Consider the following 40,574-nt stretch of genomic DNA (forward strand, 5'->3'; position numbering starts at 1 on the left):
TACCGACTTGGCGCAGTACCGTGAACTGGCCGCGTTTGCGCAGTTCGCTTCGGACCTCGATGAATCGACCCGCAAGCAGCTGGACCGTGGTGCCCGCGTAACGGAATTGCTCAAGCAAGCCCAATACTCGCCACTGTCGATCTCGCTGATGGCCGTATCGCTGTTCTCGGTGAACAAAGGCTTCATGGACGACGTGCCAGTCAAGCAAGTGCTGTCGTTCGAAGCTGGTGTCCACGCTTACATGAAGACCAAGCAAGCTGCTCTGCTGGCCAAGATCGAAGAAACCAAGCAACTCGACAAAGACAGCGAAGCAACTCTGTCGGCGGCCATTGCTGATTTCAAGAAATCCGGCGCATATTAAGCGGCCAGGCGGCGCCCACCTCGAGTGAGGCGCCGCCCTACGCGCAGAAGGAGTAAGGACTCATGGCATCAAGCAAAGAGATACGAGGCAAGATCAAGAGCGTAGAGAATACGAAGAAGATCACCAAGGCGATGGAAATGGTCGCCGCGTCCAAAATGCGCAAGGCGCAAGACCGGATGCGGGCCGCTCGTCCCTACAGTGACAAGATTCGGAATATCGCCGCCAATCTGGCGAATGCCAATCCGGAATACACGCACCCGTTCCTGGCAGCTGCCCAGGGTACGCAAGCGAAGGCAGTGGGTTTCATCGTTGTCACGACCGACAAGGGTCTGTGCGGCGGCATGAACACCAACATCCTGCGCCAGGTGACGTCGAAGTCGCGCGAGCTGGAAGCAGCTGGCAACCGGGTTGAAGCAGTTGCCATCGGTAACAAGGGTTTGGGTTTTTTGAATCGCATCGGCGTCAAGATCGTCGCCTCTGCCATTCAGACCGGTGATACGCCCCACCTGGACAAACTGATCGGACCCGTCAAGGTCATGCTCGAAGAGTTCCAGGCAGGCAAGATCGATGCAGTGTACCTGTGCTACACCAAATTCATCAACACGATGAAACAGGAACCAGTCGTGGAGCAATTGCTGCCCCTGACGGCCGACAAAATGGTCGCCGACAAGGGTGCTCACTCGTGGGATTACATCTACGAGCCGGATGCACAAAGCATCATCGACGAATTGCTGGAGCGCTATGTAGAAGCGCTGGTGTACCAGGCAGTCGCGGAGAATCTGGCGTCCGAGCAATCGGCACGGATGGTCGCGATGAAAGCTGCAAGCGACAACGCGGGTAGTGTGATCGGCGAATTGAAGCTGATCTACAACAAGACCCGCCAAGCTGCGATTACCAAAGAACTCTCCGAAATCGTCGCCGGTGCGGCTGCGGTTTAAACGAATTTAACTATATTGAAGGAACGAACATGGCTGATGGCAAAATCGTTCAGTGTATCGGCGCTGTGGTGGACGTTGAGTTTCCCCGCAACGCGATGCCTAAGGTATTTGATGCCTTGAAGATGGCAGGCTCGGAACTGACCCTGGAAGTACAACAGCAGTTGGGCGACGGCATTGTCCGTACCATTGCACTCGGCTCGTCCGATGGCCTGCGTCGCGGCATGATGATCCAGAACACCGGCAAACCTATCATGGTGCCAGTCGGTAAAGCAACCCTGGGTCGCATCATGGACGTGCTGGGCAACCCGATCGACGAATGCGGCCCCGTGTCGCACGAGCAGATCGCGTCGATCCACCGCACCGCTCCTGCATACGACGAACTGTCGCCATCGCAAGAACTGCTGGAAACCGGCATCAAGGTGATTGACCTGGTGTGCCCGTTTGCAAAAGGCGGTAAAGTCGGTCTGTTCGGCGGCGCTGGCGTAGGCAAGACCGTGAACATGATGGAACTGATTAACAACATCGCCAAAGCGCACAGCGGCGTGTCCGTGTTCGCCGGTGTTGGTGAGCGTACTCGTGAAGGTAACGACTTCTACCACGAGATGGCTGACGCGAAAGTGGTCGATCTGGAAAACCCGGAGAACTCCAAAGTCGCGATGGTCTACGGTCAGATGAATGAACCGCCAGGTAACCGTCTGCGCGTTGCGCTGACCGGCCTGACGATCGCTGAATCGTTCCGTGATGAAGGCAAGGACGTTCTGTTCTTCGTCGACAACATCTACCGCTTTACGCTGGCTGGTACCGAAGTCTCGGCACTGCTGGGCCGTATGCCGTCGGCTGTGGGTTACCAACCGACCCTGGCTGAAGAAATGGGCCGTCTGCAAGAGCGTATTACGTCGACCAAGACCGGTTCGATCACCTCGATCCAGGCCGTCTACGTTCCAGCCGATGATTACACCGATCCGTCGCCTGCTACCACGTTTGCTCACTTGGATTCGACCGTTGCGCTGTCGCGTGACATCGCTTCCCTGGGTATCTACCCAGCCGTGGACCCACTGGATTCGACCTCGCGTCAGCTGGATCCGTTGATCGTTGGTCAAGAGCACTATGACACCGCGCGTGCCGTGCAAACGACCCTGCAACGCTACAAGGAATTGCGCGACATTATCGCGATTCTGGGTATGGACGAGCTGGCACCGGAAGACAAACTGCTGGTCGCCCGCGCACGTAAGATGCAGCGTTTCCTGTCGCAGCCTTTCCACGTCGCTGAAGTCTTTACCGGCGCGCCTGGTAAATACGTTTCGCTCAAAGACACGATCAAGGGCTTCAAAATGATCGCTTCGGGCGAACTCGATCACCTGCCGGAACAAGCGTTCTACATGGTCGGCACGATCGAAGAAGCAATCGAAAAAGCCAAGAAACTTAACTAAGTTAAGTCTGGGCCTAACCCCGCCCCTCAGAAGGCGGGGTTCTTCAACCCGATAGGACACACATGGCACACACAATTCACGTTGACGTGGTTTCCGCTGAAGAACTGATTTTTTCAGGCGAAGCAGAATTCGTCGCGTTGCCGGGTGAACAGGGCGAGCTGGGTATCTACCCACGCCACACGCCTTTGATTACCCGCATCCGTCCGGGCGCGGTCCGCATCAAGGTAGTCGGCCAGGCTGAAGAAGAGTTCGTCTTCGTCGCCGGCGGCCTGCTGGAAGTGCAACCGGATACCGTGACCGTCCTGGCCGATACCGCGATCCGCGGTCACGACCTCGACGAAGCGAAAGCGCTGGAAGCGAAGAAGTTGGCGGAAGAAAATATCCACAACAAGGATTCGGGCATCGACTACGCGCAAGCGCAAGCCGAGCTGGCCAGCGCGATTGCGCAGCTGGCAGCGATCCAGAAGCTGCGCAAGATGTAATCAATCTGCGCCGCGCAAGAAAGGCAGCCTTCGGGCTGCCTTTTTTTTCAGCAAACGAATTTCAGTAAAAATTAGCGGCGCTTGTCCTTGCCCCTTTCCAGTCCCGCCTTCAGTATCGTCTTCCACTTGGCGCGCGCGGCGATTCGCTCGAGCGGCGTCTCCTCGCTGCGTCGCGCGTCGCGCAGCAGCTTGTGATAATTGCGCAGGCGGTCCCCATCGACGGCGCCGCGTACGGCGCAACCGGGTTCGCTCGCATGCTGGCAATCGCGGAACTGGCACGCCGCCGCCAGCACCGCGATGTCGTCAAAGGTAGCGGCCAGCGTTTCCGCATCGGCATCGGCGCGCCAGCTGCGCAGCCCCGGCGTGTCGATGATGCACGCACCGCTGGCGCACAGGTGCAGCGAGCGGGCCGTCGTCGTGTGGCGCCCGCGCCCGTCGCCATGGCGCACGCCGTTGGTTGCCTGCTCCGCCGCGCACAAGGTATTGGTCAGGCTGGACTTGCCGGCACCCGATGAACCGAGCAGCACCAAGGTCTGGCCGGCGCTCAACCAGGGTTCCAGGATGGCCACGTCATACGCATGGCGCGTATCGATGGCAAACAGGGGCACGTGGGGCGGCAGGCGCTGTCTGAGCTGCGCCAGCTTGCCCGGCACGTCGTCGGCCACGTCGGCCTTGCTCAGCACGACCACGAGGCTGACCTGGGCCGCCAGCACGATGGCCAGATAGCGCTCCAGGCGGCGCGGATTGAAATCTTCGTCCAGTCCCATCACCAGCAGTGCTGTATCGACATTGCTGGCAAGCAGTTGGCGCCGGCCGTCATTGCCGCGCCGCGCGATCTGCGTGACTGGGGATAAGTGCGCCGTTATCCACAGCGCGCCGTGACCGTCGGCTTCGGCGGCGACCCAGTCGCCGATGGCAAGGATGGTGTCCTGTGCCTGCAGTTCGTGCAGCAGGCGCGGCAGGATCTGCGCTGGCTGTTCCAGGATGCCGTCGTGCACGCCGATGCTGTCGCGGTGCACGGCGCAAACGCGCATCAGCTGCGCGGCGGGGGAAGAGATGTCGAGCTGGGTGGCTGCGCTGGCGATGGCCTGCTGCAGCCCGATAAGGCGTAGTTGTGCAAAATCGAATGCGATCATGGTAGCGTGATTCCAGATTCTGTCGTCCGCGTGCGGACGTGTAGCCTGCGCGTGCAGGCACCGCCAGTCGCGATGACTGGCACGAAAGAAGGGGAAGTCGGCTACGCGATCAGCGTATGGGGAAGTGCGGGCTAAAAAACTTAGCGGGGAAAAACGGTGATCAGGCAGCCGACAGCACGGCAGTATCCGAATGGCGCATGTTGTCTACTCCTGTTGTGTGATGGAAAACACCAGTGTGCCAGCGGCCTGCGCCGCCGTCAACAGAGGGTGTGGCTTAGCTGCACATGCCGTAAGCCTGGCGTTCGGGGAAATAGCGGTACGTAAACGTGCGCACTGGATAGCGCTTGCCACCGACGAGCATGTCGGGCATCGACAGATCGAAGCGCTGCGGCAGCTGGCGCGGCAGTTGCAACCGCAGGCGCCATTGCGTTTCCTTGCTATTGCCGACGGCGGAAAACATGATGGGCAGCTGCTCGATGACGTCGACGATCTCCGCCTTCTGGTTCATGCCGCGCTGGTAAATGGTGAGTATCTTGGCTTGCGCGAAGGGTGGCTGTTTCGGTTCTTCCAGCAGGAAGGACAGGCGCGTAAAACTGGCTTGGGTACCGACGGGCAAGGTAAAGATCAGCGCCAGCTCCGTGCCGCCTTCCTTCAGGGTGACGGGCGGCGTGGCGTAGATGCTGATACCGCGCGGCAGCTCGAAACGCGAGCCCTCCGTCCACGTCTTGCACTCGGGCGTGGTGGCCTGGTACAGGCTGGGCGCCGTGTAGTCATCGCAGGCGGAAACCAGCAGCAGCAGGGGCAGGGCAAGGAGGGCGGAACGGCGCATGGGAGTCACGGTTGGGGAAATGAGCCGACAGTGTAAGCGATCCCCACGCGATCCACCAGCGGCGCTAGGAATGCCCGGGCGGCGCCCGCCGTATGGATTGCAGCTGGCAATGCGCGGCCTGCAGCGCCTCCTTGATGATGTCGAGCGCCAGCTGCGGCCGGGCCGCGCCGCACATGAAGATGTCGACGGCGGCAAAGCCGACCTCGGGCCAGGTATGCAGCGAGATGTGCGATTCGGCCAGCAGCAGCACGCCCGTGACGCCCTGGCCCGGGCCAAAGCTGTGGAAATGGCCGTGCAGCACTTGCGCGCCGGCCGCGATGGCGGCGTCGCATAGCAGGCGCTCGAGCGCGGCGCAGTCGCGCAGAGCTTCTTGCGCGATGCCCGACAGGTCGGCCAGCAGATGGGTGCCCAGGGGCAGATGCGGTGTGGACGCCATGCTTATTTGTGGCTCCCGCCGCTGGATCCGCCGCCATAGCTGCCGCCGCCGCTGCCCGTGCGCGAACTCCAGCTGCTGCCGCTGCTGCTGCCGGCCACCTTGAACATGCGCACCCAGTTGGCGGCCGTGACACTGAAGGTCACCATCAGGGCATAGATCACGTATTTACTCATGGGGGATTCTTTGCATTCTTGTCGAGAAAAGCGGCGGGCAGGAACAGCGCCAGGCAGCCCAGCAAACTCCACATCAAGGTGCTGGAGAACGAGACGAACATCGGGATCGCGTTCAAGACCAGCACGATGACGATGAAGACCTTGGCGATGCCGCGGTGACTGAGCTGGATATTCCGTACCTGGTCGCCGCCATGGAAGGCGGCGCCAAACCAGGCGGCCATCTGGTCATAGGCGACGGGCACGGAGCGCGACCAGGTCATTTCCTCGCCGGTGATCTCGGCCGCCAGTTTGGTCTGTCCCTGCTCGAATTCATGGACATGCGTGCTGTCGCCGACGGCCACCTTCCAGTTGAAGGCGCCCGCCGCATACACGACCTGCGAGCCGTAGTCATACAGTTTGCGGTAGGTGGCGCCATCGAGCGTGCAGGTATCGGCGTCCAGCGACGCCCAGTTGGGCCAGTTCGGCAGCACGTTCGAGCGCGACCAGCCATCGTCCGTCTCCACCAGCCAGAAGAAGCCGGCGCGCGCGTTGTACAGCAGGTATTCGTTCCACTCGCTGCCTTCGTCGTCGGCGCGGCGCATCATGCCAATCACCGTGAAGTCCACATTGCTGATCTTCGCGCTGGCGCCCAGTTCCAGGGAGATGTCGGCGTTGTCGTGCACCTGCTTGCCGATGGCCAGCACCTGCGCTTCCGGACCGCTGGCGTCGAGCTGCGCGTGGCAGGCGGGGCACACGAGTTGCGCCGCCGCGCCGGGCACATAGTGGATGCCGTTGCCGCAGGAAGGGCAGTCGAGCGCATCGAGCTTGCCGCGGTACTTGCCGGCGCTTTTGGCGATGGCGTCGTCGTCGCGCAGCAACTGGCACTTCAAACTGTCCAGGGTGACGGCGACGCCCTGGTAGACGACCGGTTGCGGGCCATCCGTGTAGTCGAGCGTGACAAAGCTGGCGTAGTTGCGGAAGTCCGCCACCTGGATGCGCCAGCCTGCGCCCACCTTGAACGGCAATTCGCCCTGGCCGGCGATGCATTCGGCGTTGCGGATCTCGGCCGCCGTGTACGGCTCGCCGCAGATCGTGTAGCGCTTGCCCGACGCCAGCTCGCCAAAGACGGGTAAGGTATCTTGCGTACTGCGCTCGCGTGTCAGGGTGTACAGGCCGGACGAGTCGCCCAGCCACGCCGTGTTGGCGTCATCGAACAGCAGATACCACTCGTTCCACGTGCCGGCGCTGTAGCGCTGCTGGATGCGGCCGACAACGGTGAAGTGCATGCCATCGTGCACGCCGGCCGTGCCGATCTGGATCGGCGTATAGTCTTCCAGGACGGCCGACATCTTGCCCACGTCCCTGACGGCATCGGCGTCCTTGAGGATGGTGCTGTGGCAGTACTCGCAGACGGCGAGCACGGAAGCGTGCGAGCGGAAGCGGACTTCCGCGCCGCAGCTGGGACAGGAAACAGTTTGCATGCAGTCGCGCTTAGCCGATCAGTTTTTTCAGCAGTTCAGCCTTGGCGCCGTCGTAGTCGGCCGGCGAGATGAGACCCTTGTCCAGCAAGCCTTTGAGTTTTTCCAGGCGCGCCTCGATCGGTTCTTCCGCGGGGGCTGGCGGCGCCGCCGGCGCCGGTGCCTGCTGCTGCAGCGCGCCGCCCATGCTTTGCGCCATCACCTGGCCGATCGACAGCCCGGCGCCCAGTCCCGCGCCGATGCCGGCCATGCCGCCTTCGTTCTGCGCCGCCAGCGGGATCGCATTGGCCACCTGGAATTTCGTGTAGCCGCTCATCTTGTCGGCGCCCAGGCCGCCCTTCATGCCGGCCGAGATGCGTTCGTCGAGCGCCGCCTGCAATTCCTCGGGCAGGCTGATGCTGGCCACGTTGAATTCATCGAGGCCCACGCCATAGCGGGCAAACGCCTGCGCCAGGCCATCCTTGACTTCCTGCGCCATCAACGCCTGGTTGGCCGCCATGTCGAGGAAGGGGACGTTCGCGCCGCCCAGCGAGCTGGCCATGCTCGACATCAAAATGCCGCGCAACTGGTCTTCCACCTCGTCGCGCGTATAGACTTCGCGCGTGCCGCTGATCTCCGTGAAGAAGGTGCGCGCGTCGGCGATGCGGTACGAGTACATGCCGAAGGCGCGCACGCGGATCATGTCGAAATCCTTGTCGCGGATGGTGATCGGCTGCGGCGTGCCCCACTTGCGGCCAGTCTGCACGCGCGTGCTGAAGTAATACACGTCCGACTTGAAGGGCGAGTCGAACAGCTTGTCCCAGTTTTTCAGGTTGGTCAGCAGCGGCAAGGTCTGTGTCGTCAGCTTGTGCGTGCCGGGACCGAAGACGTCGGCGATTTTGCCTTCATTGACGAAGACGGCGACCTGCGATTCGCGCACATTCAGGATGGCGCCGTTCTGGATCTCGAAATCCTGCATGGGGAAGCGCCAGGCCAGCACGCCTTCCGTCTCTTCGTTCCACTGCAGTACGTCGATAAACTGCTTCTTGATAAAGCTGCCGAGGCTCATGATGAATGTCCTTGAAAAAGATAAAGCGGTGTCAGGAAATGCAGGCGGCGTTGATGGCGCCGATCGACAGGGCAATGGCACCCAGCAGGCCGCCGAAAGCGCTGTTGTTCGATTCGATCTGGTCCTTCGACATGCGCAGCAAACGCGTGGTCACCACATAGGCGAGCAATTGCACCACCATGGCGCCGAAGGCCCAGGCGAAGAATTGCTGGTAGTCGGCCGTATGCATCAGGGACGAGGCGATGGTGGCGGAAAAGCCCAGCAGCGCGCCGCCCAGCGACAGGGCCGCCGCCTGGTTACCCTGGCGGATCAGCAGCACTTCGTTATACGGCGTGACGCGCGTGTAGATGATAAAAAAGGCAATCAGCAGCGCGGCGGCCAGTATAAGATGGATCAGATAGTTTAGGATGGCGGGCACGGCTTTCCTCGCAATGAGTATTTGATAACGTCAACGCATATTAGAACAAAAAAAAGTCCAATGAACAAAAAGATTCTGATTTTGTCCGTCTTCGTGGTTGCTTCCTGCGGCCTCGCGTATGAACTGATCGCTGGCGCCATGTCCAGCTACCTGCTCGGCGACTCCATTCTGCAGTTTTCCACCATCATCGGCTGCTACCTGTTTGCCATGGGCGTAGGCGCGCACTTTTCCAAGTACGTGAAGGACGACGACGTGCTCTCGCGCTTTGTCGACATCGAACTGGCCGTGGGCCTGATCGGCGGCCTGTCGGCCGCCATCCTGTTCATGACGTTTTCGTGGATGGCGGCGCCATTTCGCACCTTATTGTATGTGATGGTGTTCCTGATCGGCGCACTGGTCGGCATGGAAGTGCCGCTGGTGATGCGCGCCCTGAACACGCGCCAGACGGAATTTTCCGAACTGGTCAGCCGCGTGCTCACCTTCGATTACCTGGGCGCGCTGGCCGTTTCCCTGCTGTTCCCGCTGGTGCTGTCACCGTATCTGGGCCTGGTGCGCACGGGCTTTTTGTTCGGCATGCTCAACGTGGGCGTGGGCCTGTGGAGCATCTATGTCTTCCGCGCGGAACTGAAGAACCTCACGGGGCGCTTGCTGCGCGCCTGCGCCGTGATGCTGCTGCTGATCGCCGGCTTTGCCATGTCTGACCGCATGGTGGCCTGGGGAGAACATGGCCTGTTCGGCGACCAGATCGTGTATTCCACCACCACGCCCTACCAGCGCCTGGTGATCACGCGCTGGAAGGACGATACGCGGCTGTACATCAATGGCAATTTGCAGTTTTCCTCGCGCGACGAGTACCGCTACCACGAGGCGCTCGTGCATCCCGTGCTGGAAGCGCTGCCGTGGGCGCGCCGCGTGCTGGTGCTGGGCGGCGGCGATGGCCTGGCGCTGCGCGAAATCCTCCGTTATCCGCAGATCGAACACGTCACCGTGGTCGACCTCGACCCTGCAATGACGGCCGCGTTCACCACGCGCCCGGAACTGGCCAAGCTGAATAATAATTCGTTCTCGGACAAGCGCGTCACCGTCGTCAATGCCGATGCCGCCGTCTGGCTGCGCAACAGCGGCGACATGTTCGACGCGGCCATCGTCGATTTCCCCGATCCGTCCAGCTTCGCGCTCGGCAAACTGTATTCGGTGCCGTTCTACGACCTGGTGAAAAAGCACCTGGCGGCCAAGGGCCTGATGGTGGTGCAATCCACGTCGCCGTTCTTTGCCCCGCACGCCTACTGGACCATCAATTCGACCCTGCGCGAAGTGGGTATGCGCACCTGGCCCTACCACGCCTACGTGCCTTCGTTCGGCGAATGGGGGTTTATCCTCGCCTCGCCCCAGCTCGACTACACACCGCCCACCAGCTATCGCCTGCCCATGCGCTACCTGAATGCGGACACCACGCGCGAAATGTTCATCTTCCCGCCCGATATGCAGCCGCTGCCGATGGCGCCGAACCGCCTCAACACCCAGTCGCTCGTGCATGAATTCGAGCAGGACTGGAACCGGGTGATCCGCTGATGCAGCGCCGTTCCTTCATGCTGTGGGCCGCCGGCGGCACGGCAGCGGCGGCCGCCGCCGGCATCGGCAGCATCGCCGCCTACCTGCGCTGGCAGGAAATCACGCCGAAGGTGCTGTACCCGGGCCGCAGCGAGGGCCATTATTTGCGTGAGCTGCTGCGCGAGCGCAAGGCGCTGCCGGCGCCCTCGGCAACCATCACCACCGACGTGGCCATCCTCGGCTCGGGCATCGCCGGCCTGACGGCCGCCTGGCGGCTGAATAAACTGGGGCACAAGGATTTCCTCATGATCGACGGCCCCCAGCCCTACGGCAACGCGGCCGGCGGCCATTTCGGCGACCTCGCTTATCCGACCGGTGGCCACTACCTGCCGCTGCCGTCGCCCGAATCGACGCATGTGCGCGAGATATTGTTCGACCTGGGTATCATCGAGCGCGATCCGCAGGCGGAAAAGCCCACTTACGACGAGCGCTACATCCTGCATGCGCCGGAAGAGCGCTTGCTGTTCAACGGCCAGTGGCAGGATGGCTTCATTCCCACCGAAGGCATCTCCGCCGAGGAGCTGGCGCAGCACGAGCGCTTCTTTGCCGACGTGCGGCGCCTGCGCCAGGCGCATGGCAACGACGGCAAGCGCGTCTTCGTTTTTCCTACCGTGGAATCGTCGCAAGACCCGGCCTGGCAGGCGCTCGATACCATCACCTTGAAACAGTGGATGGAGCGCGAGGGATACACCTCGCCCACCTTGCACTGGTATCTGAATTACTGCTGCCGCGACGACTACGGCACGCGCTACGACCAGGTGTCGGCCTGGGCCGGCCTGCATTACTACTGCAGCCGCTGGGGCCAGGCGGCCAACGCGGGCAATGGCGCCTGGCTGACCTGGCCGGGCGGCATGCAACCGGTCGCCACGGCCATGGAGCAGGCCTCGGGTGTCCAACGCCATGCGGGCACGGTGGTTTCCCTCACGACGACGGCCAGCGGCGTGGAGGCGCTGTGCCTGGAGCTGGTCGATGGCCATCCGCGCACCTACCTGGTCAAGGCGCGCAAGGCCATCTGTGCCATGCCGCTGTATGTCGCGGCACGCGTGGTGGACAACATCGCCGCCTATGGCTTCGACGCGAAACGCGACACGCCCGCGTATGCGCCGTGGATGGTGGCCAATTTCCTGCTCAAGCGTTTTCCCGACGAACTGCCGCATGCACCGCTGTGCTGGGACAACGTCGTGTACCAGGAGCCGGGCCTCGGCTATGTCGTCTCCACGCACCAGGACATCCGCGTGCGTCCGCCCGAGAAAACCGTCTTCAGCGCCTACGTGGCCCTGTCCGACCGCACACCGCAGCAAGCGCGCAAGTGGCTCGATACGGCCACGCCCGAAGAATTGCTGGCGCTGGCCAGCGTCGATTTGAAGACGGCGTACGGGCGCGATTTCGCCAGCTGCGTCGAACGCGTCGACATCACCGTGCGCGGCCACGCCATGGCCGCACCGTTGCCGGGATTTCGCAGCAATGCGGGGCTCAAAGCCTTGCGCGAACACGATGGGGCGATCCTGTTCGCGCATGCCGATCTGTCGGGCTTTTCCGTATTTGAAGAGGCCGCGTGGTGGGGCGACAGGGCGGCGCGGCTGGCGATCACATAAATGAAAAAGGCCGGCGCAAGCGCCGGCCAGAGCCCCCTAAGGCTCGAACCTGTGCTTCCTTGTTCTTCTCATTTATTTTTATTAATGACGTCGATGAACACGGCCGCCAGCAGCACCAGGCCCTTGATCACTTGCTGGTAGTCGATGCCGATGCCCATGATGGACATGCCGTTGTTCATCACGCCCATGATGAAGGCGCCGATGACGGCTCCCATCACCTTGCCGACCCCGCCCGAAGCCGAGGCGCCGCCGATGAAGCAGGCGGCGATCACGTCCAGTTCGAAACCCGTGCCCGCCTTTGGCGTGGCCGTGTTCAGGCGCGCCGCGAAGATCAGGCCGGCCAGCGCGGCCAGCATGCCCATGTTGACGAAGGTGTAGAAGCTGACCCGTTCCGTCTTGATGCCGGACAGGCGCGCCGCCTTCTCGTTGCCGCCCACGGCATACACGCGGCGGCCCAGCACGGTGCGGTTGGTAATGAAGGTGTAGGCGACGATGAGCAGCGACATGACGGCCAGCACGTTGGGAAAGCCGCGGTACGACGCCAGCAGATAGCTGAAATACACCATCACGGCGGCGAAGACCGCGTTTTTCAGCAGGAAGAAGGCGCGCGGCTCGTTTTCCATGCCGTGCTTCAGTTGCTTGGCGCGGCTGCGCAGCGAGGTGAAGATCAGCGCCGCGGCGGCGATCACGCCCAGCAGCAGTGACAGGCCGCGCAGGTTTTCGCCGCCGAACGGGTCGGGCAGGAAGCCCGAGCTGAGCATCTGGAAGCCTTCAGGGAAGGGACCGACCGACTGGCCTGCCAGCAGCGCCAGGGTCAAGCCCTTGAAGACCAGCATGCCGGCCAGGGTGACGATGAAGGACGGGATCTTGAAGAAGGCGACGAAATAGCCTTGCGCGCCGCCGATGACGGCGCCGGCCAGCAGGCAGAGGATGCTGGCGGCGACAAAATTCATGTTGTAGTTGACGATCAGGACGGCCGCCAGCGCGCCGACGAAGCCGACCACCGAGCCGACGGACAAATCGATATGGCCGGCTACGATGACCATCAGCATGCCCAGCGCCATGATGACGATGTAGCTGTTTTGCAGCACCAGGTTGGTCAGGTTCAGCGGCTGCATCAGGGTGCCGTCGGTCATGTACTGGAAAAAGCCCATGATGACGATCAGCGAGAGCAGCATGCCGTAGTCGCGCATATTGTTCTTCAAAAAGCCGGCATAGCTTTTCGCTTGCGGCGCGGCCGCTGGCGCTGCTGCTGCCGGCGCGCCTGCTGTCAGTTTATTGTCCATTGTTTTCTCCGTGTGTAACGATCGCGCGCATGATTCGCTCCTGCGATGCTTCTGCCGCGCTCAATTCTGCCGCAAAGCGGCCTTCGTTCATGACATAGATCCGGTCGCACATGCCCAGCAATTCCGGCATTTCCGACGAGATCATGATGATGCATTTGCCTTCCGCGGCCAGGTCGCTGATGATGCTGTAGATCTCGTACTTGGCGCCCACGTCGATGCCGCGGCTCGGTTCATCGAGGATCAGCACGTCGGGGCGCGAAAACAGCCACTTCGCCAGCACCACTTTCTGCTGGTTGCCGCCGGACAGATTGACCACCTTCTGCGCCACGCTCGAGCAGCGGGTCTTGAGCTTGCGGCGGAAATCCTCGGCCACGCTGAATTCACGCTGCTCGTCGATCACCATGTGCTGCGAAATCGCATCGAGGTTGGCCAGGCTGGTGTTCTTCTGGATGTCTTCCTCGAGAATCAGGCCCAGGCCCTTGCGGTCTTCCGTCACATACGCGAGGCCGTGCGCGATCGCCTTGCCGATGGTGCTGACGTCGATTTCCTGGCCATTCTTGAGCACCGTGCCGCTGATGCGCTGGCCGTAGGCGCGGCCGAAGATGCTCATCGCCAGTTCCGTGCGCCCGGAGCCCATCAAGCCGGCGATGCCGATGATCTCTCCCTTTTTCGCGTGCATGTTGATGCCCTTGATGACGAGACGGTCGGCATGCTCGGGATGGAAGACGCGCCAGTCGCGCACTTCGAAAATGGTCTCGCCTATCGTCGGCGTGCGCGGCGGATAGCGGTCCGCCATTTCGCGTCCGACCATTTTTTCGATGATGCGGTCTTCGCTGACGGGTTCCACGCGGCAGTCGAAACTGTCCACCGTGTTCCCGTCGCGCAGCACCGTGATGGCATCGGCGACTCTTGAAATTTCATTGAGCTTGTGCGAAATCAGGATCGAGGCGATGCCCTGGGCTTTCAGGCCAAGCAGCAGGTCGAGCAGGGCCGCGCTGTCGCTTTCGTTCAGGCTGGCCGTCGGCTCGTCGAGGATCAGCAGCTTGACGTCCTTGCACAGCGCCTTGGCGATTTCGATCAGCTGCTGCTTGCCCACGCCCAGGTTGGTGATCAGGGTGTCCGGGGACTCTTTCAGGCCGACTTTGTGCAGCAGTTCGCGCGTCTTGCTTTGCGCGTATTCCCAGTCGATGACGCCCATGCTGGACGGTTCGTTGCCGAGGAAGATATTTTCGGCGATCGACAGCTGGGGCACGAGCGCCAGTTCCTGGTGGATGATGATGATGCCGATTTCTTCGCTGTCCTTGATGCCGCGGAAGTGCCGCGTCTGGCCCAGGTAATCGATGTCGCCCGTATAGCTGCCATGGCCGTAGACGCCACTGAGCACTTTCATCAGGGTCGATTTGCCGGCGCCGTTTTCGCCGACGATGGCGTGGATCTCGCCGCTGCGTACCCGCAGGTTGACATTGTCGAGCGCAACGACGCCCGGGAATGTTTTGCGTATCCCGCGCATTTCCAGGATAGTGTTCGTCATATAACCTCTCTGGCACGGCCGCGCTGGTCGGCATCGGTCGTGCTGCAGTCTTGTTCTTGATAGTGCGTGAAGCGAAAGGCCCGGCAGGGCCGGGCCTTCAGTACCTTGGATGCTTATTTCACTTGCGCTTCCGTGTAGTAGCCGCTGCCGGTGACGAGCACCTGCTTCCAGTTCGCCTTGTCGACGGTGACCGGTTTCAACAGGTAGGACGGCACGACTTTCACGCCGTTGTTATAGGTCTTCGTATCGTTGACGGTCGGCGTTTTGCCGCTCATCATCGCGTCGACCATATTCGCCGTGACCTTGGCCAGTTCGCGCGTGTCCTTGAACACGGTCGATGCCTGTTCGCCGCGGATGATCGATTTCACCGACGGGATTTCCGCATCCTGGCCCGTCACGACGGGGAACGGCTGCTTCGGCGTGCCGTAACCGACGCCCTTGAGCGAGGACAGGATGCCGATGCTCAAGCCGTCATATGGCGACAGCACGGCGTCGACGCGCGCATTGCCGTAGTAGGCGCTGAGCAGGTTGTCCATGCGGGCTTGCGCCACGGCGCCATCCCAGCGCAGGGTGGCGACCTTTTCCATGCCCATCTGCTTCGAGCGCACCACCAGCTTGCCGCTGTCGATGTACGGTTTCAGCACCGACAGCGCGCCGTTGTAGAAGAAGTGCGCGTTGTTGTCGTCGGCCGAGCCGCCGAACAGTTCGATATTGAACGGGCCCTTGCCTTCCTTGAGTTTCAGCGCCGATTCGATATAGCCCGCTTGCAGCACGCCGACCTGGAAATTGTCGAAGGTGGCGTAGTAATCGATGTTTTTCGTGCCGCGGATCAAACGGTCATACGAGATGACCTTGATGCCCTTGTCGGCCGCTTTTTGTAATACGTTCGACAAGGTGGTGCCGTCGATGGCGGCGATCACCAGCACCTTGGCGCCCTTGGTGATCATGTTTTCCACCTGCGCCAGCTGGTTCGGGATATCGTCGTCGGCAAACTGCAAGTCCGTCTTGTAGCCGCGCTCCTTGAATACCTTGACCATGTTGTCGCCGTCGGCGATCCAGCGCATGGACGATTTGGTTGGCATCGAGATGCCGATCGCGCCCTTGTCTGCGGCGCTTGCCACGGGCATTACCGCCATGCCGGAGATGGCCAGCGCCAGGCTCGCGGTCAGCATTTTCATTGTTGTTTTCATTTCAGGTCTCCACCGTCTTCGATAGTTGAATGTGCCAGGGCCGTCGTCCAGTGGGCGGGCTCCGTGCGAATGGCCGATTGCAGGCCACGGCTGATACTAGTTTGTCCATCCATCCCTCACCAATCACTTTTTTCGCATTGGTGATATCCAAAACGATATCGATGGGTCAATTGATGCAATGCGCCATGGCGCGCCTTCCCGCCTGCTGACAGGGCGGAAACGGGGGCCGCGCGGCGGCTTTTTTTGGTGCACTGCAATACCAATAATCATCATTCAATTTGGTGATTTTCGTAATTGCGGCGACACAGGGCGGCGCGCAGAATCGGTCCGAACTTGAACACCGGCCATTCCGTCACGACCTTTTGAAAGCTTGCCATGCAGCCGATTTCCCCCGCCTCTTTGTTGCCCGCCGACCTGGCGCAGGCCCTCCTTGTCGGCCGCATCTGGCGTGACGGCCCCTGCGTCGTCGCCGTGCGCGGCGGCGAAGTGGTCGACATCACGCAGACGGTGGCGACGGTGGCTGAGCTGTTCGAGCGCAGCGATGCGCTCGAGATCGTCCGCCATGTGCCCGGCATCTCGCTCGGACCCGTGCAAACACTGCTGGAGCAGGCGCTGGCCGCGCCGGCCGGCGAGCCGCTGCTACTGGCGCCGTGCGACCTGCAGGCCGTCAAGGCCTGCGGCGTGACCTTCGCCGTCAGCCTGCTCGAACGGGTGATCGAGGAACAGGCGGGCGGCGACGCGGCGCGCGCGGCGAGCCTGCGCACCGCCCTGCAAATGACATTGGGCGGCGACCTGTCGGCACTGAAGCCTGGCTCGGACGCGGCGCAGCGCCTGAAACAACAGCTGCAACAGCGCGGCGCCTGGTCGCAATACATGGAAGTGGGCATCGGCCCCGATGCGGAAGTGTTTACCAAGGCGCAGCCGATGTCGTCGGTCGGCTGCGGCGCGCAGGTGGGCTTGCTGCCATCGTCCGCCTGGAACAACCCGGAGCCCGAGATCGTCCTGGCCGTCAACAGCCGTGGCGAGGTGCTGGGGGCGACCTTGGGCAACGACGTCAACCTGCGCGATATCGAAGGGCGCAGCGCCCTCTTGCTGGGCAAGGCCAAGGATAACAACGGCTCCTGCGCCATCGGCCCCTTCATCCGCCTGTTCGACGAGCACTTTACGCTCGACACCGTGCGCGAGGCGGAAGTGTCGCTGCTGATCGAAGGCACTGACGACGGCTTTGTGCTCGAAGGCGCCAGCTTCATGCGCGAAATCAGCCGCGACCCGCTCGACCTCGTGCGCCAGACGGCAGGCCAGTACCACCAGTATCCGGACGGCTTCATGCTGTTCCTCGGGACCATGTTCTCGCCCGTGAAGGACCGCGGCGCGCAGGGCGGCGGCTTTACGCACCACCTGGGCGACCGGGTGACGATTGCCAGCGCTTCGCTGGGTGCGCTGGTCAACGAAGTGCAGCGCTGCGATGCGATTGCCCCCTGGACGTTCGGCGTGCGCGCGCTGTACCAGAACCTGGCCCAGCGCGGCTTGCTTTGATCCGATTATTTTAAAAAGAGAGACACCATGCAGCATGCAATTTATTCCAGCCTGGCCGGCAAGCGCGTCGTCATCACGGGCGGCGGCACCGGCATCGGTGTGGCCATCGTCGAGGCGTTCGCGCGCCAGGGCGCCCACGTCACCTTTCTCGATATCGCCCGCGAGGCGTCGCTGGCGCTGCAGGACAAGCTGGCCCACCTGCCGCAGCCGCCCGTTTTCCGCTATTGCGACCTGACGGACCTGGGTGCCCTGGCCGCCACCTTCGCCGAGATCGCACACAGCGCGGGCGCCACGGATATCCTCATCAACAACGCGGCCAATGACGACCGCCACGAACTGCAGGACGTCACGCCCGCCTACTGGGACGAGCGCATGGCCGTCAACCTGCGCCACCAGTATTTCTGCGCCCAGGCCGTGGCGCCGGCCATGCGCGCCAAGGGCAGCGGCGTGATTCTCAACCTGGGCTCGATTTCCTGGCACCTGGCGCAAGCGCGCCTGTCGATCTACATGACGGCCAAGGCCGGCATCGAGGGCTTGACGCGTGGCCTGGCGCGCGACCTGGGCGTCGACGGCATCCGCGTCAACTGCATCATTCCTGGCGCCGTGCGCACGCCGCGCCAGGAAAAGCTGTGGCATACGCCGGAAGCGGAAGCCGTGATTCTGCAGGGCCAATGCCTGCAGCTGCGCGTGGAGCCCGAAGACGTGGCGGCGCTGGCGCTGTTTCTCGCGTCGGACAATGCGGCCAAGTGCGCGGGACGCGAATACTACGTCGACGCAGGCTGGTACGGCGCATGAGCACCGCAGGCAAACACCCGGCGCGGCGCTTCCGCTCGCAGGACTGGTTCGACAATCCCGACCACATCGACATGACGGCGCTGTACCTCGAGCGCTTCATGAACTACGGCATCACGGCCGAGGAGCTGCGTTCGGGCCGGCCCATCATCGGCATTGCGCAAAGCGGCAGCGATATCAGTCCCTGCAACCGCATCCATCTGGAACTGGCGCAGCGCGTGCGCGACGGCATCCGCGATGCGGGCGGCATCCCGATGGAATTCCCGCTGCACCCGATCTTTGAAAACTGCCGCCGTCCCACGGCCGCGCTGGACCGCAACCTTGCGTATCTGGGCCTGGTGGAAATCCTGCACGGCTACCCGATCGACGCCGTGGTGCTGACGACGGGCTGCGACAAGACGACGCCGGCCCAGCTGATGGCCGCCGCCACGGTGGACATTCCCGCCATCGTGCTGTCGGGCGGTCCCATGCTCGACGGCTGGATGGACGGCGAACTGGTGGGTTCCGGCGCGGCCATCTGGAAGGGCCGCCGCCAGCTGTCCGCCGGCTTGATCGACAACGACAAATTCCTGCAGATCGCCGCTGCCTCCGCGCCGTCGGCCGGCCACTGCAACACCATGGGCACGGCATCGACCATGAATGCGCTGGCGGAAGCCTTGGGCATGTCCCTGACGGGCTGCTCGGCCATTCCCGCGCCATACCGCGAACGGGGCCAGATCGCCTATGAAACGGGACGCCGAATCGTCGCCATGGCGCATGAGGACGTGCGCCCGTCGAGCATCCTCACGCGCGAGGCGTTCCTGGACGCCATCATCGTCAACGCTGCCATCGGCGGTTCCACCAACGCCCAGCCGCACCTGATGGCCATGGCGCGCCATGCGGGCGTGGAATTGCACTCGAGCGACTGGATGGAACATGGCTACGACGTGCCGCTGCTGCTGAACATGCAGCCGGCCGGGAAATACCTGGGCGAGCGCTTCCACCGCGCCGGCGGCGTGCCGGCCGTGATGTGGGAGTTGCAGCAGGCGGGCTTGCTGCATGCGGACCGGTTGACGGTCACGGGCCAGACGATGGCGGCGAACCTGGCCGGACGCGAAAGCGCGGACCGCGAGATGATCCGCCCGTTTGCCGCACCGCTGAAGGAAAAGGCCGGTTTCATGGCCTTGCAGGGCAACCTGTTCGACTTCGCCATCATGAAGACCAGCGTGATCTCGCCCGCTTTCCGCGAGCGCTACCTGTCGCGTCCCGGCAGCGAAGGCGTGTTCGAGGCGCGCGCCATCGTCTTCGATGGTTCAAGCGACTACCACGCGCGCATCAACGACCCGGCGCTCAACATCGACGACAGCTGCATGCTGGTCATGCGCGGCGCAGGTCCCGTGGGCTGGCCCGGTTCGGCCGAAGTGGTCAACATGCAACCGCCCGACGCCTTGCTCAAGGCCGGCATTCTGAACCTGCCGACCCTGGGCGATGGACGCCAGTCGGGTACGTCGGATAGTCCTTCGATCCTGAACGCGTCGCCGGAAAGCGCCGTGGGCGGTGGCCTGGCGCTGCTGCGTACGGGCGACATCATCCGCGTGGACTTGCACGGTGGCCAGTGCGACATGCTGGTCGATGCGGCTGAGCTGGCGCGCCGCGCCAAAGAGCTGCCGCCGCCCGTCAACGACAGCGCCACGCCATGGCAGGAAATCTACCGCGCCAGCGTGGGCCAGCTGGAAACGGGCGCCTGCATGGAGCTGGCGCTGAAATACCGCGCCGTGGGCCAGACCCTGCCGCGCCATAACCATTGATGTAGGTCGGCTTAGCGCTCCGCGCGTAAGCCGACACCACCACAGACATAAAATTTTTCAGCAGTACCCGCAGTTAAAAAACGTTGTTAATAACATCCACTAGGAGACACACAATGAACAAGATCATCAGCGCAGCCATCATGACCGCCATGCTGGCATTGACAAGCAGCGCCGCCCTGGCTGACGCCAAAAACCCGAAAATCGGCTTTTCCATCGACGATTTGCGCGTGGAACGCTGGACGCGCGACCGCGATTTCTTCATCGCCGCCGCCGAAAAGCAGGGCGCCAAGGTCTTCGTGCAATCGGCCGACGCCAGCGAGCAGCGCCAGATTTCGCAGATCGAAAACCTGATCTCGCGCGGCGTGGACGTGCTGGTGATCGTACCGTTCAACGCGACGGTCCTCAACAACACCGTCAAGGAAGCGAAAAAGGCCGGTATCAAGGTGCTGTCGTATGACCGCCTGATTCTGAACGCCGATATCGACGCGTATATCTCGTTCGACAACGAGAAAGTGGGCGAGATGCAGGCCGAAGGCGTGACCAAGCTGCAGCCGAAGGGCAATTACTACCTGCTGGGCGGTTCGCCGACCGACAACAACGCCAAGATGCTGCGCGAAGGCCAGATGAAGGTATTGAAACCGTTCATCGACAAGGGCGATATCAAGATCGTCGGCCAGCAGTGGGTGAAGGACTGGAGCGCCACCGAAGCGCTGTCCATCGTGGAAAACGCGCTGACGGCCAATGGCAACAAGATCGACGCCATCGTCGCCTCGAACGACGGCACGGCAGGCGGCGCCATCCAGGCCCTGGCCGCGCAAAAACTGGCCGGCAAGGTGCCGGTCTCGGGCCAGGACGCCGATCTGGCGGCCGTGAAACGCGTCATCGCCGGCACGCAGTCGATGACCGTCTACAAACCGTTGAAAACCATCGCTGCGGAAGCGGCCAAGCTGGCCGTGCAACTGGCGCGCAATGAAAAGCCGGCTTACAACTCCAGCTATGACAACGGCCTGAAAAAGGTCAGCACGGTGCTGCTGAAACCAACGCCGCTGACCAAGGCGAATGTGAACATTCTCGTTGACGACGGTTTCTATACCAAGGCGCAGCTGGGTAATTGACCACCCGCTTGATGTCGGCTTGCGCGCTGCGCGCTAAGCCGACCTACGATTGCCCGCACCGGCCGTTCTCCGACAATCGCCGGCACCGGAAACGCCGGTGGTGGTGTCGGCCGTCCGCACCGGCCGTAGGTCGGATTAGCGGCGCCATGGGCGCCGCGTAATCCGACATTTCCCCGTATCCGCAACGAGAGTGAGCATGTCCGACTATCTGCTTGAAATGAAAGGCATCGTCAAACAGTTTGGCGGTGTCCGCGCGCTTGACGGCATCGACCTGCAGGTGCGGGCCGGCGAGTGCATCGGCTTGTGCGGCGAGAATGGCGCCGGCAAGTCGACCCTGATGAAGGTGTTGTCCGGCGTGTACCCGCACGGCACCTGGGATGGCGAGATCCTGTGGGATGGCCAGCCCCTGCGCGCGCAATCGATCCGCGACACGGAAGACGCGGGCATCATCATCATCCACCAGGAACTGATGCTGGTGCCGCAGCTGTCCGTGGCCGAGAATATCTTCATGGGCCGCGAACTGACCCTGCCCGGCGGGCGCATGCATTACGCGGCCATGTACAAGCGCGCCGACGAGCTGCTGCGCGAACTGAAAATTCCCGAACTGAACGTGGCGCAGCCCGTGATGAATTACGGCGGCGGCCACCAGCAGCTGGTGGAAATTGCCAAGGCGCTCAACAAGAATGCGCGCTTGCTGATCCTCGACGAGCCGTCGTCGTCGCTGACGGCATCGGAAATCGCCGTGCTGCTCGATATCCTGCGCGCGCTGAAGGCCAAGGGCGTCACCTGCATCTACATTTCGCACAAGCTCGATGAAGTGGCGGCCATCTGCGACACCATCGTCGTCATCCGCGACGGCAAGCATATCGCCACCACGCCGATGGCGCAGATGAACGTCGAGAGCATCATCGCGCAAATGGTGGGCCGTGAAATGAGCCAGCTGTATCCGCAGCGTGCGCAGCCGGCACCTATCGGCGAAGTGCTGTTCGAGGCGCGCCACGTGACCTGCATCGACGCCGACAACCCGCAGCGCAAGCGGGTCGACGATGTGTCGTTCACCCTGCGCAAGGGCGAGATCCTCGGCATCGCCGGCCTGGTGGGAGCGGGGCGCACGGAGCTCGTCTCGGCCCTGTTCGGCGCCTACCAGGGGCCGTGCCAGGCCGAAGTGTGGCTCGATGGCCGCAAGATCGATACCCGCTCGCCGCAAAAGGCCATCGCCATGGGCCTGGCCATGGTGCCGGAAGACCGCAAGCATCACGGCATCGTGCCGGATCTCGACGTGGGGCAGAACATCACCCTGGCCGTGCTGGAGGAATTCACGCGCGCCACGCGCATCGACGGCGAGGCGGAATTGACGGCCGTGCGCGGCGAGATCGCGAAGCTGGAACTGAAGGCGGCCAGCCCGTCGCTGTCCATCACGAGCCTGTCGGGCGGCAACCAGCAAAAGGCCGTGCTGGCCAAGATGCTGCTGACGCGCCCGCGCGTGCTGATCCTCGACGAGCCCACGCGCGGCGTCGACGTGGGTGCCAAATATGAAATCTACAAATTGATGCTGGCGCTGGCCGACCAGGGCGTGGCCATCATCATGGTCTCGTCGGAACTAGCCGAAGTGCTGGGCGTGTCCGACCGCGTGCTGGTGATGGGCGAAGGCCGCCTGCGCGGCGACTTTATCAACGATGGCCTGAGCCAGGAAACCGTGCTGGCGGCAGCGCTCGACCAGCGCCCGGCACCCGCCGCCAACACCGCAAACAAGGAAACCGCAGCATGAAACCGCACAGTATCAAACAGCTGTTCACCCAATACAAGATGCTGGCCCTCCTGATCGCCGTGGCGCTGATCTGGGCCTTCTTTTCGTGGAAGACGGAAGGCAGTTTCCTCACGCCGCGCAACCTGTCTAACCTGCTGCGCCAGATGTCCGTCACCGGCATCCTCGCCTGCGGCATGGTGCTGGTGATTATCGCCGGCGAGATCGATTTGTCGATCGGCTCCCTGCTGGGGCTGCTCGGCGGCATCGCCGCCGTGCTGGACGTCACGCAGCACTGGCCGCTGGCGCTGAACCTGGCGGCCGTACTCGGCTGCGGCCTGGTGATCGGCCTCTTGAATGGCTATCTGACGGCGTACCGGGGCATCCCATCCTTCATCGTCGGGCTGGGCGGCATGCTCGCGTACCGCGGCATCCTGCTGGGCATCACGGGCGGCATCACGATCGCGCCCGTCTCCGAGCCGATGGTCTACCTGGGGCAGGGCTACCTGCCTGCGGTGCCCGGCATCGTGCTGGGTATCGGCCTGTTCCTGCTGGCCGCCTTCCTGACGTGGCGCGCGCGCGCCAGCCGTGCCCAGCATGGCTTGCCGCAGACGGCGCCCTGGGCCGATGGCTTGCGCCTGGCCGTCATCGGCGCCGTGCTGTATGCCTTCGTGCAAACCCTGAACGGCTATGAAGGTATCCCGTTGCCCGTGCTGTTGCTGCTGGCCTTGCTGGGACTGTTCAGCTACATCACGAGCCAGACCGTGTTCGGCCGCCGCATCTATGCCGTCGGCAGCAATATGGAGGCGACGCGCCTGTCCGGCATCAACGTAAAAGCCGTCAAGCTGTGGATCTTCGGCATCATGGGCCTGATGTGCGCGCTGGCTGGCCTGATCAATACGGGCCGACTGGCGGCCGGTTCGCCATCGGCCGGCACCTTCAGCGAACTCGACGCGATCGCCGCCTGCTTCATCGGCGGCACCTCGATGCGCGGCGGCTCGGGCACCGTGTACGGCGCCCTGATCGGCGCGCTGGTGATGGCCAGCCTCGATAACGGCATGTCCATGCTGGACGTGGACACCTACTGGCAGATGATCGTGAAAGGCAGTATCCTCACTTTGGCCGTGTGGGTCGATGTCAGCACGCGAGCAGGGCGTCGTTAGCCGTGAAACGATCTGGCACGGGAGGAGACACCATGAAGATGCCGACCGCGCACCGGATCGCGCTGCTGTTTAACGGGAATAAAATCTACGACCGCGACATCATCGCGGGCATCGCCGCCTACCTGAACACGACGCGCGTGTCGTGGGACCTGTTCCTGGAAGAGGACTTTCGCTGCCGCCTGCCCGGCATCGAGCGCTGGCAGGGCGACGGCATCATCGCCGATTTCGACGATCCCGCCGTCTGCGAGGCGCTGGCGCACAGCCGCCTGCCCGTGGTGGCCGTGGGCGGCTCGTATGCGCGCGCCGAGGATTACCCGGCCGGCATCCCATATGTGGCGACCGATAATTTCAAGATCGTCAAGCTGGCCTATGAACACCTGGTGGAAGCGGGCTTGAGCCGCTTTGCCTGTTTCAGCCTGCCCGAGGCCGATGTCAACCGCTGGGCGCAGGAGCGCGAAACGGCGTTTTGCGCCTTGATGGAGCGCGACCACATGCGCGCCGACGTGTACCGGGGCGTCGCCACCAGCGCACCGTCGTGGGACGAAGCGGTGGAGCAGCAGATCGCCTGGCTCAACAGCCTGGAAAAACCCGTCGGCATCATCGCCGTCAGCGACGCGCGCGCGCGCCAGCTGCTGCAAGCGTGCATGCACGCGGGGATCGCCGTGCCGGAGCAAGTGGCCCTGATCGGCATCGACAACGACCCGCTGGCGCGCATGCTCACGCGCATTCCCTTGAGTTCCGTGATCCAGGGCACGGAGGAAATGGGCCGCACGGCCGCGCATCTGCTGCATCAGATGTTGAATGGCGCGCGCCTGTCCGGCACGCGCATCCTCGTACCGCCGGCCGGCCTGAACGTGCTCGCTTCCACGCGCCACCAGCCTTTCCAGCATCCGCAGGTGATGCAGGCGCGCCATTTTATTCGCCAGTACGCTTGCCAAGGCATCAAGACGGAGCAGGTGGCCGATTACGTGGGCGTGTCGCGCTCCTCGCTCGAAGCGCACTTCCGCCACGAGCTGGGGCGCAGCGTGCACGACGAGATCCTGCATTTCAAGCTCGATGCGGCCAAGACCCTGCTGGCGCGCGGGCCGGGGCAGGTGGCCGAGGTGGCCGTGCGTTGCGGCTTTACCACGGTGCAGTACATGCATGCCGTCTTCAAGCGCGAACTCGGTTGCACGCCGCGCGAATTCCAGCAGCGCAGCCGGCCGCCGCCAGCCCCCGGGCAGGCGCCATGATGCATCTGCTGCGTAATGCGCGCGGCATGCGCGTGGCCATCGACGCGCACGATGCCAGCGTGCGGGCCTGGTGGGCGCCCGACCGTTATGGCCGCCTGGCCGACGTGCTGGGCGCCGCGCCCCCCGCGGCACGCTCGTCCACGGCCTGGCAGTGCGCGCCGCCGGACGACGGCCACCTGCTGCTGCACCTGGCGCATGACGGCCTGTCGGTGCGCCTGGCCTACCGGCTCGACGAGGATGGCAGCTTGCACCTCGACTGCGCCGCCACGGCCGATACGGTTTCCCGTTTTGCGCTGGCCGCGCCCCTGTTCAATCTGCAGGGCGGCCGCGCCGCCGTGGGCGACCACGTGCTGCGCATGGCCGCCGACCGCTACTGGCCCGGCGGCCATGCGTGCAGCGCTCCGCTCGACGTGGCGGGCAGCGCGTTCGACTTCCGCCAGCCGGCGCCGCTCGCTACACGCCTGGCCTGGCCCGCGCTCGTGCACTTGCCGGGATTCCGGCATGACTTTTACTGGACGGGCAGCGGCCAGCTGCGCGAGGCGGCGCGGGTGGCGGACCCCGCTTCCGGCCGGGTCTTGCGTTTTTCCAGCACCCAGGACAGTTGCCATTTGTATTCCGATGCGCGCTGTTTTTCCCTGCTGGCGCAGGGTGTGCAATTGCAGCCGGGACAGGTCAGGCGCTTCAATCTTGCCTACCGTTTGGGCGTGCAGGATATCGATGCGTTTGACATATCCGAACCGGTATCAATGATGTCAAATAAGTGATTGGTCAGATATGCGGGGCAGTTCTACCATGAGGTAGTTTTTCCCTCATTCATTTTTGTCCTGACCGACGCTGCGAACCTGCCCATGAACATACTCACCATCGATGCCGGCACCACCAATACGCGTACCTTGCTGTGGCGCGCAGGCGCCGTCGTCGCCCAGGCGCAGCTGGAAACGGGCGTGCGCAATACCGCCATCGATGGCCATAACGGTGCGCTGAAACAGGCGCTGCGCGACACCATCGCCAGCGTGCTGGCCAGCGCCGGCATTGCGCCATCCGAGGTGGACCTGGCAGTGGCCTCGGGCATGATCACCTCGCCCATGGGCGTGCGGGAAGTGCCGCATTTGCCGGCGCCTGCGGGCCTGGCCCAGCTGGCGCAAGGCATGCAGGCGGTGGACTTGCCCGACGTGCTGCCCCAGCCCCTGTGGCTGATTCCCGGCGTGCGCAACCAGCATGGCGCCGTCGGCCTGCATAACGTCGAAGCGATGGACATGATGCGCGGCGAAGAGACGGAAGTCGTCGCGCTGCTCGAGCGCCTGCAATTGCGGGGCGCGGCGACCCTGATCATGCCCGGTTCGCATACCAAATTGATCAGCGTGGACGAGCAGCGTCGCATCCTCGGCTGCAGCACCACCATTGCGGGCGAGCTGCTGCAGGCGATCACGCAGCACACCCTGATCAAGCAATCGGTCGATGGCGGTTTTGCGCAGACCCTGGTGCCGAAGATGCTGCTGGCCGGCGCGGCCGCGGCGCAAAAAACGGGGCTGGCGCGCGCCTGCTTCAGCGTGCGCACCCTAGGCCAGTTCAGCGCCATCGAATGCAATGAGCGGGCCAATTTCCTGATGGGTGCCGTCCTCAGCGGCGACTTGCTGGCGCTGCGCAACAGCACCGCCATTCAGATGCGGCCCGATAGCCCGCTCGTCATTACCGGCAAGCCCATGCTGCGCCAGGCGCTTGGCTTGCTGATCGAAGAACACGGATTTTTTTATGGCAAGCGCATCATCGTCGACGACCAGCAGCAAGCTAATCTGGCCGGTCACGGTGCGCTGCTGATCGCCGCCGCGCGCGGCTTGATTTCCCCGCAGGAGACAGTATGAGCAGCAACAAGAACAAGCGCCCCTTGCGTTCGCAATCGTGGTTTGGTGGCGACGACAAGGACAGTTTTATTCACCGCAGCTGGATGAAGAACCAGGGCTATCCGAGCGACGCCTTCGATGGCCGTCCCGTCATCGGCATCTGCAATACCTGGTCCGAGCTGACGCCCTGCAATGGCCATTTCCGCGACCTGGCCGAGATGGTCAAGCGCGGCGTGCTCGAGGCGGGCGGCTTTCCCGTCGAATTTCCCGTCATGTCGCTGGGCGAGACGAATCTGCGCCCGACGGCCATGCTGTTCCGTAACCTGGCCAGCATGGATGTCGAGGAATCGATACGCGCCAACCCGATCGACGGCGTGGTGCTGCTGACGGGCTGCGACAAGACCACCCCGGCCCTGCTGATGGGCGCGGCCAGCGTGGATTTGCCCACGATCGTGCTGTCGGGCGGCCCCATGTTGAACGGCAACTACCGCGGCAAGCCGATCGGTTCGGGCACGGACGTGTGGAAGTTTTCCGAGGATGTGCGCGCCGGACGCATGACCTCGGCGGAATTCAAGCAGGCCGAATCGTGCATGTCGCGTTCCGCCGGCCACTGCATGACCATGGGCACGGCATCGACCATGGCCAGCATGGTCGAAGCGCTGGGCGTGACCTTGCCTGGCAATGCGGCCATTCCCGCCGTCGATGCGCGCCGCAAGCTGCAGGCGCAGCTGACGGGCCGGCGCATCGTCGACATGGTGCACGAAGACCTGAAACTGTCGCAGATCCTCACGCGCGAAGCGTTTGAAAACGCCATCATGGTCAACGGCGCCATCGGCGGCTCGACCAATGCCGTGATCCATTTGCTGGCCATCGCCGGGCGCATCGGCGTGGATATGCGCCTGGGCGACTGGGATCGCCTGGGCCGCGACATTCCCTGCCTGCTGAACCTGATGCCGTCGGGCCAGTACCTGATGGAAGATTTTTACTACGCGGGCGGCCTGCCCGTGATCATCCGCGACCTGCTGGGCAAATTGCATGGCGAGGCGCTCACCGTCACGGGCGCCACCATGGCCGTCAACGTGGCCGAAGCGGAAAATTTCAATCCCGAGGTGATCACGCCGCTGGCGCAGCCATTCAAGGACGAAGGCGGCATCGCCGTCCTGCATGGCAACCTGGCCCCGCGCGGCGCCGTCATCAAGCCATCCGCAGCCTCGCCCGAGCTGATGCAGCACCGTGGCCGCGCCATCGTCTTCAACAGCATCGAGCACTACAAAAAGCGCGTCGACGATCCCGCGCTCGATATCGACGCCAGTTGCGTGATGGTGCTGCAAAATTGCGGCCCGCAGGGCTATCCGGGCATGGCCGAAGTGGGCAATATGGGATTGCCGAAAAAACTGCTGGAGCAGGGCGTGCGCGACATGGTGCGCATCTCGGACGCCCGCATGAGCGGCACGGCCTACGGCACGGTGGTGCTGCACGTGGCGCCGGAAGCGGCCGTGGGCGGGCCGCTGGCCCTGGTACGCGATGGCGACATGATTGAACTCGATGTGGCGGGACGCCGCTTGCACCTGGACGTCGACGAAGCGGAGCTGGCGCGCCGGCGCGCCGAGTGGAGCGCGCCGCCGCCGGCCATGAAGGGCGGCTACCAGGCCATGTACATCAAGCACGTGACGCAGGCTGACGAAGGCGCGGACCTCGATTTCCTCGTCGGCTGCCGGGGTTCCGCAGTTCCGCGCGAGTCACACTGAAGGGAAGGAATAAAAATGATGGGGACACAGGCGCAATTACTGGTCGATGCGCAAAACTTCCTGGGCGAGGGCGTGCGCTGGTGCGAACGCAGCGGCCGCGTTTTCTGGACGAATATCGAAGGCTGCCAACTACATGCGCTGGTGCTGGCCACGGGCGAGCGCCAGAGCTGGGCCATGCCCGAGCGCCTGGCGTGTTTCGCGCTGACGGACAGCGACGACGTGCTGTTGCTGGGACTGGCCTCCGGGCTGGCGTGGTTTGACGCGCGCAGCGGTGCCGTCACGCGCTTGCACACGGTGGAGGGCGACTTGCCCATGACGCGCCTGAACGATGGCCGCTGCGACCGTCAGGGACGCTTTGTCTTCGGCACGCTCGATGAACGCCCGTGCCGCGATGCCATCGGCAGCTTTTACCGCCTCAACCTGGACTTGAGCCTGGAGCGCCTGCCGCTGCCGCAGATCGCCATCTCGAACAGCATCTGCTTCAGCGTCGATGGCACGGCCATGTATTTCTGCGACTCGATGAAGAGGGCGATCTACCGCTGGGACGATTACCTGGGCGGCGACGCGAGCCGGGTGCGCGTGTTTGCCGTGCTCGACCCGGGACCGGGCGCCGCCGATGGCGCCACCATCGATGCGGATGACTACCTGTGGAGCGCGCAGTGGGGCGCCGGCAGGGTCTTGCGCTTCGCACCGGACGGCAGCGTCGAGCGCAAGGTCAGCCTGCCCGTCTCGCAGCCCAGCTGCGTGAGCCTGGGCGGCCCGCGCTACGACGAATTGTTCGTCACGACGGCGCAGGAGAACTTGACCCCGGCCCAGCTGGCGGGCGAACCGCTGGCCGGCGGATTGTTTCATGCGCGCCAGGTGGGCGTGCGCGGTTTGCCGGAAGTGCGCTTTGGCGCCCTGCCGGCCTGACAGGAGAGAGAGCATATGCAAAAACACACGGTTTTCAATGGCATCCTCGAACGGGGCATGGTCGGCATCGTGCGCGCCGATACGCCCGATGCGGCGCTGCAGATCGCCGAGGCGTGCATCGCCGGCGGCATCACGGCGCTGGAGGTGGCGTTCACCACGCCCGATACCCTGGGCGTGCTGCGCACCTTGCGCGAACGCCATGGCCCTGACGTGCTGCTGGGCGCGGGCACCGTACTCGATACGGAGACGGCGCGCGCCGCCATCCTGGCCGGCGCCCAGTTCATCATTTCGCCCAGCGTCAACGTGGACACCATCGCGCTGTGCCAGCGCTACCAGGTGCTGTCCATGCCGGGAGCGATGACGCCGACGGAAATCGTCACGGCCCTGCAGGCGGGCGCCGACATCGTCAAGGTCTTCCCCGCCGAGATGTTCGGCCCCGCCTACATCAAGGCCCTGCGCGCACCCCTGCCGCAAGCGCCATTGATGCCGACGGGCGGCGTGACGGTGGAGAACCTGCAGGAATGGTTTGCCAGCGGCGCCGTGGCCGTGGGCATCGGCAGCAGCCTCAGTGGCCCGGGCGCCACGGGCGATTACGCGGCCGTGACGGCGCGTGCGCAGGCTTTCGTGGAGAAGATGGCGGCCGTGCGCAAGGCTAAGTCTTCTGGCTAAGTAATCCTCAGGAAATTATTGTGAATTTATGACGAACAGAACCGGATGCTATGCAAGGCGCCTGCTGCGACGCAGTGCGAGCACTGCTAGGAGCGGGCAACGCCGCAGAGCGCCGATTATGGAAGTCAGAAATCATAATAATTTATTGGGGGTTACTTAGCTCCCGGCGGGACGGGAATCTGCTACGCTAGGCGGGCAATGTCGCACGCTTCATAGACCAGAATATGTCCAACATCGCCCGCATCCTGCAAGACAGCCGCATCATCGCCATCGTCGGCATGTCCGACAAGCCCGAACGTGCCAGCCACGAGGTGGCCGACTACCTGCTGCGCCATGGCTACCGCGTGCTGCCCGTCAATCCGGCCCTGGCCGGGCGCGATGTGCTGGGGCAGCGCGCCTACGCCAATCTGACGGAGGCGGCCGCTGCCGTCGCGCCGGCACGCATCGACATCGTCGACTGCTTCCGCAAATCCGAAGACATCGTGCCCATCGCCGAGGAAGCCATCGCCGTCAAGGCCGGCTGTCTGTGGCTGCAGCTCGACATCGTCAACGAGCAGGCGGCGCAGCTGGCGCGGGCGGCGGGCCTGGACGTGGTGATGGATCACTGCACAAAAATCGAGCACCGCAAGCTGGCGGTGGCGGCATGAAGGCGCGCACGCAATTTCGCGCCGGCAAGGGCTTCGAGCTGAACGAGGATTTCGCCGGCAAGCGCCTGCTGGGCGCCGCCACCAAGGCGGCGAACAAGAAGCTGACGCCGGCCCAGTGCAAGGCCATGGACCGCGAGGAAACCGTGGCGCTGACGGCGCAGATCGCCGAGTGCCAGAGCATGCTGTACGCGCAGCACAAAAAGAAGGTGCTGCTGGTCTTGCAGGGCATGGATACGTCGGGCAAGGATGGCACGGTCAAGGCCATCTTCAGCAACATCAACCCGATGGGCATCCGCGCCATCGCGTTCAAGGGCCCTACCGATATCGAACTGGCGCACGATTACCTGTGGCGCGTGCACCAGCACGTGCCCGTGAAGGGCGAGATCGCCATCTTCAACCGCAGCCATTACGAAGATGTGCTGATCACGCGCGTGCAGGACATGATCGACAAGGCCGAATGCCAGCGCCGCTACGCGCAGATCCGCGATTTCGAGCGCATGCTGAGCGAAACGGGCACCGTCATCCTGAAAATCTTCCTGCATATCTCGAAGGACGAGCAACGGGGACGGCTGCAGGAGCGGCTCGACGATCCCGATCGCCAGTGGAAGTTCGACCCCAACGATATCGCCCAGCGCAAGAAGTGGGATGCCTACCAGCGCGCCTATGAAACGGCGATCCGCGAGACGGATGCCGACCACGCGCCGTGGTATGTGGTGCCATCGAACTCCAAGACGCAGCGCAATCTCGTGGTCGCGTCCCTGCTGCTGGAAACCCTGCAGGGCATGAAGCTGGAATACCCGGCGCCGGACCCGAAACTGTCGTCTTTCAAGGTCGAGTAGAGGTCAGGCCAATTCAGCGCCGCGCCTGCGGAATCGGCCGCGCTGTGGCATAGTATCCCTCGTCGATAATTCAAACCAGACCGGAGATCCATATGCTGCAGTTGAAAGATCCTACCTTGTTGCGTCACCAGGCTTACGTGAATGGAGCCTGGGTCGATGCCGATGGTGGCCAGACGATTAACGTGAACAATCCCGCCACGGGCGAGCATATCGGCACGGTGCCCCTGATGGGCGCAGCCGAGACGCGCCGCGCCATCGAGGCGGCCAATGCCGCCTGGCCTGCCTGGCGCAAGAAGACGGCCAAGGAACGCGCGGCCGTGCTGCGCCGCTGGCATGACCTGATCCTGGAAAACGCCGACGACCTGGCGCTGATCATGACCACCGAGCAGGGCAAGCCCCTGCCGGAAGCGAAGGGCGAAGTGCAGTTCGGCGCTTCGTTCATCGAGTGGTTCGCCGAAGAAGGCAAGCGCGTCGCGGGCGATACCCTGCAGTCGCCATGGCCGGACCGCCGCCTGGTCGTCACCAAGGAACCGATCGGCGTGTGCGCCGCCATCACGCCATGGAATTTCCCCGCCGCCATGATCACGCGCAAAGTCGGCCCGGCCCTGGCCGCCGGCTGCCCGATGGTATTGAAACCGGCGGAAGCGACACCGTTTTCCGCGCTGGCGCTGGCCGTGCTGGCCGAGCGCGCGGGCGTGCCTGCGGGCGTGTTCAGCATCGTCACGGGCGCGCCGAAAGACATCGGCGGCGAAATGACGTCGAACCCCATCGTGCGCAAGCTGACGTTTACGGGTTCGACCCAGGTGGGCCGTTTGCTGGCCGAGCAGTGCGCGCCAACGATCAAGAAACTGTCGCTGGAACTGGGCGGCAATGCGCCGTTCATCGTCTTCGACGACGCCGACCTGGATGCGGCAGTGGAAGGCGCCATCGCCTCGAAATACCGCAACGCGGGCCAGACCTGCGTCTGCGCCAACCGCCTGTACGTGCAGGACAGCGTGTACGACGCGTTTGCCGACAAGCTGGTGGCGGCAGTGGCCAAGCTGAAGGTGGGCAATGGCATCGAGGCCGGTGTCACGCAAGGTCCGCTGATCGACGCCAAGGCTGTCGCCAAGGTGGAAGAACACGTGGCCGACGCGCTGGGCAAGGGCGGCCGCCTGCTGGCTGGCGGCAAGCGCCATGCGCTGGGCAATGGCTTCTTCGAGCCGACCATCATCGCCGACGTGACGAACGACATGCGCGTGGCCACCGAGGAAACCTTCGGCCCGCTGGCACCCCTGTTCCGCTTCAAGACGGACGATGAAGTGATCGGCCTGGCCAACAACACGGAGTTCGGCCTTGCCGCCTACTTCTATTCGCGCGACATCGGCCGCATCTGGCGAGTGGCCGAAGGCCTGGAAACGGGCATGGTTGGCGTGAACACGGGCCTGATCTCGAACGAGATCGCCCCCTTCGGCGGCGTCAAGCAATCGGGCCTGGGCCGTGAAGGGTCGACCTACGGTATCGAAGACTATCTCGTCATCAAATACATCTGCATGGGCGGGATCTAGAATGCTTGATTAAATCTACTGCGCGGCGCGCTTTCCGGCCTGCGATGCTCGCTGTACTAAAGTACAGCTGCGCTTCTTAGCCAGAAATCGTTGCCGCTCGCTACGATTTTCTCAAGCATCCGTGACGTCCGTTATCGATGGCTGTTGCGAGCCGATCCTAACCGGTCCAGCATGCCCTTGACCGCTTCCATCTGCGTGCCGCTCTTGCGGTAGAAATCCGGGTCGATCGGATTGATGCTGGTGTAGCCCCAGAAATCCCAGCAGCCTTTCGGGTTGTACGGGTAGACGGGGCTCGGTTCGGCTTGCGGATACAGCACGATGATCTTGTTGGCGTCCGCCACTTGGTTGTAGCCTGTGCTCGTATAAAAACGGTCGCCGATGGCCTGCGTCGTTTGCAGGCAGCCGTGGAACACCACGTGCACGCGGCAGCTCTCGCTGTTGCAGGCTTTCGGGATGTAGGCGTAGCCCGTATTGCTCATGCTCGAGTACGCGTTCTGGATGAAGCTGCGCTGGTTGAAGGCGATCAGCTTGCCCGTCAGGGTAGTCGACGACGGCTGCAGATCCGGGTACAGGTGCTGCAGGATGTCGCGCGCCTGCGTATAGTCGCAGTCGTTGATGAACGGCGACTCCGTCACGGCGCAAGGCTTGTCGGCGTTGCTGTCGGTGAGGATGGCGTGGCCCGCGCCTAGCGTGTCGATGAAGCGGATCTGCGCCGCCGGCGTACCGGCCAGTTGATAGAATTTCCCCACCTGCTCCACCACCGGCCGCGTCACGGTCTGGTCTTTCGTTCCGCTGAACAGATATACGCGCTGGCGTTTCAGGTTGGCCGTGTCGTCGATGAGACGCTCGCGCGCAAAATCGTTCGCCGCGCGCAGCAATTCGCTGGCGACGGGCGGTGCCACCTGCGCGCTGCCCGGATTCATGCAGGTGCTCAAGGCATTCGTCAGGTAGGGAATGTAGGGGAAGCGGCCCGGCTGGCCCGAGCAGAAATACGGGCCGCCCGCGATGATGCCGGCGCCGGCCACCGTGGCCGAGTAGGCGACGGCAAACTGCGCCGCCATGAAGCCGCCCGAGGACAGGCCGGACACCGTGGTCTGGCTCAGATCAGCCTGGTAGGCGGGCAGGGCGGGCGCGTCCTTGGTCGCGGCGGGCTTGGCGGGCTTGGCCGTCGTGGCGGCGTGCGCGCCGCCTGGCGCCAGGATGAGCAGGCTGGCGGCCAGCAGGGCGGTGGTTAGTGTGGTCAGGTGCGCGGTCAGGTGCGGGAAGGGCATGGCAGCTCCACAAGGCAGGGAAAGGGACAGGAAGGCCGAGCATAGGTAAAAAAACTGTGCGCTGGGCAAGTACTGCACCGTCATTGATGTCGCTCAAGCTATCGCTGTTGTTGTCCGTCTTGTACGCACGCGCGGCGTTTGACATAGAATGGTTTTTTTCCGTTCAACCATGGTGCCCTTCATGTCCAAGACCCTTGCCCAGCTGTTTGCACTGACCACCCTTGCCGCCGGCGCTAGCCTTGCCGTGCCGGCCCATGCCGCCGACACCGCGCCAGCAGCCGCTGCACCGGCCGCTTGCCCGGCCATCCTCAAGCAGACCTTCAACCGCCTGCAGGATGAAGCGCCGCAAAACCTGTGCCAGTACGCAGGCAAGGTCGTGCTGGTGGTCAATACGGCCAGTTATTGCGGTTTTACCAATCAATATGAAGGGCTCGAGGCGCTGTACGCCAAGTACGGCAGCAAGGGCCTGGTGGTGCTGGGCTTCCCGTCGAACGATTTTGGCAAGCAGGAACCGGGCAACAGCAAGGAAATCGCCGATTTCTGCTACAACACCTATGGCGTGAAGTTCCCCATGTTTTCGAAGTCGGTCGTCTCCGGCCCTGCGCCGAATCCGCTGTACGTGGACCTGATCAAGCAGACGGGCAAGACCCCGGCCTGGAATTTCCATAAATACCTGATCGACCGCCACGGCAAAGTGGTGGAAAGCTTCCCCAGCAAGGTGACGCCGGACGACAAGAAACTCGTTGGCGCAGTGGAAAAAGCGCTGGCGCTGTAAGTTGCTGATACCCAAGCAGGCTTGAACGCCTGCTTTTTTTTAATGCCGCGCTTGTCGTCTTGCCATCATTGTCCTAAGCTGGTTGTTCGCGTTTGTCACAACAAAGGAGAACATCATGGCGTATGTCGATGGATTTGTCGTGCCCGTACCGAAAGCCAAGCTCGATGCCTACCTGGCCATGTCGCGCAGTTGCGGCGCCGTGTGGCGCGAGTACGGCGCGCTGGAATTTCGCGAATGCGTGGGCGACGATGTCAAGCCGGGCAAGCTGACCTCGTTCCCGCAGGCGGTGGACTTGCAGGATGGCGAAGTGGTGGTGTTTTCATGGATCGTGTATGAGTCGCGCGCCAAGCGCGATGAAATCAACGACAAGGTCATGAAAGACCCGCGCCTGGCCGAGATGATGGACCCGGCCAAGCTGCCGTTCGATGGCAAGCGGATGATCTACGGCGGCTATGAAATGCAGGTGGATATCAAATAACCAGCTTCGCGGGGATCGCCCCGCGCAGCGCATTGCACACGACGATCGCTTCGGCCCGCGCCAGCATGGCGCGCGTGATGATGGTTTCCTGCGCGTTCCAGGCAGGATCGGCCAGCATGGCCGCGCGCTGCACGCCGGGCAGCAGTCCGCAGGACAGGGGCGGCGTGTGCCAGCGGCCGTCCAGCTTAATGAAGACGTTGCTGCGCCCGCCCTCCGTCAGCTCGCCACGCTCGTTAAAGAACAGCATGTCGAAGCCGCCTTGCGCCTCGGCCGCGCGCCAGGCCGCGTCATAGCGCGCGCGCACGCTGCTCTTGTGGCGCAGGAACAGGTCGCCGGCCGTCGTTGTATCGGGCGCCAGCATGACGTCGACCGTCTCCGGCAAGGCGCTGAGCGCGCCGCTTTGCGCCGTGAACTGCCCATCCTGGCGCAGCGCCAGGCGCAGGCGGAAAGGGACATCGTCGGGGCGCGCCGCGCAAGCCGCCTGCAGCGCGGCGCGGGCGGCGTCGGCATCCCAGGCAAAACCGAAGTAGGCGCTGGAGGCGGCCAGGCGCGCCAGGTGGTGCTCCTGCAGGCGGCAGCCATGGTCGCGGCTCGCGTGCAGAGTCTCGAACAGTTCGAATTCATTCGTCAGCCCCGCCAGGAAGCGGGCCTTGAGCTGGCATTCCGCAAATTCCTCGAGCGGGTCGCTGTCGAGGACGATGCCGGCGCCCACGCCCATTTCGCCGCGCCGGATGCCATCAGGGCCCGCCGGCTGCAAGGCCAGGGTGCGGATCGGCACGGACATGCAGAAGTCGCCCACCGCGTGGGCAGCACCGGCGGCTGGCGGATCGAACCAGCCGATGGCGCCCGTGTAGATGCCGCGCGGCGCCGGTTCCAGTTCGGCGATGATTTCCATGGTGCGGCGTTTCGGCGCGCCCGTGATCGAGCCGCACGGGTACAAGGCCTGGAAGATACCGCTTAGCGTTGCGTCGGCGCGCAGGCGCGCCTGCACGGTGGACGTCATTTGCAGCACGCTGCTGTAGCGCGTCACCTCGAACAGGGCCGGCACCTTGACGGAGCCCGTGACGGCGATGCGGCCGATGTCGTTGCGCAGCAGGTCGACGATCATCAGGTTTTCCGCGCGGTTCTTCGGATCGTTGGCCAGGGCGGCGGCGCGGCGCGCGTTTTCTGCCGTTTGGTTGGCAGGGGCGGCCGGCGCCGTACCCTTCATGGGCCGTGCCGTCAGTTCTCCCTGCGCATGGCGCACGAACAGCTCCGGCGACAGCGACAGCAGGGCGCCGCCATCGGGCAGCATCACCAGCGCGCCGTAGGGCACGGGCTGGCGCGCGCGCAGCCGCGCATACAGGCCCAGGGGCGAGCCGAAGGCGTCGAAGCGCAAACGATAGGTGTAGTTGACCTGGTAGGTGTCGCCGGCCACGATGTAGTCGTGGATGCGGTGCAGCGCGCGCGTGAATTCGGCTTGATCCACGTTCGCGCGGATACCGGCCACGCCGGCCGGCGCGGCGCCCACGTCGACGCGAGAGTCCAGCCACTGCGCCACCTCGTCCTGCGACAGCTGCGTGCAATGGTCGAAGACGAGCACTTGTGCCAGCGGCGGCGCGTCAAGGCCGGCCGCGCGCGGCGGCATGGCCAGCAAGTGCGCGCCCAGTTCGTAGCTGCACACGCTGACGGCGTGCTGGCCGCGTTGCAAGGCCTCTTGCAGCCCTTCGAGCAGGGCCGGCCACTGTTCCCCCTCGCTGCACCGCAAGACCGCCGCCAGGCCCGTGTACAGGCGCGAACCGGCGCCGGGTGTGCTGGCGTCGTCGAGCAGGGCGAAGCAGTCGGTATGCATGGGGACAGCCGCGGCGGTGACTTACCCCAGCAGCATGGCGATTTGCAGCGCCGCTTCCTGGGATGGATTGATCTTGAAGCCGCTCTTGGCGTAGCGGTGCCAGCGTCCGATGACGAAGCTGACGATCAGGGTGGCGCGCGCCGCCACTTCGCTTTCCTTGCCATGGCCTTCGGCGGCGGCCACGCGCAAGGCCTGCTTGAGCGCCAGTTCCACGCGGTCGTAGAACTGGTTCATGCGCACTTGCAGGCGCTCGTCTTCATTGACCAGCGCGTCGCCGATCAGTACGCGCGTCATGCCCGGATTGCTGATGGCGAAATTGAGCAGCATGCCAATGATGTCGCGCGTCTGCGTCATGCCATCGCTGTGTTTTTCCGCGATCTGGTTGATCAGGCCGAAGACGCTCGACTCGATGAATTCGATCAGCCCTTCGAACATTTGCGCCTTGCTGGCGAAATGGCGGTACAGGGCCGCTTCCGATACGGTCAGTCTGGCCGCCAGTGCGGCGGTGGTGATCTTTTCGCCTTTCGGCTGCTCCAGCATTGCGGCGAGGGCCTGAAGAATTTGTAGCCTGCGTTGGCCCGGCGGTGTGCTTGCCATATTTTCTCTTGTCGTTAAAAAAAATGCTGCCTTGATGGGGAGGTCCGTCACCGCCGCTAGCGGTGCGGCTTCCAGTGTCAACCGGAAGCCCAGGAATCCCCTTCAACGCAGACGGTGAAGGCGGCGTGCCAAATGCCGGACAGATTTTACTTTGACATCGACGTAAGCGGGGCGATTTAACGCCTTGGGCAACTTCGCCACGCCGATCGGATCGGCCATTTTCAGGTATTGCGTGATCCAGGCCGTGCGCAGGCCCAGTTTTTTCGCACCCTTGAGGTTGGCCAGGGTGTCTTCCACCAGGATGCAGCGGCCAGGGCGGATGTGGTGCTTGCGCATCAGTTTGCGCAGCATCAGGGTCGACGGCTTGGGCCGCAACTGGCGGTGCACATGCATCGCCTCGATGGCGACGTGGTGTGAAAAGTGCCGGCGCAAGCCCAGGTGGCGCATCACGTCGCTCGAATAGCGCAGCGGCGCGTTGGTGAGTAAAATTTTACGGCCAGGCAGGCGTTTGAGTAAAGCCCCCAGGCCCCGCTCGGCGCGTATCATCGCGCGCAAATCGTCGAACGCATGCGTCTCGTGCAGAAAATGCGCGGCCTGCACCTGATGGTGCTTGACCATGCCCAGCAAGGTGGCGCCATAGCGGCGCCAGTAGGCCGCGCGCGCCGCATTGACGATGGCGTCGTCGGCCGGCGTCACGCCGTCGCCCAGTACGCGGGCAATATACGTGTTCATATTGGCCGTGATGGTGGGGAAGATGGCGTGCGAGGCATTGTGCAGCGTGTTGTCGAGGTCAAACAGCCAGACCGGCGACGAGCGGTTAAGATGGGACACAGGCACAGGAGTCTTTGCTAGCGAGAGAAGATGAAAAATTCAACAATCAGGAAAACCATGCGACGCCAGATTATAGTGATGTTTTGCGGATTATTCTTGCTGCCGTTGCAGTCGGCCTTGGCCGAAGCGCCTTTCGTGGCGCAAAACCGGGGCGCCCTGTTCAAGGTGCAGGACGCCAGCCACACCCTGTATCTGTTCGGTACCATCCACGTCGGCGCGCCCGACTTTTATCCGCTCGAGCCGACAGTGACGCAGGCGTTGAACGGCGCCGGCGCGCTGGCGCTGGAGATCGATCCCGGCGCCGATCCGCGCAAGGCCGTCAGCGCCGTGCTGAAATACGGCATGGAGGCGCCAGGCAGCAAAGTGCCGCCTGACTGCCGCCAGACTTTGGCGCCGCGTCTGGCGCCGCTGTTGCAAAAATACGGCATCGCGCCCGCAGCGGTGGCGCCGATGAAGCCGTGGATGCTGGCCAGCGTGCTGGCCATCGGCGAATTTTCCACGCTTGGCTACCGCTCCGACCTGGCCGTCGACAGTTATCTGTCGCAGCAAGCCAAGGCGCGCAAGATCCCCGTGGTGGAACTCGAATCGATGGAAGGCCAGATGGCGCTGTTCGGCGCCATGTCGCCGCTCGACCAGTGCCGCTTCCTCGAAGACGGCGTGGCGTCGATCGAGGAGCAGGAACAAAGCCAGGAAGCGCGCGAGATCGCCGATGCGTGGCGCAACGCCGACGCTGCCGCCTTCGACAAGCTGGCGGCAAAGGCGGCAACAGACCCCTCGTTCGCCGCGCAGTTCGTGCAAAAGGTGCTGCTGGACGGCCGCAACCCGGCCCTGGCCGACGGCATCGCCAAGTTGCTTGCGCGCGAAAAGTCCAGCCTGGCCGCCATCGGCGTGCTGCATCTGGTCGGAACGAAAAGCGTGCCGGAGCTGTTGCGCCAGAAGGGCTTGAAGGTCGAGCGGGTGTATTAGCGATAGCGCTAGCTCAGCCGCGCAAGACACGCGGCAGAGCAGATGGAAAAGTGTTCAGGGCAAGGCGGACTGACGAAGACAGTACGAATGTACGGCGAGGAAGGACAACGCCGCCATGGACATTTTTACTATGAGGAGATGACGGCAGAGTAGATGAAATGTGTTCAGGGCAAGGCGCCGAGACGAAGACAGTACGCATGTACGGCGAGGCGAGGCAACGCAGCCATGGACATTTTTCAGATACGGGGATAAGTCGATGGTGCCCTTGACGTGGATCGAACACGTGGCCTCTCCCTTACCAAGGGAGTGCTCTACCACTGAGCTACAAGGGC

Annotated in this window: 38 protein-coding genes and 1 tRNA gene (1 of these 39 cut by a window edge); 24 read left to right on the top strand and 15 right to left on the bottom strand. The window is 63.4% G+C overall.

Translation table 11 applies throughout. From position 1 onward, the window contains the following. From atpA to JAB6_RS13455, 4 genes are all read left to right on the top strand, one after another. On the top strand, window positions 1-361 hold the 3' end of the coding sequence (gene atpA / locus JAB6_RS13440; RefSeq protein WP_034752701.1) for a F0F1 ATP synthase subunit alpha. The gene continues 1,181 nt to the left of window position 1, outside the view; 361 of the gene's 1,542 nt are visible here — the last part of the coding sequence; its start codon lies beyond the left edge, outside the window; it ends in the stop codon at window positions 359-361. 62 nt (window positions 362-423) lie between these two features. Continuing rightward, on the top strand, window positions 424-1,299 hold the full coding sequence (atpG, locus tag JAB6_RS13445) for a F0F1 ATP synthase subunit gamma (protein ID WP_070303231.1): 876 nt from the start codon (window positions 424-426) through the stop codon (window positions 1,297-1,299). Between the two features lie 29 nt (window positions 1,300-1,328). After that, window positions 1,329-2,729 (top strand): F0F1 ATP synthase subunit beta, encoded by a 1,401-nt coding sequence (gene atpD, locus JAB6_RS13450; protein WP_034752705.1) that lies wholly within the window; start codon window positions 1,329-1,331, stop codon window positions 2,727-2,729. Window positions 2,730-2,791: 62 nt separating this feature from the next. Then, on the top strand, window positions 2,792-3,211 hold the full coding sequence (locus JAB6_RS13455; protein WP_034752707.1) for a F0F1 ATP synthase subunit epsilon: 420 nt from the start codon (window positions 2,792-2,794) through the stop codon (window positions 3,209-3,211). Between the two features lie 71 nt (window positions 3,212-3,282). Here the strand turns inward: JAB6_RS13455 and rsgA are convergent, their stop codons facing one another. The 7 genes from rsgA to JAB6_RS13485 all read right to left on the bottom strand — a co-directional run bounded on the left by rsgA (window position 3,283) and on the right by JAB6_RS13485 (window position 8,708). Then, entirely contained in the window at window positions 3,283-4,347 is a 1,065-nt protein-coding gene (rsgA, locus tag JAB6_RS13460) for a ribosome small subunit-dependent GTPase A (protein ID WP_070303232.1), read from the bottom strand. Window positions 4,348-4,621: 274 nt separating this feature from the next. After that, window positions 4,622-5,176: a hypothetical protein gene (locus tag JAB6_RS13465; protein WP_034752711.1), complete on the bottom strand. Its 555-nt coding sequence runs from the start codon at window positions 5,174-5,176 to the stop codon at window positions 4,622-4,624. 64 nt (window positions 5,177-5,240) lie between these two features. Further along, on the bottom strand, window positions 5,241-5,612 hold the full coding sequence (gene speD, locus JAB6_RS13470; RefSeq protein ID WP_070303233.1) for an adenosylmethionine decarboxylase: 372 nt from the start codon (window positions 5,610-5,612) through the stop codon (window positions 5,241-5,243). A gap of 2 nt (window positions 5,613-5,614) precedes the next feature. Then, window positions 5,615-5,785 (bottom strand): hypothetical protein, encoded by a 171-nt coding sequence (locus tag JAB6_RS29330; RefSeq protein WP_157814714.1) that lies wholly within the window; start codon window positions 5,783-5,785, stop codon window positions 5,615-5,617. Beyond that, on the bottom strand, window positions 5,782-7,245 hold the full coding sequence (locus JAB6_RS13475; protein ID WP_070303234.1) for a DUF4178 domain-containing protein: 1,464 nt from the start codon (window positions 7,243-7,245) through the stop codon (window positions 5,782-5,784). Before JAB6_RS13475 ends, JAB6_RS29330 begins: the two co-directional genes overlap by 4 nt. 10 nt (window positions 7,246-7,255) lie before the next feature. Then, window positions 7,256-8,290: an SPFH domain-containing protein gene (locus tag JAB6_RS13480; RefSeq protein ID WP_070303235.1), complete on the bottom strand. Its 1,035-nt coding sequence runs from the start codon at window positions 8,288-8,290 to the stop codon at window positions 7,256-7,258. 31 nt (window positions 8,291-8,321) lie between these two features. Next, on the bottom strand, window positions 8,322-8,708 hold the full coding sequence (locus JAB6_RS13485) for a DUF350 domain-containing protein (RefSeq protein WP_070303236.1): 387 nt from the start codon (window positions 8,706-8,708) through the stop codon (window positions 8,322-8,324). A gap of 60 nt (window positions 8,709-8,768) precedes the next feature. On the opposite strand from JAB6_RS13485, the gene JAB6_RS13490 reads away from it, so the two are divergent. Further along, entirely contained in the window at window positions 8,769-10,280 is a 1,512-nt protein-coding gene (locus JAB6_RS13490) for a polyamine aminopropyltransferase (RefSeq protein ID WP_070303237.1), read from the top strand. Next, entirely contained in the window at window positions 10,280-11,914 is a 1,635-nt protein-coding gene (locus JAB6_RS13495) for an NAD(P)-binding protein (RefSeq protein WP_070303238.1), read from the top strand. The genes JAB6_RS13490 and JAB6_RS13495 overlap by 1 nt, the downstream gene beginning before the upstream one ends. A 68-nt stretch (window positions 11,915-11,982) precedes the next feature. Here JAB6_RS13495 and mmsB read toward each other — a convergent pair whose 3' ends face one another. The 3 genes from mmsB to chvE all read right to left on the bottom strand — a co-directional run bounded on the left by mmsB (window position 11,983) and on the right by chvE (window position 15,921). Then, a complete protein-coding gene (gene mmsB, locus JAB6_RS13500; protein WP_034752728.1) occupies window positions 11,983-13,200 on the bottom strand; it encodes a multiple monosaccharide ABC transporter permease in 1,218 nt (405 codons plus the stop codon). After that, complete coding sequence (mmsA, locus tag JAB6_RS13505) at window positions 13,190-14,731, bottom strand: multiple monosaccharide ABC transporter ATP-binding protein (protein ID WP_070303239.1); 1,542 nt, start codon at window positions 14,729-14,731, stop codon at window positions 13,190-13,192. Before mmsA ends, mmsB begins: the two co-directional genes overlap by 11 nt. Window positions 14,732-14,844: 113 nt before the next feature. Beyond that, window positions 14,845-15,921 carry a multiple monosaccharide ABC transporter substrate-binding protein gene (gene chvE / locus JAB6_RS13510; protein WP_034783821.1) on the bottom strand — a complete coding sequence of 359 codons (1,077 nt, stop codon included), beginning with the start codon at window positions 15,919-15,921 and terminating at the stop codon, window positions 14,845-14,847. Window positions 15,922-16,296: 375 nt separating this feature from the next. On the opposite strand from chvE, the gene JAB6_RS13515 reads away from it, so the two are divergent. From JAB6_RS13515 to gabD, 15 genes are all read left to right on the top strand, one after another. Then, window positions 16,297-17,457: a fumarylacetoacetate hydrolase family protein gene (locus tag JAB6_RS13515; RefSeq protein ID WP_070303240.1), complete on the top strand. Its 1,161-nt coding sequence runs from the start codon at window positions 16,297-16,299 to the stop codon at window positions 17,455-17,457. Window positions 17,458-17,484: 27 nt separating this feature from the next. Further along, window positions 17,485-18,252 carry an SDR family NAD(P)-dependent oxidoreductase gene (locus JAB6_RS13520; RefSeq protein ID WP_070303241.1) on the top strand — a complete coding sequence of 256 codons (768 nt, stop codon included), beginning with the start codon at window positions 17,485-17,487 and terminating at the stop codon, window positions 18,250-18,252. Further along, complete coding sequence (locus JAB6_RS13525) at window positions 18,249-20,036, top strand: IlvD/Edd family dehydratase (protein WP_070303242.1); 1,788 nt, start codon at window positions 18,249-18,251, stop codon at window positions 20,034-20,036. Before JAB6_RS13520 ends, JAB6_RS13525 begins: the two co-directional genes overlap by 4 nt. A 113-nt stretch (window positions 20,037-20,149) precedes the next feature. Further along, window positions 20,150-21,151 (top strand): D-xylose ABC transporter substrate-binding protein, encoded by a 1,002-nt coding sequence (xylF, locus tag JAB6_RS13530; RefSeq protein WP_058050971.1) that lies wholly within the window; start codon window positions 20,150-20,152, stop codon window positions 21,149-21,151. A gap of 196 nt (window positions 21,152-21,347) precedes the next feature. Beyond that, on the top strand, window positions 21,348-22,919 hold the full coding sequence (xylG, locus tag JAB6_RS13535) for a D-xylose ABC transporter ATP-binding protein (protein WP_070303243.1): 1,572 nt from the start codon (window positions 21,348-21,350) through the stop codon (window positions 22,917-22,919). Continuing rightward, on the top strand, window positions 22,916-24,058 hold the full coding sequence (locus JAB6_RS13540; RefSeq protein WP_034783811.1) for a sugar ABC transporter permease: 1,143 nt from the start codon (window positions 22,916-22,918) through the stop codon (window positions 24,056-24,058). Before xylG ends, JAB6_RS13540 begins: the two co-directional genes overlap by 4 nt. 32 nt (window positions 24,059-24,090) lie before the next feature. After that, entirely contained in the window at window positions 24,091-25,290 is a 1,200-nt protein-coding gene (locus JAB6_RS13545; protein WP_070303244.1) for a DNA-binding transcriptional regulator, read from the top strand. Beyond that, window positions 25,287-26,054, top strand: coding sequence for a hypothetical protein (locus tag JAB6_RS13550; RefSeq protein WP_083292713.1), 768 nt, complete (start codon window positions 25,287-25,289; stop codon window positions 26,052-26,054). Before JAB6_RS13545 ends, JAB6_RS13550 begins: the two co-directional genes overlap by 4 nt. 84 nt (window positions 26,055-26,138) lie before the next feature. Continuing rightward, window positions 26,139-27,152, top strand: coding sequence for a 2-dehydro-3-deoxygalactonokinase (locus JAB6_RS13555; RefSeq protein WP_070303246.1), 1,014 nt, complete (start codon window positions 26,139-26,141; stop codon window positions 27,150-27,152). Next, a complete protein-coding gene (gene araD / locus JAB6_RS13560; RefSeq protein WP_070303247.1) occupies window positions 27,149-28,879 on the top strand; it encodes an L-arabinonate dehydratase in 1,731 nt (576 codons plus the stop codon). Before JAB6_RS13555 ends, araD begins: the two co-directional genes overlap by 4 nt. Before the next feature lie 18 nt (window positions 28,880-28,897). Continuing rightward, complete coding sequence (locus JAB6_RS13565) at window positions 28,898-29,791, top strand: SMP-30/gluconolactonase/LRE family protein (RefSeq protein WP_070303263.1); 894 nt, start codon at window positions 28,898-28,900, stop codon at window positions 29,789-29,791. 15 nt (window positions 29,792-29,806) lie between these two features. Next, the gene (locus tag JAB6_RS13570) at window positions 29,807-30,460 is read left to right on the top strand and encodes a bifunctional 2-keto-4-hydroxyglutarate aldolase/2-keto-3-deoxy-6-phosphogluconate aldolase (protein ID WP_070303248.1); all 654 of its coding nucleotides are present in this window, start codon (window positions 29,807-29,809) and stop codon (window positions 30,458-30,460) included. Between the two features lie 224 nt (window positions 30,461-30,684). Further along, the gene (locus JAB6_RS13575) at window positions 30,685-31,107 is read left to right on the top strand and encodes a CoA-binding protein (RefSeq protein WP_070303249.1); all 423 of its coding nucleotides are present in this window, start codon (window positions 30,685-30,687) and stop codon (window positions 31,105-31,107) included. After that, entirely contained in the window at window positions 31,104-31,946 is an 843-nt protein-coding gene (locus JAB6_RS13580) for a PPK2 family polyphosphate kinase (RefSeq protein WP_070303250.1), read from the top strand. Before JAB6_RS13575 ends, JAB6_RS13580 begins: the two co-directional genes overlap by 4 nt. A 92-nt stretch (window positions 31,947-32,038) precedes the next feature. Continuing rightward, entirely contained in the window at window positions 32,039-33,493 is a 1,455-nt protein-coding gene (gabD, locus tag JAB6_RS13585) for an NADP-dependent succinate-semialdehyde dehydrogenase (RefSeq protein WP_070303251.1), read from the top strand. Between the two features lie 131 nt (window positions 33,494-33,624). On the opposite strand, the gene JAB6_RS13590 is transcribed toward gabD, so the two are convergent. Next, complete coding sequence (locus JAB6_RS13590; RefSeq protein ID WP_070303252.1) at window positions 33,625-34,764, bottom strand: poly(3-hydroxybutyrate) depolymerase; 1,140 nt, start codon at window positions 34,762-34,764, stop codon at window positions 33,625-33,627. Between the two features lie 181 nt (window positions 34,765-34,945). On the opposite strand from JAB6_RS13590, the gene JAB6_RS13595 reads away from it, so the two are divergent. Together JAB6_RS13595 and JAB6_RS13600 are read left to right on the top strand one after the other, a co-directional pair. Beyond that, complete coding sequence (locus JAB6_RS13595; protein WP_070303264.1) at window positions 34,946-35,539, top strand: glutathione peroxidase; 594 nt, start codon at window positions 34,946-34,948, stop codon at window positions 35,537-35,539. 115 nt (window positions 35,540-35,654) lie between these two features. Continuing rightward, the gene (locus JAB6_RS13600) at window positions 35,655-36,017 is read left to right on the top strand and encodes a DUF1428 domain-containing protein (protein WP_046681873.1); all 363 of its coding nucleotides are present in this window, start codon (window positions 35,655-35,657) and stop codon (window positions 36,015-36,017) included. Here the strand turns inward: JAB6_RS13600 and pabB are convergent. The 3 genes from pabB to JAB6_RS13615 form a co-directional block, all read right to left on the bottom strand. Further along, entirely contained in the window at window positions 36,010-37,848 is a 1,839-nt protein-coding gene (gene pabB, locus JAB6_RS13605; protein ID WP_070303253.1) for an aminodeoxychorismate synthase component I, read from the bottom strand. The two genes, JAB6_RS13600 and pabB, sit on opposite strands and share 8 nt — an antisense overlap. A gap of 21 nt (window positions 37,849-37,869) precedes the next feature. Beyond that, entirely contained in the window at window positions 37,870-38,445 is a 576-nt protein-coding gene (slmA, locus tag JAB6_RS13610) for a nucleoid occlusion factor SlmA (protein ID WP_034752791.1), read from the bottom strand. Window positions 38,446-38,547: 102 nt separating this feature from the next. After that, window positions 38,548-39,282 (bottom strand): pyrimidine 5'-nucleotidase, encoded by a 735-nt coding sequence (locus tag JAB6_RS13615; RefSeq protein ID WP_082127501.1) that lies wholly within the window; start codon window positions 39,280-39,282, stop codon window positions 38,548-38,550. Between the two features lie 90 nt (window positions 39,283-39,372). Here JAB6_RS13615 and JAB6_RS13620 point away from each other — a divergent pair, with 90 nt between their 5' ends. After that, entirely contained in the window at window positions 39,373-40,242 is an 870-nt protein-coding gene (locus tag JAB6_RS13620) for a TraB/GumN family protein (protein WP_254671609.1), read from the top strand. Between the two features lie 257 nt (window positions 40,243-40,499). On the opposite strand, the gene JAB6_RS13625 is transcribed toward JAB6_RS13620, so the two are convergent. Next, window positions 40,500-40,574, bottom strand: a tRNA-Thr gene (locus tag JAB6_RS13625).

Source organism: Janthinobacterium sp. HH104 (genome assembly GCF_001758715.1).
Lineage (GTDB): Bacteria > Pseudomonadota > Gammaproteobacteria > Burkholderiales > Burkholderiaceae_D > Janthinobacterium > Janthinobacterium aestuarii.

Coding starts and splice junctions, on each gene's coding strand:
- JAB6_RS13545 (WP_070303244.1), top strand. CDS start 24,091: ATGAAGATGCCGACCGCGCACCGGATCGCGCTGCTGTTTAACGGGAAT.
- gabD (WP_070303251.1), top strand. CDS start 32,039: ATGCTGCAGTTGAAAGATCCTACCTTGTTGCGTCACCAGGCTTACGTG.
- JAB6_RS13540 (WP_034783811.1), top strand. CDS start 22,916: ATGAAACCGCACAGTATCAAACAGCTGTTCACCCAATACAAGATGCTG.
- JAB6_RS13595 (WP_070303264.1), top strand. CDS start 34,946: ATGTCCAAGACCCTTGCCCAGCTGTTTGCACTGACCACCCTTGCCGCC.
- JAB6_RS13515 (WP_070303240.1), top strand. CDS start 16,297: ATGCAGCCGATTTCCCCCGCCTCTTTGTTGCCCGCCGACCTGGCGCAG.
- JAB6_RS13600 (WP_046681873.1), top strand. CDS start 35,655: ATGGCGTATGTCGATGGATTTGTCGTGCCCGTACCGAAAGCCAAGCTC.
- JAB6_RS13480 (WP_070303235.1), bottom strand. CDS start 8,290: ATGAGCCTCGGCAGCTTTATCAAGAAGCAGTTTATCGACGTACTGCAG.
- mmsA (WP_070303239.1), bottom strand. CDS start 14,731: ATGACGAACACTATCCTGGAAATGCGCGGGATACGCAAAACATTCCCG.
- pabB (WP_070303253.1), bottom strand. CDS start 37,848: ATGCATACCGACTGCTTCGCCCTGCTCGACGACGCCAGCACACCCGGC.
- slmA (WP_034752791.1), bottom strand. CDS start 38,445: ATGGCAAGCACACCGCCGGGCCAACGCAGGCTACAAATTCTTCAGGCC.
- JAB6_RS13490 (WP_070303237.1), top strand. CDS start 8,769: ATGAACAAAAAGATTCTGATTTTGTCCGTCTTCGTGGTTGCTTCCTGC.
- JAB6_RS13550 (WP_083292713.1), top strand. CDS start 25,287: ATGATGCATCTGCTGCGTAATGCGCGCGGCATGCGCGTGGCCATCGAC.
- JAB6_RS13455 (WP_034752707.1), top strand. CDS start 2,792: ATGGCACACACAATTCACGTTGACGTGGTTTCCGCTGAAGAACTGATT.
- speD (WP_070303233.1), bottom strand. CDS start 5,612: ATGGCGTCCACACCGCATCTGCCCCTGGGCACCCATCTGCTGGCCGAC.
- JAB6_RS13520 (WP_070303241.1), top strand. CDS start 17,485: ATGCAGCATGCAATTTATTCCAGCCTGGCCGGCAAGCGCGTCGTCATC.
- JAB6_RS13555 (WP_070303246.1), top strand. CDS start 26,139: ATGAACATACTCACCATCGATGCCGGCACCACCAATACGCGTACCTTG.
- araD (WP_070303247.1), top strand. CDS start 27,149: ATGAGCAGCAACAAGAACAAGCGCCCCTTGCGTTCGCAATCGTGGTTT.
- JAB6_RS13495 (WP_070303238.1), top strand. CDS start 10,280: ATGCAGCGCCGTTCCTTCATGCTGTGGGCCGCCGGCGGCACGGCAGCG.
- mmsB (WP_034752728.1), bottom strand. CDS start 13,200: ATGGACAATAAACTGACAGCAGGCGCGCCGGCAGCAGCAGCGCCAGCG.
- JAB6_RS13525 (WP_070303242.1), top strand. CDS start 18,249: ATGAGCACCGCAGGCAAACACCCGGCGCGGCGCTTCCGCTCGCAGGAC.
- JAB6_RS13580 (WP_070303250.1), top strand. CDS start 31,104: ATGAAGGCGCGCACGCAATTTCGCGCCGGCAAGGGCTTCGAGCTGAAC.
- JAB6_RS29330 (WP_157814714.1), bottom strand. CDS start 5,785: ATGAGTAAATACGTGATCTATGCCCTGATGGTGACCTTCAGTGTCACG.
- JAB6_RS13465 (WP_034752711.1), bottom strand. CDS start 5,176: ATGCGCCGTTCCGCCCTCCTTGCCCTGCCCCTGCTGCTGCTGGTTTCC.
- atpG (WP_070303231.1), top strand. CDS start 424: ATGGCATCAAGCAAAGAGATACGAGGCAAGATCAAGAGCGTAGAGAAT.
- JAB6_RS13565 (WP_070303263.1), top strand. CDS start 28,898: ATGGGGACACAGGCGCAATTACTGGTCGATGCGCAAAACTTCCTGGGC.
- JAB6_RS13590 (WP_070303252.1), bottom strand. CDS start 34,764: ATGCCCTTCCCGCACCTGACCGCGCACCTGACCACACTAACCACCGCC.
- xylG (WP_070303243.1), top strand. CDS start 21,348: ATGTCCGACTATCTGCTTGAAATGAAAGGCATCGTCAAACAGTTTGGC.
- JAB6_RS13570 (WP_070303248.1), top strand. CDS start 29,807: ATGCAAAAACACACGGTTTTCAATGGCATCCTCGAACGGGGCATGGTC.
- rsgA (WP_070303232.1), bottom strand. CDS start 4,347: ATGATCGCATTCGATTTTGCACAACTACGCCTTATCGGGCTGCAGCAG.
- JAB6_RS13475 (WP_070303234.1), bottom strand. CDS start 7,245: ATGCAAACTGTTTCCTGTCCCAGCTGCGGCGCGGAAGTCCGCTTCCGC.
- xylF (WP_058050971.1), top strand. CDS start 20,150: ATGAACAAGATCATCAGCGCAGCCATCATGACCGCCATGCTGGCATTG.
- JAB6_RS13575 (WP_070303249.1), top strand. CDS start 30,685: ATGTCCAACATCGCCCGCATCCTGCAAGACAGCCGCATCATCGCCATC.
- atpD (WP_034752705.1), top strand. CDS start 1,329: ATGGCTGATGGCAAAATCGTTCAGTGTATCGGCGCTGTGGTGGACGTT.
- chvE (WP_034783821.1), bottom strand. CDS start 15,921: ATGAAAACAACAATGAAAATGCTGACCGCGAGCCTGGCGCTGGCCATC.